Origin of the sequence: Flavivirga rizhaonensis (genome assembly GCF_004791695.1) — a bacterium.
In the GTDB taxonomy this organism is placed as follows: Bacteria; Bacteroidota; Bacteroidia; order Flavobacteriales; family Flavobacteriaceae; genus Flavivirga; species Flavivirga rizhaonensis.
The window spans coordinates 1-57,671 of record NZ_SRSO01000021.1; the positions used below are offsets into that span (position 1 = coordinate 1).

The following is a 57,671-nucleotide window of genomic DNA, read 5'->3' on the forward strand; positions in this document are numbered from 1 at the left end:
AGTCTGGGATGTAGGTTATTAAAGAAATAGGGCAAAAAAAAATCGGAACTCAGATTTGTTCCGTAGGCTTTTATTGCAATAAAATAACATAATAATGCCTTTTTATTTGGTTTTTAACATAGAAACTCACGTTAATTAAATAAATTTTATCTTTTTATTACCTTATAGTTAAAAGATGCTGTTGCTGTTTTTAGCTTTATCAAATAAATTCCAGGTGCAATATTATCTGAGTTAAAAGTTACTTTACCATTATTAACCCTATAATTTTTATTCTTTAGTTGTCGTCCACTCATTGTATATATCTCCAAATCAATGTTTTCAACCAATCTATCTCCTATTTTAATTGTAACATCTCCTTTTCCTACTGGGTTAGGATAAATTTTCATCCTTGATCCTGAACCTATTATAATATTCTCCTCATAAATACCCTGGCAATCCTTATCTGTTTTTATCACTAGTCTATTTTCTGAGGCTGATAAGGGGAAGGTCACTTCTGATTGATTGGTTTTATAAATCACATCATTAAGTATAATATTATAACGAACACCGCCTTCTAAAGCCAGTGATACCGACTTTCCTGAAGAACTAACTTTTGATGTAACTTTTAGGTCTTCTGGTTCTGATATTTCAATTAAATAATAAGTAGATTCATAATCTGGTTCATCATTAACCTGAATATATAACTCATAAGATCCTGTTGCTAAATTATTGAACGATACAATACCTGTAAAACCCTTGGATTCGCTAACACCATTCCCAGATAATACTGCAGTATAGTTAAATGTTTCTTTCGCCGTGATTTCAATGCTTCCATTATTTTTAATCGCACAGGTTTCTCCTGTCACTTTTATTGAAAAGTTATCAAAGGCTAATGTAAATACTGGACAGCCTTCTTGATCTACGACAGTCCCTGCTGGTGTATTAGGACATTTATCATCTTTGTTAAGCACACCATCTTGATCTAAGTCATCGCAATTAGGAGTGACACAGCCTTTGTCTTCTAAAGAGATATCATCTAAATACCCCTCTGAGTTATTATTTGGTGAAAAAAAGTATACGACTACACTTGTATCGGTAGCTCCCGTTGTGAAATTTAATGTTTTTTCTTCAAAAGTGGTATTTCTTACTCCAACCGATACTGCGGTAAATCCGCCATCTTTAACTCCAAAGTTAATATTATCGGTACCTAAGTTTTTTGCAAAGGCCTTAAGTTCGTATTTCGTATTTGGGTATAACCCTGTAATCTTAGCACTTGCAGAACCATTACCCTTAACCATCAAACTATAATTACTCTGGTAAGCATGATTTCTTTGGACTTCTTTTACAGCTGCACCGAAGCCTCCTGTCCATAAACCTATACCATTTTCAAAACATTCATTATAAACACCTATGGTTGAACAAATGGCTTCATCAATAAGCTCAAAAAAAAAATCGTCTTTTAACAAATTTTGAGAGGCATCACCTCCAACTGGTCTAAGAACTGCCGTTACTTTATAATTAACACCTTTTTCTGGTGCTGGGTTAGTAGTTAATGTAAAGGTTTCTGTTCCTAAACCTGGTACCAATGTTTTTTTGGTTGAGGTTAATAAGGATCCATCTGGCTTATAAAGGCTAACGATAAAATCTCTTGAGTTACTTATTTGATATACTACATCAAAATCTAAACTTGTTGATGTAAACACTAAATCCTCTATAGCACCTAGCTTCATAGTTTCTGTTGCGGGGTCTTTTTGTAATGTAAAGTTTACTGCTCCTGAAACGGTATGATTAATTTCTATAGTCAATTCTTTTTTTGTAGCATCCCACTCATAACGCTCTATAGCCTCAATTTCATCACATCTAATATTGGGTCTTGAGGTGCATTTAAATTTAAGGATTGATGGGTAAGCAGGTAAAGCATATGCCCCCCCTCTTTTTACTTGACTATTAGGAACATATGCATTAACTTGAAATAATACTGAATCTCCTGCATCGGGCTTTATCTTTCCTATAATATAGCTCATTAAGTCTATATCTCCAGACATGGTTTCTATTCCAGCATGATTAATATCTAAACTATAGCTTTGTTTGACATCGTGATTTTCTAAGGTGTTAAATACAAAAATAGACTTGTCAATAATTCTTGCATAGGCTTCATTTGTACTGGCAGGGTAATGAATATTTAAATTGGCATTGGCCTTTGCCTGGGTATCTAGGTCTGAGATTTTAACAACATCTAAACTCTGACCATTAATTATTGGTGCAGGCTCTGAGGATCTTGGTAAAAATGGAATACCTGATGGATAACGATCGGTATTAGGAATCATCTCTAAATAAGCACTTTGTTGTAAAGAAAAACCCTGGTTATTGGAGATGGTTTCTGTATAAGGCGCTAGCGTTGTAATACCATAGGTTGAACGAAGAAAATCACCCCAGATATTACCTGGCAAATACGTTAACTTTGGCAAAGTACTATCAAGCTTTCCTGAGTTAATTTCAGTATCTACGATAACTTTAAAGTTATTTTTTATCGCGTCTTCTGATGGTATTAATTTTTCACCGATAACAAAATCTAAAAACGGCTCTAAATACCTATAGTAATGATCGGTAGGCATACCAGTAAATTTATCATATTGCTCATCCTGCTCAATAGTAAACACGGTAGAACCATAGGTAATACCATAAATAAACTGTTTTATATTTTGCATATAAGCATGGTACTTTGTTTTACTACCTAAAGCATGACCTCCTAATACCCAATCGGCAAGTTCAAATTCGTTGACTTGACCAAACTTTTCCCAACACCAGGCATCAGACCAAATCCCTATGTTTTTAATCATTCCTGATAGTTTCATACCCTGAAGCGTACTTACATTGGTATATGCACCCCATGGATCTGTGGTTTTATATTGTGCCAGTAAATAATCGCCATAATTTATAGATTTATATAAATCAAAATTTTCATATGCAAAGAGTTGCCATTTGGCTACTTTATGATTCATATCACCATAAGAAAACACCTTTCCATATTTACGACAAAGCTCTAATGCGCCTTCTAATTGTGACCTATGTTGTTCTAAATAAAAATAACCATAAAAACGTTCTGATGTAGCAGCACCAACACAGTTAGGTAACTCTTTAAATACCTGCTCTAATTCTGCTAGTATGGTTACTCTACCTTTATCAATTAAACCATCACTTGTACCTCCTATATCAAAAAGAAATTTGTATCCTAGATTATCAAAAAGTCTGGAGTATTCTAATAAATCTTCTCCTTGTGTATTGATATCAAAAGACTGTCCTATATCTATAATGACATACTCTTTAAGATGGTCTGGCACCATTTGTTTTAATAATGCAGCTGGGTCTGGAGAATTAAGAACCCTTCTACTATTGCCTATTCTAAAATGAAAAAACGGCTTTTCCGGACTAATTACGGTTTGTACTGGTGTTGAGAACTTGTCATCATTAACAATAATGGTACGGGTTTCACTAAAGGTCGTACTGCCATCGTCAGTGACTCTCCAGTACCACGTACCTGCATCTAACAAAAACTTTAATTCAGGTACATTTTTTCCTAATCGGGTATGAAAATAAACAAAATTTCTGTGTCTGTATTTTATAGTTTGTTCTTGTTTTATTACTCCTGTAGCAAAAGTTGGATCTTTGGATACCTGCAACTCGTAGGGCCCATCAGTTGTAGATTTAACTTTAAAAGACACGGCTATATCGGTTAATTCTGCATTATTTTCAGGAAACAATAATGTAACTTGGGCAAAAGATCCTGTATATAATAACAGAAATAAAATGTAAGTAAGTTTTTTTTTCATTAGTTAAGTTCTTTTTATTTCAAAAATATATAAGAATGTCTAATGAGTAGGATAATAATGTCCTTAATAATACAAGATATGTGTTTTAATGAATAAGCCTACTTCTTTTAAAAAATACCTTTAAACCCAAATTATGTTACAGCGCTTAAAGATGTATTTTGAATCTGGATTAAATCTTAGCCTGATACGTATATAAATCATAATATCGCCCCTTTAAAGCAATCAATTCATCATGAGTACCGCGCTCTACAATACGTCCCGCTTCTATAACTAAAATTTGGTCTGCTTTTCTAATAGTACTCAATCTATGAGCGATTACAATGGTGGTTCTGTTCTTAACTAACTCTCCTAAACTTTTTTGTATTAAAGCTTCACTCTCTGTATCTAAACTAGACGTCGCTTCATCTAAAATAATAATCTTTGGATCTGCTAAAATAGCACGTGCAATAGCCAATCGTTGTCGCTGACCTCCAGATAATTTCACGCCTCTTTCTCCAATTAAGGTTTCTAAACCATCCTCAAAACGATCTGTGAATTCATTTACATATGCTGCTTTTACCGCATTCTCTAATTCAGACTCTGTGGCATCTGGTCTTGGAAACATGATATTTTCTCTAATGGTTCCTTCAAATAAAAACTCATCTTGTAAAACCACACCTAAATATTGCCGATACGTATTTAATTTTACTTTAGATAAATCTTGATCATCTATAGTGACTTTACCCGATTTCGGATTTAAAAACGTTGCAGATAAACCTGCAATGGTAGATTTTCCGGAGCCTGAACTTCCTACTAAAGCAGTTGTAGAACCTGCTAATGCCTTGAAATTTATATGGTGCAATACGTCTTTACCTTCTTCATAGGAAAAAGATACATCGTCAAAAACAATTTCTCCTTTAAGAGTTTCGAGCGCAATGGTTCGCTCTTTATTATCCTCTTCAGCAGTCATATTCATTAGTTCTTCCGTCCTATCTAAACCAGCTAAAGCTTCCGTTAACTGGCTTCCTATATTACTCATTTGTACAATGGGAGCAATCATAAACCCTAAAATAAGCGTGAAGAATAAAAATTCTCCAGAAGTCATTTCACCATGTATCATATAATATCCACCAATTGCCATAATTCCTGTGGTAGCAACGCCTATTAAAAAAGTTGAAGAACTGGTCATTAAAGCAGTAGCTGTTAAACTCTTTTTTACATTCTGGAATAGTTTATCAACACCTTTTTCAAAAGTCTTGTTTTCTTGTGCTTCGGCATTAAACGCCTTAATTACGCGAACCCCTGCTAAAGTTTCGGTTAACCTGCCCTTAACTTCTGCATTTATTTTACCTCGTTTTCTAAAAATGGGGCGAATATATTTAAAGGCTCTAAGTGCAATATATCCGAATATAGAAAGTGGTACAAATACAAAAAGCGTCATCCATGGATTTAATTTTATTAAAATAATCAAAGACACTATGGCCGTAAAGGTTCCTCCCACTAACTGAACCAGACCTGTACCAATAAGATTTCTAACGCCTTCAACATCACTCATAATACGAGATACCAAAGCACCTGATTTGGTATTATCAAAAAAACTAATAGGTAATGAGAGTACTTTTTTCTGTACCTGTGCACGTAATTCACTAATTAAATACTGTGCCTGTACACTCAAAATACGTGTAAGCAAAAAAGATGTAAGCGATTGCAATAAAATAGCACCTAAAACAATAGCTATTAAATTGTATAACAGATCAATATCTCTATTTGGTACCACCTCATCTAACAATACTTTACTTTGCCATGGCAAAATTAAACCAGCTAAACTTCTAATAACTATTAAAATTAAACCAATAAAAACTAAATTACGTCGTGGCCAAATAATAGTTTTAAAGGCTTGCGCCATGGTTACTTTATTTTTGACTTTTTTTCCCGGATTATTTTTGAGGTGTTGCATCGAAATGATTTTAACCAATAAGGTAGTTTGTAAAATTAACTAATCTTTATCACGATTCATATTAATAACATTTAATTTAAATACACTACAGAGGTAAAAGATTTATTATATTAGTGGTTATATATTGGAGATGCTATTACATGTACCTCTTTGTTGTATGCAATATGGCCAAACTACTATAATGAATGAAAAAGCCGAACAATTAGCCAATCGATTTAGGGAAGTAATTCTAAATGGAACTTGGATCGCAAACACTAATTATAAAGACCAATTAGAAAATTTAGATTGGGATATTGCAATATCAAAATTTGAATCATTGAATACCATTTCAATACTGGCTCAACACATCCATTACTATGTTAACGGAATCAAAAATGTATTTAATGGAGGAAATCTTGAAATAAGAGACAAATACAGCTTTAACTTTCCTACCATAAAATCAGAAAACGAATGGAAAGCATTCTTATCTAAATTTTGGAATGATGCGGAAAATCTAGCTGAATTAATAGAGCAATTACCTAACGAAAAATTGAGCCAAAACTTTGTGGATGACAAATATGGAACCTATCAAAGAAATATTGATGGAATGATTGAACATAGCTATTATCATCTTGGACAAATTTTATTGATAAAGAAGATAATATTAAAGAATAAATAAAAAGCCGACTTAAGATGGGTATAATTAATTACTGATTCTATGTTTACTTACAAAAATTCTCGTGGATTTTCTATCATAGTTTTATCTTTTAAACCAGTTGCTTATACACATGAATCACAATTTATCAAACAAAAAGACAATTGAAATATAAATGAATGAACATAAAAAACTTTTGTCTTGTTGGCATAAATTAGAACATTTTAGTCCCGCTCCTGCTCCAAAAGGGAAAAATATTGGACTACTTAATAAAAAAGAACCTTGGAAAATTCCTTTAAAATCTAAAGCCCCAAATAAAACTCTTGAATATACAATTTACTTAGGCGTATTTGATTCTTCTGTTGTAAATGATTTTGTAAAAGAATATTTTAAAGACAGCAAAAAAAATGAAAATTTTAGAAGTTCAAAAATTTGTTTTGCGTCTTTAAAATTGGATATTGAGGGCAAATATATAAACGAATCACTAGGGATATCTACCTTGCCTTGGGCTTTAAATCAATTAGAAAATAATAAAATTAAAAGTAATGATTGGGAAGAAGGCTTTAAAAAAATTAAAGACAGTTTAGAAGAGTACCTAGAATTAAATTTTAAAGAAACAATTACTAATTCAGAAAATGAAATTATTAAAGTTTCGACCATAGTTAGTTATAATCAACTAATAAAATTCCAAGATAAAATTGAATCTCTTTGTAATTGGAGTATCAAACCTTCCAAAGAAATTTACGTTAAAAGGATTGAGAAACTCAAGCCACAAAAAAATAAAGAGACTAAGCCTACAATTGATATCCTGAACAGTTTTTATATAAAAGACATAGAAAAAATAATTTCTAGTTACAACATAAAATCAAACCCAAAAGCTTTTAGTCAATACTTAGATGGTAACTTAGGTAAACAGTCAAAACGGATAAATATTTCTAAAAACACAGAAGAATTAAAAAACAATTTAACTCCAAATAATTATCCAGACGGTTGTTGGCCTTCAGAATACACGTTAAGTTTAATGCAACAATTCGCAGTAAATAATATTTTTAATAAGCTATCTGAAAGTAACCAAGAAGGTATGTTTTCAGTGAATGGTCCTCCAGGTACTGGAAAAACAACTTTATTAAGAGACATTATTGCTCCTATAATAGTAAAACGAGGTAAAGAACTGGCAAAAATCGAGAAGCCCTCAGATGCTTTTAATAAAGTTGGTTCATTAGAAATTAATGAGAATTACTCTCCATGGCTTTATGAACCTATCAAATCCATAACTAACGCTGGAATTGTTATTGCTTCGTCTAATAACGGAGCAGTTGAAAATATATCAAAAGAATTACCTTTAAAAAAAGAAGTTTCAGAACAATACAATTCAGATATAGCTTATTTTAAAGCAGTTGCAGAAAATTGTATAAATAAAGGAAACTGGGGATTAATTTCTGCTGTTTTAGGGAATAAACAAAATAGAAATAATTTAGTAAATAGTTTATGGTTCAACAAGGACTTTAAGGACTTACAAAATACTCTAAAAGAAGATAAAATTTATGATAATTCTGAGTGGAATATTATAAAAACTTCATTCAATGCTAAAATAAATGAAATTTCAGCAGAAAAGGAAAGGTTGAACTCCTTAAAAAAAGATTATGATGACTATGTTTTTACAAAAAAATCACTTTTAAAGATAACTCAGAAAATAGAAAATATTGAAAAAGATTATATAGGTTCAAATGATAAATTCAAGAATCAAAAAAACAAAGTTTCTAAGTTAAATAAAAGTAAACAAGAGATAATTAATGAACTGTCAATAATAAAAAGTAGCAAACCAAACCTCTTTACCTATTTGTTCAATAAAAATAAGCGAAAAGCTTACAAGAAAGCATTAGAAAATGCATTAAACATATACAATCAAATCTCTGACAAATTAAATATTGAGAACCCTGTTTTATCAAAAATACAATCAATTTTTAACCATTTAAAAACATTATTAAAAAAACACCAAAAGGAAAAAACTAATTTAACTGATAAGCTAGAAAATTTAAAAATCAAAATAGGTCAAGCAAAATTAGAATTAAAAAATAATTATGCAGATAGAGAGTATTGGGAGAAAATAGAATCCAAGAAATCACAAGAATCCTGTCCTTGGTATTCTGAAAAGTTAAAGAAATTACAATCAGAATTATTTTTAATTGCATTAAAGTTAAATGAAGTATTTATCCTAACTGCAAATTCAACTTCAAGTCAAATATCAACCACTCTTGCCGGTTTTTTTGAATACTTGAAAGGAGAAAATAAGGCCAATAAAAAAGAAATAAAAGCTATGTGGAATACATTTTTCCTTGTAATTCCTGTTATTTCTTCAACATTTGCTTCAGTTCAAACAATGTTCAAAGATTTATAAAAAGAAGATATTCCTTGGTTATTTATTGATGAAGCAGGTCAAGCAATTCCTCAAGCTGCTGCAGGTTCAATTTGGCGAGCAAAACGAGTTGGTGTAGTTGGTGACCCATTTCAAATAGAACCAGTTGTAACAATTCCCGATTCTATCACTGATAATATTAGTAAACATTTTGATTTAGATAACAATCAAATAAATTCTGAATTGTCTGTACAATCAATGGCCGATAGAATTAATCCCTTAGGTTCTTATTTGACAATAAACAGTAAAAAAGAATGGATTGGAATTCCATTAAGAGTTCACAGAAGATGTATTAGTCCAATGTTCGAAATATCAAACAACATTGCATATGACAATACAATGTATTGCTCTACTCCAAGTCCAAAAAGTGTTAATATAAATTTTCAAACATCATTTATTCATTGTAAAGGACATGTAGAAGGAAGACATTTTGTGCAAGAACAAGCAGAAAAAGTAAAAGAGATATTGATAAATGAAATTAATATTAATAAAAATCTACCTGATGTTTTTGTAATCACTCCTTTTAGAGAAATAGGCTATTTACTTAATTCGTTTCTTTTTAAACATTTAATAAATGAAGTAAAAAAACACAAAGAAATTGATAGTTCTGAGATGGGTGATTGGTTAAAAAGTCATATTGGAACTGTTCATACTTTCCAAGGGAAACAAGCAGAAGGAGTAATTTTATGCCTAGGTTTAGATGAAATAACCAAAGGGGCTGCTAACTGGGCTTCACAAAAACCTAATTTATTAAATGTAGCAATTACCAGAGCTAAATACAGATTTATAGCCATTGGGGATAAAGAAATATGGTTGAAGCAAGCCTATTTTAATCAATTAAGTAAACTAAATACAGAAGTACAATAACAGGTTAAGCAGAAATGTATTTCTGGTAGCTTTTCAAAAGAAAATCAATTATAGTATATAATAATCACAAAAAATGAGAAGAAGACACTTATTTGAATTTGAAGACCAAAAATGGTTTCCTACATTTTTGAGAAACTATGGAACCGATTTTTTGCAATTCTTATCTAATAAGACCAAAATGTATAAAGCCATTATTCCAATTATAAAAAAAGGGCTTCAAAAAAGCAAAACAAATCAAATAGTTGATCTAGGTTCTGGAGGTGGCGGCGGACTCATTTGGTTAAATTCAGAATTAAAAAAAGACATTCCTAACCTAGAAATAACCCTCACAGATTTTTATCCTAATATTCCAGCATTTCAATTCACAAAAAAACAAGCCGACAATTTTAAATATATAGATAACCCTGTGGATGCAAGAGAGGTACCAATAGAATTGAAAGGGTTAAGAACACAGTTTTTGTCTTTACACCATTTTAGGCCAAATGATGCAAAACAGATTTTACAAAATACTATTAATTCCAACAGTTCAATTGCTGTTTTTGAAGCACAGGAAAGAAGTTTCCCAAGTCTTTTAGCTATGCTATTTTCACCATTAAGTGTTCTCTTTACAACGCCTTTCATCAAACCATTTAAAATCGGTCGGATTGTATTCACTTATTTAATTCCAATTGTTCCTTTATTTGTATTATGGGATGGGCTTGTTTCATCACTTAGAACATATTCTGTAAAAGAAATGAATGCGCTTGTTAAAAGTTTAAATGGCACTGAAAATTATGACTGGGAAATTGGTAAAGTGAAATCGGGACCAGGCGTTATACTATATTTATTAGGAACAAAAAAAGAACGATAAATAATTAATCCTATAAATTATAACTAGGGTCCTTAATAAAGAATTTCGGTTTTCACGGGAATGACAACTTCAACGGAAACCCCGAGGCAAACCTCGGAGAATTCTTTTCTATTAAACAAATAGTTTTTTATCTTAGAGCCTCTAAACTTATGCATAAAAACCCCAACAGATGAAACTTAATCGATTATTAAAACCTCTTTTTATCTTGCTAATGGTACTCTTATCTGCATGTCGAAAAGAACCAAAAGCAAAGCATACTGAAACGTCTCAAACTATATATAAAAACCCAATAATCACTGCAGACTTTTCCGATCCTGATGTTATAAGGGTTGGGGAAGATTATTATATGACTGCTTCAAGTTTCAATATGGCTCCGGGGTTACCAATCCTACATTCTAAAGATCTGGTTAATTGGAAATTAATTGGGCATGGCATTCAACAAATACCTGATGCTCTTTTTGAATATAAAAATAGAAGTAAAGATCAACTGGATTATAACGTACCGCGTTTAGGCAAAGGCGTATTTGCACCTGCTATTCGTTATCATGATGGCTATTTTTGGATTTTTTGGGGAGATCCCGATGCAGGTATTTATCGGGTAAAAACGAAAGACCCTGCTGGCGAATGGAATAAACCTGTACTAGTCCAAAAGGCCTCTGGTTGGATTGATCCTTCTCCTATTTGGGACAAAGACACTGGTAAAGCATATCTAACACATGCACATGCTGCATCCCGGCGAGGTATTAATGGACGTATTGATGTATGGGAAATGAATTGGGAAGGGACAAAACTCATTGGTGATGCTGTTACTGTATTTGACGCTAAGAATCCCGAAAAATTCCCAACCGAAAAATATCAAAGTGTCATAGAAGGCACTAAGTTTATGAAACGTGGAGAATGGTTTTATATATTATGTCCTGCTGGTGGTGTTGAATTTGGTTGGCAAACTGCTTTGCGTTCAAAAAACCCTAAAGGACCGTACGAAATTCGAACTATATGCGAACCTGATGATACTGGCATAAATGGCCCACATCAGGGAGGCTTGGTCGAATCTCATATAGGAGAATGGTGGTTTATTCATTTTCAGTCTGTTGGTACTTTAGGACGTATTGCACGATTAGAACCTGCACATTGGACAAAAGACGATTGGCCAGTAATAGGAGTTGATAGCAATAATGATGGTATTGGAAACCCCGTAGCAACTTACACGACTCCGCTCCCTATAGTGCCATTTAAATTGCAAACCTCTGACGATTTTAGTTCTGAAACACTTGGGTTACAATGGCAATGGCCTGCAAACCCGCAAAAGAAATGGTATAAAATTGAAGACGGAAAGTTAATTTTACCGGCTCTTTTTTCTGCAAACCAAAAATTGGAGCGCGTACCACAAGTATTAACTCAAATGTTTCCTGATTTCAATTTTTCTGCAACAGTAAAAATGGGTCCTTCAGAATATAGAGGAATAAGAGCTGGTTTAGCTTCATTAGGTCGAAAATCATTCGATATTGGTTTAGAAAAAATACAAGACACTATGAAAGTATCCATGCGTTTTGGCACACAAACCTTAAGTTCTACAACGATCACAGGTACCGATTTTTGGTTACGATTAGATACTAATGGAGAACTTCCTACTCCCTTAAAGTATCGAGTGAAACTATCAAAAGAGGAAAAAGAAACACGAAAAGCCATACTTCAAGATTACCAACTAAAGGATTTAGATTATTATGGCAATGGTATAATTCATGGGCAATTTTTGTTTAGTACTAATGGAAAAGACTTCACCAGATTAGGTCCTGAATTTGAAGTACGTTCTGGCTCATGGATTGGAGCTCGTATCGGGTTATATTGCCTTCAAAAGGATACAAATAAACCACCAGGCCAAATAAGTTTTGATGAGATTGTCTTTGACATTAAATAATTTAAATAGAATTGGTATAACTCTAAATTTAAAAAAGTATTATTAAATAAACATCTTGAATCAGGGCTGGCTCAATTAAGATACGAACAGATACAAAATTAGTCTGGAAAAGCTCAAATATTTACTTATAAAACTTCGGAGTAGTCTGCTTAATTTATTACTTTTATTGTCTTTAATAAACATCAAATAATAAAAAAGAAAAGAAGATGAAAGTAATAGGCATTGGTAAAAACTACGTAAGTGATAAGTCTGAAATTAAGGGCATTAAAAACGGGTCTCAATTAATATTTACAAAACCAGAAAGTTCTTTGGTAACTAATAATAAGGATGTTGTATTTCCATCTATTACAAACGAATTGATTTATGAAGTCGAATTAGTAGTTAAAATTGGTAAAACAGGAAAAGATATTACTATAGAAAATGCAGCATCTTACATCTCCGAAATGGCTGTTGGTATAGATTATACTGCAAAAGATGTGCTTACTGCAAGTAGAGCTAATAAAGGTCCGTGGGCTTTGGCTAAGGGTTTTGACGGTGCCTCACCAATATCTAGTTTTAAACCTATTTCAAACTTCCCAGAACTTAATAATATCAATTTTGATTTAGTCATTAATGGCGAACAAAAACAAGTTGGTAATACCGATTTTATGATTTACAATTTTAGTGAGATTATCAGTTTTGTTTCCAATTTTATGACTTTAGTTCCAGGAGATTTAATTTTTACTGGAACACCAGCTGTTGGTATTGGTCAAATTTATAAAGGAGATCACTTGCAAGCCTCTATTGAAGGGGAACTATTACTAGATTTTAAAATGATTTAAAAACCATAGCTCCAAAAACAAGAGCGTATTATGAAGAATTCTATAGCTGAACGGGTTGGTGATTTTTTAAAGGGTTACCCTCCTTTTAATATGCTTTCAAATAAAACGTTGTTAAAAATAGCTACAGAAGTTACTATAACTTATTTAGAAAAAGGAGACACTATATTCAAAAAGGATGATACTTGGCATGATAGTTTTTATATTGTGAGAAATGGTGCCATAAGTCTTTATTACAGTAACGGCGATGTTAAGGATATTATGAATATTCATGATACGGGTGATCTCTTTGGCTTACGTCCGCTTATAACAAAAGAGCCTTATAAACTTACTGCCACTGCCAATGAAGAATCTATAGTTTATGCCGTACCAATTTCTGTTTTTCAATCGGAAACAGATAATAACACTAAAGTTCAAAAATATTTAATAACCGCATTTGCATCCAATGCTTTTGACCCTTATACAGAAGAAGAAGCAGGTAAAATTTTTGTTGATTATTTACCCAATACGTCTCAGGATATGGTGAATTTTCAAACGGCTAATTATACAAAATCGCCCATTACTTGCTCTACAGAATCTTCTCTAAAAGACGCTGCAAAAAAAATGAGTGCGCATAAAATTGGTTGTATTGTGGTAGTCGATGATGAAAAAAAACCAGTTGGAATCATTACAAATAGTGACATTAAAAATAAAATAGCGACAGGTCTCTTTCCTATTGAAACCCCAGTAACAAATATTATGAATTCGCCTGTAATAACTGCTAAAAAAGGTTTAACAATTGCAGATGGCCAATTGCAAATGATAAAACGCAGCATTGGGCATTTATGTATTACTAAAGATGGCACTGATAATTCTAAACTTATTGGTGTTTTAACTCACCATGATGTTTTAGTAAATTTAGGTAATAACCCAACTGTTATACTTAAAGAAATAAAACGGGCAAAACGTACTAAAAAGTTACGGGCTGCCAGACTTAAAGGAAATGTTTTATTAAAAAGTTATATTGAGCAAAATATACCAATTACACACATTATAAATGTAATTTCTCAAATTAACGATGCGGTGACTATACGTGCTGTAGAATTAGCTCTTAAAAAAATGCCCACAGCTCCTCCAGTAACCTTTTCCTGGCTGGCATTAGGCAGTCAAGGGCGTAGAGAACAATTACTTTTTACCGATCAGGATAATGCCTTGGTTTTTGATGATGTCCCAGAAGAACAATATGAAAAAACACAAACCTATTTTTTAAAACTAGCTAAACTAGTTACTAAATCTTTAAATAAAATTGGATTTGAATATTGCGAAGCCGATATGATGGCAAGTAACCCAGAATGGTGTAAATCATTAACCGAATGGAAAAATCAGTTTACAAATTGGATTTTAAGCCCAGATGAAAAAGCCGTTTTGCTATCTTCCATATTTTTTGATTATAACCGTGTTTATGGAGATAAGCAATTAGTTGATGATCTTACGAATACTATTTTCTCTACTTTAGAAAAAACCGATTTGTTTTATAAATTTTTAGGGCGTGACGCCGTTAAAAGCCCTACTCCTCTTGGTTTTTTTAAGCAATTTTTAGTGGAGCAAAATGGAGATCAAAAAGAGCTTTTCAATATTAAAAGCAGAGCTTTAATGCCTCTCATTGACGCTGCAAGATTACTCATTTTAAGTAAACAAATAAGTGGTGTTAATAATACTTCAGAACGTTTTGAAAAATTAGCAGAACTAGAACCTAATAACAAAGAGTTACACGAATCTTGCTCTTATGCCTTTAAAGCCTTATCTAAATTTAAAACCAAACAAGGTCTGTTAGGCACAAATTCTGGTAAGTTTATTGATTTGGAAACCCTAACTAAAGAAGAAAAATTAAAACTTAGACGTTGTTTTAAGCCTATTCAAAAAATTCAGGAAGTTTTAAAAATCAGATTTGACTTAAAAAACTTTATGTAAATGATTTTTAAATGGTTTCGTAAAAATAAAAAGGATTATCCGGATTTTTGGTTAGATTATATTGATAGCTTTAAAAATGTTAATAAAAATTCAATTAAAGAAACCCGCTTTGTTGCTTTTGATACCGAAACAACTGGTTTTGATAAAAAAAATGATAGAATCCTCTCTATTGGTGCAGTGAGCTTTGTCGGTAAATCCATTCAAGTAAATAATAGCTTAGAACTCTATCTAGAGCAAGAAGTTTTTAACCCGGAAACAGTTAAGATTCATGGGTTAATGAAAAAAGGGTCTTTAGAAAAGGTAACCGAACTAGAAGCTATCAAGGCATTTTTAGCTTATGTGAAAAATGCTGTTTTAATAGCACATCATGCTAATTTTGATAAAAACATGATGAATGAAATGCTATCTAGAAATGGGCTTGGCAAACTAAAAAACAGATTCATCGACACAGGGTATTTATTCAATAAATCGAAACATATTATTTATCGTGAGAATTTAAAAGAACATTATACATTAGATGATTTATGCAATGAACTTAATGTGCCAAAAGTAGATAGACATACAGCTAATGGTGATGCCCTAATAACTGCTATTGTCTTTCTAAAAATTCTATCACGACTAGATAAACGAAAAAATTTAGAATGGGATTATTTATTGAAAAACTAGCTGTTTATAAATACAAACCTCATATGGATTATTTTATCGAAAACCCATTTAAAAAGCATTATCAATAATATCCTGAACCACTTCTGGGTTTAAAAGCGTACTTGTGTCCCCTAAATTACTAGTGTCTTTATGGGCAATTTTTCTTAAAATACGTCTCATAATTTTACCAGAGCGTGTTTTTGGTAACCCTTGAGTAAATTGAATTTTATCCAATTTAGCAATAGGTCCAATATGTTCGGTAATAATCTGATTAATTTCTTTGCGTAAATTATCCTGGTCTCTCGTTTCACCAACATCCTTTAAAATTACGTAACCATATAACGCATTTCCTTTTACATCATGTGGGAAACCTACAATTGCAGATTCTGCAACAGCAGGATGTTCATTAATGGCATCTTCTATTGGTGCTGTTCCTAAATTATGACCAGATACAATAATAACATCGTCTACACGTCCTGTAATTCGATAATAACCTACCTCATCACGTAAGGCACCATCACCAGTAAAATACTTGTTTTCGAAGGCTGAAAAATAGGTGTCTTTATAGCGTTGATGATTTCCCCAAATTGTACGTGCCATACTAGGCCACGGGAATTTTATACATAAGCGACCATCTACTTGATTGCCTTTTAATTCATCACCATTTTCATCCATCAAAGCTGGCTGAATGCCAATAAATGGTAAAGTAGCATAGGTAGGTTTTGTTGGTGTTACAAAAGGAATTGGGGTAATCATTATACCTCCGGTCTCGGTTTGCCACCAAGTATCCACTATCGGGCTTTTCTTTTTACCTATATTATCATTATACCAATGCCATGCTTCTTCGTTTATGGGCTCTCCTACAGATCCTAAAACTTTAAGCGACGACAAGTCGTATTTTTCAACCAACTCTAAACCTTGCTTGGCTAATGCACGAATAGCTGTTGGAGCTGTATAAAACTGATTGACTTTATGTTTTTCTACAATTTCCCAAAAACGTCCAAAATCCGGATAACTAGGCACCCCTTCAAACATAATTGTAGTTGCTCCATTAGCCAAAGGACCATAAACAATATAGCTATGTCCTGTAATCCAGCCTATATCCGCTGTACACCAATACACATCTTCTTCTTTATATTGAAATGCATTTTTAAATGAATACGCTGTATAAACCATATATCCAGCGGTAGTATGCACCATACCTTTTGGTTGTCCTGTTGAACCTGATGTATATAATATGAATAGTGGATCTTCGGCATTCATAACCTCAGCCTTACAATCAGTTGAAGCAGTATCTAAAAGCGGTTGTAACCATTTGTCGCGACCAGATATCATTTGTATGTCAGAGTGAATACGTTTCGCTACCAACACCGTTTCAACACAAGAACAATCATTTAAAGCTTCATCAACAATCCCTTTTAAGTCAATTGTTTTGGGGCCCCTGTAAGATCCGTCACTGGTAATAACCATTTTACAATCGCTATCATTAATTCTAGTTGACAATGCCGTTGCTGAAAAACCAGCAAATACTACCGAGTGAATAGCTCCTATTCTAGCACATGCTAAAACAGAAATAGCCAATTCAGGAATCATTGGTAAATAAATACATACCCGATCTCCCTTTTTAATACCTTGGTCTTTTAAGACATTGGCAAATTGATTGACACGCTGGTGTAATTGATTGAAAGTAATATGTTCAGCATCGTCTTTCGGATCATTAGGTTCAAATAAAATAGCTGTTTTATCTCCACGAGTGGATAAATGTCTATCAATACAGTTTTCTGTAATATTTAATTGAGCACCTTCAAACCATGTTACTTCTGGTTTAGAAAAATCCCAATTTAAAACACGGTCCCATTTTCGTTGCCATATAAAATGCTCTTCGGCAACTTCTTCCCAAAAATTTTCTGGTTCTCTTATTGATTTTCTGTAAACTTGATAATACTCTTCTAGATGTTTAATGTGATAATTACTCATATTACTTTTACCTGCTATTCTAAAAATTAATTTGCTGTCTAAAATAATAAAAATAATATCTAAATAACACATAATTCATACGAGTCACGTAGAATTATAGTCATACAATACATTTAATGAGTCGCTTGCCCTACTCCACTCGGAATTCTAATAGTTTCAACAATTTCCTGAACATCTTTTGGAGGTTTGGGTGTAAACGTCATAATAACTATAGATACTATAAAGTTTAAAATCATTGCTATGGTTCCAAAACCTTCTGGTGAAATACCAAACCACCACTCACTTTTATCAGGAAGCACCTCATCAAACCACCCCAATTTGTACTTAATCATATACAACAGCATAGTAGTAATACCAACCACCATACCTGCAATAGCGCCTTCTTTATTCATTCGTTTGTAAAAAATACCCAGAATAATAGCTGGAAAAAAGGATGCTGCTGCTAATCCAAATGCCAAGGCAACAACCGCCGCTACAAAACCTGGTGGATTAATCCCAAAATATCCTGCAATACAAACAGCTCCAACTGCCGATAAACGAGCAGCCACTAATTCTCCTTTTTCCGAAATTGAAGGTTTTAAAATCTTTTTAATTAAATCGTGAGATACAGAAGCAGAAATAACTAATAATAACCCTGCTGCAGTAGATAAAGCAGCTGCCAACCCTCCTGCTGCCACTAAAGCTATTACCCATTCTGGTAAGTTCGCAATTTCTGGGTTAGCCAGTACCATAATATCTCTATCAACTACTAATTCATTTTTAGCATTGTCTGCTACATATTGAATAATGCCATCATTATTTTTATCCGTAAACGTGATTAGTCCCGTAGTTTCCCATTTTTTAAACCATTCTGGTACGGTAGCATAGGGTTGATTCGATACGGTTTCAATCATGTTGGTTCTGGCAAAAACAGCTACTGCTGGTGCTGTTGTATATAAAACAACAATTAACAATAAAGCAATCCCTGCTGATTTACGAGCATCTTTAACTCGTTTTACCGTGAAAAAACGAACAATGACATGAGGCAAACCTGCTGTTCCTACCATTAAAGCTAAGGTTATAGCAAAAACATCAATTAAAGATTTAGAGCCTTCAGTATATTCGGCAAAACCAAGCTCGGTACTTAAACCATCTAATTTGTCTAACAAATAGGTTCCGGATCCATCTGCTAATTCACTACCAAATCCTAATTGTGGAATAGGATTTCCTGTCATTTGAATAGATATAAAAATAGCAGGAACCATAAAAGCAAAAATTAACACACAATATTGTGCTACTTGCGTATATGTGATTCCCTTCATGCCTCCTAAAACAGCATAGAATAACACGATTAGCATACCAATGATAACACCTGTATTAATATCAACTTCTAAAAAACGAGAAAACACAATACCAACACCTCTCATTTGCCCTGCAACATAAGTAAAGGATACCAATAAAGCACAAAACACAGCCACAAGTCGTGCTGTTTTTGAATAATACCGATCCCCTATAAAGTCTGGTACTGTAAACTTTCCGAATTTTCGTAAGTATGGTGCCAATAGTAATGCTAACAAAACGTAGCCACCTGTCCAACCCATTAAATAAACAGCACCATCATAACCTGCAAAGGATATAATACCGGCCATAGATATAAAAGATGCGGCACTCATCCAATCAGCAGCAGTTGCCATGCCGTTAGCTATCGGTGATACACCTCCACCGGCAACATAAAACTCTTTTGTAGAATTTGCTCTAGACCAAATAGCAATACTTATATATAGCGCAAACGTAATTCCGACTAAAATATAGGTCCAATTTTGAACTCCTAACGACTCAACTAGCATGATACTATTCGTCATAGCCATACTTTTTATCAAGTTTATTCATAAGACGAACATATACAAATATGAGTATAACAAACACATACATAGAACCTTGCTGTGCAAACCAAAAACCCAATTTAAAACCGCCTAATTTTATATTATTAAGCGCATCTTTAAACATAATTCCTGCACCATACGATACTAAGAACCATACCAATAATAATATAAGTACATACCTTATGTTTTCTTTCCAATAGGCTTTCGCATTATCTTTATTTGTCATATTTATGTGTTTAGTTGGTTTTTATGTTCTTATACTGTTAAAAAAGCTAAACTTAACATTATTAAGTGCCAACAGGCAGGTCCAGGGCAAAGCCTCGGAGAATTATTTTCGATTAACGCTTCTAATATAAGTTTTAATTTCTTTCACTACTCTTGGAGCCATTATTATGGTTGCTACCATAGTTGGAATTGCCATAAGAGCAAAAGTGCCATCAATTAAATTTAGCATCATACTAAAAGGCGTTGTAGCAGCTAATATGATACTTACAATATAAATATAATTATAATAATGCTTTTTCTCTGCACCTATTAAAAACGACATACATTTTGTGCCATAATAGGCATATGAAAATAATGAGGAAATACTAAAGATTAACACACAAAGCATTAATAAATATTTTCCATAACCAGGCATGGCAGAGGAAAATGCAGAAGCTGTTAAACTAACGCCATTATCAGACGTTGTTTCCCAAACACCCGTTACCAGAATAGCTAAAGCTGTAAGTGTACAGACGACCAGCGTATCTATAGCTGGCCCTAACATAGCTACCAAACCTTCACGTACCGGTTCATCTGTTTTTGCTGCACCATGCGCCATAGGAGCAGTACCTATACCCGCTTCATTTGAAAATGCACCACGGCGAATTCCTAACAAAACAAGTGCGCCAAGGACACCTCCTAAAAAAGGATCTCCTGTAAAATGATTAGCAGCAAAAGCGTCCGTAAAAATCATCATTAAATACTTAGGTACCACCTCGTAATTTGATATCAAAATATACAAAACCAATACGAAATACAACAATACCATTGAAGGGACCATCTTAGAAGCCGCATTACTAATACGTTGTAATCCTCCAAGAATAATAACCGAGGTTAGAGAAACTAAAACAAAAGCAATAATTAGATTAGTCTTTAAACCAACAGCAATACCATTTGGTATTAATATAATATCGTTTATAGCTTGTGTTAATTGATTCACATTAACAACAGGCAAAGCGCCAATCATACCAAAAAAACTAAACATAACTGCTAAAGGTTTCCAGTGTTTCCCAAGGCCTTCTATAATAAAATACATGGGTCCCCCTTGTAAATCACCTTTACTATCCTTACCACGATACATGATGGCTAATGTGGATGTAAAAAATTTGGTCGACATCCCTACAATAGCACTCACCCACATCCAAAACATAGCACCAGGACCACCAAAAGAAATTGCAACTGCCACGCCTGCTATATTCCCCATACCAATGGTTGAAGAAAGTGCTGTGGTCAACGCTTTAAAATGGCTAATTTGCCCAGGATCATTAGGATCATCGTATTTTCCTCTTAATACCTCAACGGCATGACCTATAAACCTAAATGGTAAAAATCTTGACAAAATTAAAAGGTACAACCCTCCTCCAATAAGTAATATTACCAAAGGCAATCCCCAGGCATAATCCGAAAAGGACTTAACTATTTGTTCTAATAGATTCATAATTGCTTATTAGTTCAACTCATAAATGTATTAAATAAACTTCAAGTTCAATTTAATAAACAATATTTTAAAACACGTTGGAAGTTTAATTATGAATATAACAGATACAGGGTTGCAACAACTTGAGGATAGGGCTTTAAATTTCGAAAACGAAATAGTTAATAACTTTAATCTTAAAACTATCAAAACCTGATAAATGTAAGGTTTTAAAAGGCTGTCAAATATAATTTTGCATAGAACTTATTATACAAATGATTAAATTTTATATCATGAATGCGAAAATCACTTTATTTTTAAGTATTCTTTTACTAACAATCGTTTCTTGTACCTACTCTAAAAAGAATGCACACGAAAAAAATCAAGAAAACAAACATCACTGGAGTTATTCAGGAGAAACATCGCCAGAACACTGGATAGAAATTGAAAAGAATTCCGATTGTGGAGGTAAGTACCAATCACCAATTAATATTATCCATAAAAATGTCGACTCAGTAAGGATTCAGGAGGATTTAAAAATACAATACACACCCACTACACTTATTAGTGAAGTTGAAAATAATGGCCATTCCATACAATTTGATTTTGAAGCTGGTGATTCCATAAATTACAAAAATGAAACATATTATTTAAAGCAAATACATTTTCATGAGCCATCGGAACATAAAATAAATGGTATTATTTACCCCATTGAAATGCATTTGGTTCATATTAGCAAAACTGGAAAAATAACAGTTTTAGGGCTTTTAGGTGAAGAGGGTGACAAAAGTCAATTATTTGAATTCTTTGAAAGCTTTTTACCTATCGAAGAAGGTGCTATAAAGGATATTCATCAAGAAATTGATTTATCAAGTTTACTTTTAGAGAATAAGCATTATTATTCTTATGATGGTTCTTTAACTACTCCGCCTTGTACAGAAAGTGTGAATTGGATTGTATTTAAAGAGCCTATTATTTTATCTGTTGAAGAAGTTTTGAAACTTAAAAGTAATATGCCGATTAATAATTATCGTAACGAGCAAGCTATAAACGAACGAATTGTGACTTATCATTTCTAGGATAAACATCGTCGAGTAGCTTGGAAGATGCATTAAATTATAGATATAGTAGTTTAGTAATATTAAGGTTACGATAATAAAAGTATATTTATCATAACCAATTCCAGTCATTTTGCAATCTAATCGTTTGTATTTTATTGATGCTGTTAGAGCATTTGCGATATTAATGATGCTACAAGGGCATTTTATCGATACATTAATCGACCCTGTTTATAGAGACTCTACTAATATAGTTTACAATGTATGGTCTTATTTTAGAGGCATTACGGCACCAACTTTTTTCACCATTTCTGGTTTAGTTTTTACGTATTTATTATTACGCGCACATTCTAAAAATGATGATCAGCCAAGAATAAGAAAAGGTTTTTTTAGAGGGCTTTTACTTATTGGAATTGGTTATAGTCTTCGTATTAATTTAATAAGTTGGCTTAGTGGCTCCTTTAGTTCTTACTTTTTTGTAATTGACGTATTACAGTGTATTGGTTTATCTCTTATTATTTTAGTCTCTTTACATATCCTATTCAAGTATTATAGTTATATTTTTTCAATTATTCTTTTTGCATTAGGTTGCCTTTGTTTTGTTTCCGAACCGTTATACAGAGACTTGGTCATAGATAATTTACCACTTCCTATTGCTAATTATATGACTAAAATTAATGGATCCATTTTCACTATTTTACCTTGGTTTGGTTATTCTGCTTTTGGTGCTTTTATATCTACTGTATTTTTTAGACATGTACATAGAAACCGTTTTAAACTATACACTGTAATTATGTTCTTTATAGTCGGTTATTTTCTTATTAATTATTCGTCTTGGTTACTTTTAAAACTGCATAGCATGACCAGTATTGAGTTATTAAAATTAAGTGCCAGTTATAATTATCTTTTTACGCGTTTAGGAAATGTGTTAGTATTATTTGGTTTATTTTATGCTTTGGAGCGTTTTTTAAAACAATCTATTATTGCTCGAATAGGAGAAAAAACACTATCAATTTATGTGATACATTTTATAATTTTATTTGGAAGTTTTACAAGTTACGGACTGAAGCGTTTTTTAAATCAAACTTTAAATCCAACCGAAGTTATACTTGGAGCCATTCTATTTGTAATTGTAGTCTGTTTTATATCATTTCATTATGCAAAAACAAATACGTTTGTATATAATATAAATCGAAAATTAATTAATCGTTTTAAAAATTAAAATTATGGCTTATGATGAATATTTAGCCGATAGAATACGGCAACAATTAAAAGAAAAACGAACCCACTTTGCAGAATTAAAAATGATGGGAGGTTTATGCTTTAAATTAGACAATAAAATGCTTTGCGGTATTCATATTGATAAAAAATATGGAGACAGTCTATTAATGGCACGCATTGGAGAATCTGTTTATGAAACTGAAATTAAAAAATCGGAATGTTTGCCTATGGATTTTACTGGACGCCCTATGAAAGGCTATATTTTTGTAACACCTGACGGCTTTGATAATGATGATGATTTATCCTATTGGTTAGATTTGTGTATCAATTTTAATCCATTAGCAAAAGCAAGTAAACCTAAAAAAAAGAAAGCTAAATAATTCTTTTCCGACAATTCTTTATCAATACTATTATAAAAAGTAATTTATGAAATTTCGATTTAAGCTTTTAATATTCATCGTTCCCTTTTTGATTGGAACTAAAAGTACGAGTCAAAATATTAAAAGTGCTAGATACACTTCGGCTATATTTAAAGCACATCGTATTATTGACTCACTTCAACAAAAGCAGAACATTCCTGGTATTGACATAGCTGTTTCTATAGATGACGATATTGTATGGTCTGAGGGCTTTGGATTTGCGGACATCGAACTTCAAGTACCTGTCAGCTCAGGAAAAACTCTTTTTAGGATTGGTAGTGTATCAAAACCACTAACATCCACAGCTCTTGGTAAATTAATTGAAAACGGTAAGTTAAGTTTAGATTCAACCATTCAGGCATATGTTTCGTACTTCCCAAAAAAGAAATATCCCGTTACAGTAAAACAAATTGCTGGGCATATTGCAGGTATTAGACATTATAGAAACTCAGAATATACTTCGGCAAAAAAATACAGCACGGTTAAATCTGGTTTGGATATTTTTAAAAACGATTCTTTATTATTTAAACCAGGAACGGATTATTCATATTCTTCATATGGATTTAATCTACTGAGTGCTGCCATTGAAGGTGCAAGTGGTAGTTCATTTTTAGATTTTATGAAGCATGAGATCTTTTCTAAACTCAATATGAATTCTACTTATGCTGATAAAAACGAAACTATTATTAGAAACAGAGCCTCATTTTATCAAATAGACGAAACAAACGCTATTAAAAATGCAACATATGTAGATAATAGCTATAAATGGGCTGGAGGCGGATTTATTTCTACGACTCATGATTTAATAAAGTTTGGAAATGCCATGATTCAAGAAGCGTTTCTTTCAAATGAAACCATTAAAGCGTTTACTAAATCTCAAAAATTATCTAATGGAAAAAAAACGGGTTACGGTATAGGCTGGGGCATTATTAAAAGACACAAACTAAAAGGTTTTGGACATGATGGTGGTTCTGTTGGTGGCATTACAAAATTTGAAATTTTTCCAAAAGAGAAGCTTGTCGTTATTGCTTTATCCAACTCATCCAATGTCAATTATGGTAAAACCATCGAAAATATTGTAGATGTTTTTTTAGAAGCTAAAAATAATCTCTTAGAACCTAATCGTCCCGCAGATTAACAAATATATTGTGTTTGTAAAAATATTCCGAGGTAGAATTTTTTATATCAGTAAAGGAATAAAGATTCATATTATTTGTTACTTATTTTTTAGAGATTGTAACAGTTTTGAGATATCCATAATAAATTAGAATATAGCCATCTAAAACAACCAAAATGTACACAAGTCCTTATAAATAGTTTTTAGTTTATTAAAAACTCCCTAGATTTGTTAACAAATATATAAGGATATATATTATTTCATTATTATCATTTATTGCATAACTACTCTCGTCTAAAATTAAGATTGATTAAAAATTAAACATAGATTAAACCTCACCCTAACCAATCCTATCTCTCATAATTTTTATTCATGACAAATAAACTTACTTTCCTAATGTTATTAAGTGTTTTAATTTCAAAGGGGCAAGAAAATAATTCCAATATTTTTAGCATCACTCCTGAAATTCTTATTGGCATTACAGGAGAACCTAATACAGGCTTTCCTGATAGAGGGCTCCAAAAACAAGCCTTTATAAGCTTAGGTTGGCATCACACAACACACACACAAGAATGGGTTTCATATTTAAAAACCTCAAAAGCAGGTATAAGTTTAGGATATACAGATTTAGCCAACAAAACTAATCTAGGAGAGATTTTCACAATACAACCTTTCTTGGAATTCAATGCTTTTAAATCTAAAAACATAAATCTCCACGTAGGTACAGGAATTTCTTATGTTACTAAAAAATATCACCCAATTACAAACGAATTTAATAAAGCAATATCTACAGACTTAACTTGGTCTTTTAGACTATTCATGTATTATAATTTAATGAAATATAATCAAGTTAATTGGCGAATTGGTGCTGGATATACCCATCATTCTAACGGACATACAAGATTACCTAACCAAGGTTACAACTCTTTTCTAATTAGCCTTGGATTAGAAATAAACACGTCTAAAAATTCATTAAAAAATTCAGCATCACCTGTAAAAATACCAAAAAAGACTATTTCAGATTATTTCTCAATACGTTCTGGTTACGGGATACATGTACTTTCTCAAGCTTTTGATGATAAAAAAAGTGTATATACTATTTCGGGAGAATATGGTAAAATATACAACAATACATTAAAACTTGGCTTAGGCGCATATTTTAGATTTTATCAAACATATTACGATTATATTTCAAATAATGAATCTCTTGTACAAAACGGCAGAGAATTTTCGGACTTGAAGTCTAATCCATTTACTAATGCTTTAAGTATTGGCATAACAGTCAATAGTGAATTGTTATTAAATCATTTCGGAATAGATTTACAGGTTGGCATAAATATTTTTAAACCTGCATATAAAATTGACTGGCGCATTAATCAAGGTTGGGGGGATGTTCCCAAAATTATTCCAGAAAGTGGTGGTAATTATAGACTCGGTGATGTCGGTGAGTCTTACTTCAAGATTAAACGTACAATATCTGCTCGGTTTGGACTAAAATATTATGTTATAGGAACTGCTAAAAAACCTGCTAATAATCTTTACTTAGGTGCTTTTATAAATTCAAATCTAGGACAAGCAGATTTCACAGAATTAGCCATAGGCTATATAAAAATTTTAAAATCCAGAAGTAAATAACTGCAAATTTTAAACTCTGAAAAAACAGAATGTAATCATTTATTTCAAAGTCATTTATATAATTTCTCAATATCTAAAGAAACATTTCAAATCCCAGCAGATATGCTCATAAAACTGTAGGGTTTATAAAAAAAGGGTATGTAAACCCTGAAAATTTACAATTTCAAAAAGAAATTATTTCTAAAATAGATAATGTGGTTTCCAAAAAAGTAGAACTTTTTGATAATTTGGGGCATTAAATATCAGAAACTATATCAAAGCTAATACTTTCAAGAACAAAAAGATAAACCTTGCGGCATCTAAATTCAGGGTAAAAAAACTATAAATTATACTCTTTCAGAAAAATATACATCGCATATTTCGGACAATGGAACTTCTAAAGCTTGACTTATTTTGTATAAAGTATGAATAGTAGCATTAGTTCTTCCTTTCTCAATTCTTGAAATATTCGTTGTGTCAATTCGCGCCTCTATTTTACCGACCAAATCCACCTGAGTGAAACCTTTTTCAAGTCTAATTCTTTTTATGTTCTGACCTATAATTTTTAAAACTTCTGACTTTTTCATATTTGCCATATTTGACAAGTTTAATAAAAAAACAAGAAATAGATTTTTCTAAATTAGTTGATAATTGTTCCCTTTCTCCAGAAGAATTCGAAAAACACCTAGATATGGGAGTCGAGATGTTGTTCTATATAGAAGAGGGTACTTTTGATCGAAAAGATATTCAGAATGTTGTTTTTGCTATAAAAAGAATTATAGATAACTTGAAGAAATGAGAATAACTAAAGCTAACATTGTTGCTAAAAAATAATGCTAAATTAGTTGCTTAATAGAAAGTTAGTGCGCTTTTGTTACACTAACCGTTAACTTTAATTATAAAAACTAAATATTATGAAGAAAATACTTTTACTACTGCTGTTTTTTTTAATGTTTTTAAGTGGTGTGAAAGCACAAACACGCGAACATAAATGGGTCAATGAAATGCACCAAAAAGACTATAATAACTTAATACATCTTACTTATTTCAGTAAAATACATCAAACCGCAATTGGGTACACTATTGCTTTACCACAAGGTTATGAGGAAAAGAAAAATGCTAACAAAAAATATCCAGTAGTATACTTCCTGCATGGAGGAACTCCTGGTAATGAAACCCGAACTGGATACTACAATTACGTAAAGCCCAACAGTGAAATTGATTCAATAACTTCCATAATTTACGTTTGGAATAACGGAGGGAAAAATAAAAGTCATTACGATTTCCCCCAAATCAATTCATATGGAGAGTCTTCGTTTATTAAAGAGCTTATTCCACATATAGACAGCACTTATCGGACGATACCTGACAGGATGGCAAGAGGGCTTCAAGGTTATAGTATGGGTGGAAGAGCAGCTGCAAGGTATATTTTTAAATACCCTGATTTATTTTCGGTGTCAGTATCAATGGCTGGAGGCCATCAGCATGAGAAAAAAAATTCTGAATCCAAAGGTAACAATAGTGAATATCAACCTACAGATAATTCTTGGGATTTAGCAAAAATATATAGTGAAAATCCCGTTTTTCCAATAAAATTATATGTATTTGTTGGTACTGAAGACATGAATTATGAAGCCAATGTGGCATGGACAACCTTCCTAAAAGATTTAGGAATACACCATTCTTTCACTACAATAGAAGGATTAAATCATCGTGAGCTCAAAAAAATGATGGAGCAACTTGGTCCGAAGACCCTTCATTTTATGCTCTATCAGAACTTTAAAAACACTATTGAAAAATACAATAAATAATAACATGCATACAACATAGTGTAAATTTAATAGCGGGTTCGGTGGATGTGCAATCGTTGGATTCACGCCCAATTATCCGTTCCTATCGGATGGATAACCGCACGTAAATCCGCTGCTAAACTTACACCAACCGTTGTGTTGCTAAATGAATATTCCAAAAAGATATTGACAGCTTTTATAGGAATCTTTTTGACCTTTATTTTTCGATTTATCCTATTCGTCATCTTAATTCCAGATGAATGCGTTTATCACAATGGAAAAGAAGAAGGGTTTATGATAAAGACTCTTTATAAGGCCACTGCAAGCAATGGGTACCATCCTGAACCAAATTTGTTAAATAATATTGACACTATTAAGATGATTCCGATGATTGGAAAAACTTTGATTACCCCAAATAAGCCAACACATTAGCACCAATACGTTCCTGTATATTACTTACATCTGCCTTTACAAAAGTTTCACCCGTAATATTCTCATAAAGTTCAATATAACGTTCACTAACAGTTTCTATATAATCATCGCTCATATAAGGCACTGTTTGCCCTTCCAACCCCTGAAAATTATTTTCTATGAGCCATTGACGTACAAACTCTTTAGAAAGTTGTTTTTGACTTTCTCCTTTATCCTGACGTTCCTGATAGCCATCAGCATAAAAATAACGTGAGGAATCTGGTGTATGTATTTCGTCAATCAATACAATTTGCCCGTCTTTAGTTTTACCAAACTCGTATTTAGTATCTACTAAAATAAGCCCGCGAGAGGCCGCAATGTCACTTCCGCGTTGGAATAATTTACGGGTATAATCTTCTAACACCACATAATCGGCTTCCGAAACAATACCCCGTTTTAAAATATCTTCGCGAGAGATATCCTCATCATGATCGCCCATTTCTGCTTTAGTAGCTGGTGTAATAATAGGCTCAGGGAATTTGTCATTTTCCTTCATACCTTCTGGCATTAGCACACCACAAAGCATACGTCTCCCCGCTTTATACTCTCGTGCTGCATGACCAGACATATAGCCACGAATAACCATTTCTACCTTAAAAGGATCGCATAAATGCCCTACAGCAACATTAGGGTCTGGTGTAGCCGTTAACCAATTAGGTACTAAATCTTCGGTCGCAGCCATCATTTTAGTAGCAATCTGATTTAAAATCTGCCCTTTATACGGAATTCCTTTTGGCATCACCACATCAAACGCAGAAAGTCTGTCTGTTGCAATCATGACCAATTCATCATCATTGATATTATATACTTCTCTTACTTTTCCTTTGTAAACACTTTTTTGATTTGGAAAATTGAAATTGGTGTCTATTATTGTATTACTCATGTATGCTGTTTAATGTTTATGAGTTGATTTGTTATGTCAGTCCGGGTGATTCCTATTTGAAATCGGGATTACCGAGAACTTTTGTTTTTAGGTTTCTGCCAACATAAGAGTGACAAAATTACTTTATTTTTTTGATGAGACACTTCGACAAGCTCAGTGTGACATACTGTTTCTATTTTTATTACGTGTACAACTGAATACTGCGACTGAACACTGAATACTGACTTAAGATCTATTCTCTATTCCTTCATATGCTTCAATAACCTTCTTAACCAGTTTATGACGAATGACATCTTTATCATCTAAAAATATCATACCTACACCGTCTACATTCTTCAAAATTAAAAGCGCTTCTTTTAAACCTGAAATGGTACGACGTGGTAAATCAATTTGCCCGGGATCGCCTGTCAATAAAAACTTGGCATTCTTTCCCATACGTGTTAAAAACATTTTCATTTGTGCATGCGTTGTATTTTGCCCTTCATCTAAAATCACGAAAGCATTATCCAACGTACGTCCACGCATAAAAGCTAATGGTGCTATTTGTATGGTTCCATTTTCTATATAATGTGCTAATTTTTCAGGAGCAATCATATCACGCAACGCATCATATAATGGTTGCATGTATGGGTCTAATTTTTCTTTTAGATCACCAGGTAGAAATCCTAAATTCTCACCAGCCTCCACTGCCGGACGCGTTAAAATAATACGTTTAACTTCCTTATTTTTTAAAGCCTGAACCGCTAATGCAACACCAGTATAGGTTTTACCCGTTCCTGCCGGTCCTATAGCAAAAACCATATCGTTTTTACGCATAAGCTCTACCATTTTACGTTGGTTTGCTGTTTGCGCTTTAATAAGCTTGCCTCCTACACCATGTACAATAACTTCTCCACTTTGTTTTGAAGTCGTATAATCGTCACTGCTTTGGCTAGTTAAAACACGCTCAATAACATTCTCGTCCAGCTTATTATATTTTGCGAAATGTTTTAAAAGCATGGTAATTCTACGATCGAATTCTTCTAACAATTCCTCGTCTCCAAAGGCTTTAATTTTATTACCTCTTGCAACAATTTTAAGTTTAGGAAAGTACTTTTTTAGAAGTACAATATTGGCGTTTTGGGCTCCAAAAAATTCTTTTGGAGTAATTTCTTCAAGTTCAATTATAATTTCGTTCAAAGGCGCGATTTTAATTTTTTATTTCATCGGATTTAAATCAAAATAATATTTAATCGATCAAATGATTTCATTAGTTTTGTTAAATCTCAAAAATACATAAATTTGGGTGACCAAACGCTAAAAACATATCAACAATTTTGCCAATGGCGATAATAACATTAACTACTGATTTTGGTGAAAAAGATCACTTTGCTGGTGCGACAAAAGGAGCCATTTACAGCGAACTTCATGATGTTAAAATTGTTGATATCTCTCATTCTATCTCACCTTTTAGTATTCCTGAAGCTGCATATATCATACAAAATGCCTACCGTAGTTTTCCCAAAGGCACTATACATATCATTGGAATTGATTCTGAAATAAATCCAGAAAACAAGCACATTGCTGTAAAGCTTGATGATCATTTTTTCATCTGTGCCAATAATGGTATTATGAGCATGATTTGTGCCGAGATTTCACCCGAAAAAATCGTAGAAATTAATATTCACGACAAAATACAAACCAGCTTCCCTGTTCTTGATGTGTTTGTAAAAGCAGCATGCCATATTGCCCGCGGAGGTACTTTAGAGGTTATAGGTAAACCTATTAAAGAAATAAAACCAATTAAAAATATTGTGCCTTATGTAAATGACGATAAAACACAAATTATTGGTAGTGTTATTTATATTGATAATTATGGTAATGTTATTACCAATATTAAAAGACACTTTTTTGAAACTATACAGAAAGGGCGTGCTTTTGAGATTTCAGCTAGAAACAATAAGTTTAAGACTATTTATAAAAAGTACAGTGATTTTGTAAATTTTGAAATAGAAGAAAACAAACGTAATGACGAAGGTAGAGGTTTAGTCGTTTTTAATTCTGGCGATTTCTTAGAAATTGCGGTTTACAAAAGTAATAGTGGTACTGTTGGAAGCGCCTCATCACTTATGGGGCTTGGCTTAATGGATGCTATTAGTGTTAACTTTATAAAAACATAATATGCTTATTAGAATTGTAAAAATGGGGTTTCAAGAACAAAACATCGAAGCTTTTCTTGCTAATTTTGAAGCTAATAAAGAAAAAATACGACATTTTGAAGGCTGTAAGTTTTTAGAACTCTATAGAGACAAAAATGATCCAACTATATTTTTCACTTATAGCTATTGGGAAACTGAAAACGATTTAGAGAATTACAGACACTCTGATATCTTTAAAAACGTTTGGGCAAAAGCTAAACCATTATTTAATATACCTCCTATGGCATGGAGCGTTGATAAATTAGAAACTTTAAGCTAACGATGAGTCAAAAAGCACTTCTGATAATCGATATGCAAAAAGGATCCTTTACTCCAGAAACTCCAAGACATGATACAATCGGTGTAGTAAACAAGATTAATTCTTTAGCAGGTAAATTTAGAGCTTCAGAAAATCTGGTCTTTTATATTCAGCATGATGGTACTAAGTATAATGATTTTATTTCTAACACAGAAGCCTGGGAAATATTGTCAGAATTGCAAGTATCTAAAGATGATATACTAATAAGTAAATATGCAAATGATGTATTTTATAATTCAAACCTTAAATCTGAATTAGAAGCTTATAATATCAACGAGTTATATATTACAGGTTGCGCTACCGATTTTTGTGTAGAAGCTACCATACAATCAGCCTTGGCCAAAGATTATAACATTACAGTTGTAAAAGATGCACACACAACAGGCAATAGACCGCATTTAAGTGCCGAGAAAGTCATTGAGCATTACAATTGGGTTTGGCAAAATATGATTCCAACAAAAGGCACTATTAAAGTAGAGCGTTTTGAAGTGATATCGAGCGCTTTTTAAAATTTTAATCAATTATAAAACGTCCATGTGAGACAAATTGATAAATTTGTTACTGAGATCTTTCGAATAAAAAAATAAATTTATATAGATTAGCGCATCACTTTAATTTCTTTTGAACGATAGTCAAAAGACTACTTATCATGATGCACAAAATAAAATAGATGTTAGCTATACTAAAAAAAGAAATAAACTCATTTTTCGCATCCCCCATTGGTTATTTAGTCATTGCTATTTTTCTAGTTTTAAATGGCTTATTCTTATGGTTGTTTAAAGGTGAATTTAACATTCTGGATTACGGGTTTGCAGATTTATCTTCTTTCTTTTTACTAACACCTTGGATTTTAATATTCTTAATTCCTGCTGTTACTATGCGCAGTTTTTCTGATGAAAAAAAGCAAGGCACTCTGGAACTCCTACTTACAAAACCAATATCGCATATACATATTATTTTGGGGAAGTATTTTGGAGCCTTTATTTTAATTTTAATCGCGCTTATACCAACCTTGCTTTATGTTTACACCGTTTACCAATTAGGCAACCCAATTGGTAATTTAGATATGGGGAGTACACTTGGTTCTTATTTCGGATTATTATTTTTAATCGCTGCATACACAGCTATTGGTGTTTATGCATCTTCCTTATCAGACAATCAAATTGTATCATTTATTATAGCAGTTTTTATTTGCTTTCTATTTTATATAGGTTTTGAAGGCATTGCAAATTTCGCTTCTAGTGGTTTTATAGAACAATTAGGGATGAGTGTACATTATAAAAGCATGAGTCGCGGTGTATTGGATACACGCGATATTTTGTATTTTTTAAGTATCACCTTTTTCTTTTTAATGCTAACCAAAATAAATATCAACAGAGAAAAAAAATGATTTTAACCCCCTTATTTATTACTTTTCTAGTACTCGTTTTTGTTTTAGTTTGGTTATTTGCAAATACTATAGATAAACGTAAATGGGTAAGTCTGCTAATAAGTTTATTATTAACGCCTGTTGTTTATTTTTATGTATTTTACCCATTGTTAAATATTTTTAGTAGCTACCATCATCAAAAATATTTTAATACAGAAGCCTGGAAAGATAAACCCGAATTACGCTATGAAATGTCTCAAGAAATACTTGATAAAAGTTTGTTTCTTGGTAAAAGTAAAAAAGAAGTAGAAACGCTTTTGGGGAAAAGTGAATGGTATGGTTGGAATGATAGTTTAAAAAGAGAATCGACAAATAAATGGAATTATAATTTAGGTTTTAAACCTGGTGCTTTCAATAATATGCAAGAATGTATAGAGCTGGATTTTATAAACAATACTGTAGTAGGTATTAGACAATATCAATTAGAAAAGACCTTTGAATAAAAACATTAAACATATAACAGTACTTATAATTGTAATAATTGCGATTAATTTTTTAGGTAGTAAAATTTTCAAGCGCTTTGATTTAACTGCAGATAATCGTTATACATTAAGTGAATCTGCCATAAACATTGTAAAAGACATAGAATCTCCTGTTATTGTAGATATCTTTTTAAGTGGAAACGATTTTCCTTCGGAATTTAGAAGGCTTCAAAAAGAAACCAATCAATTACTTGAAGAATTTTCAGCAGAAAACAGCCATATTATTTTCAATTTTATTAATCCGTTAGAAGACGAATCTACAAGAGAACGGAACATCCAACAACTTACGCAACGAGGTTTAACACCGATGCAATTAAGCGTACAAGAAAGTGGAAAAGCGACTCAGGCTGTCATTTTTCCCTGGGCTTTAGCCAGTTATAATGATCAAACAGTTATTATTCCTTTAATAAAAAATAAAATAGGAGCTACACAACAAGAATTGGTTAGTAACTCTGTTCAGCATTTAGAATATGCTTTTTCGGATGGATTTAGCAAATTAACAACACCTAAACGTAGAAAAATTGCCATTCTAAAAGGCAATAATCAATTAGAAGATAAATACATTGCAGATTTTGTTAAAAAACTTGGAGAATACTATTTTATTGCGCCTTTTACCCTAGATAGTGTTGCCAGCAATCCTCAAAAAACACTTAAAGACATTAAAGCATACGATTTAATAATTTCTGCAAAACCTACTGAAGCTTTTACCGAAAAAGAAAAATTAGTCTTAGATCAATTCACCATGAATGGCGGTAAAAGTTTATGGCTCATTGATGCTGTAGCTATGGAAAAAGATAGTTTGTATAATGATACAGGTAGAAGTTTTGCTGTAACGAGAGATTTAAATTTAACCGATTTCTTTTTTAAATATGGTGTTCGCATTAATCCCGTTATAGTAAGCACGTTATACTCTGCTCCTATCACGTTGGCTATGGGTGAAGGTAGTCAATCACAATTTCAACATTTACGATGGCCTTATTCCCCATTAGCTAACTCAAATAGCAATCACCCTATTGTTAATAATTTAAATTTGGTAAAACTTGATTTTGCAAACCAAATTGATACGCTTAAAAACAATATTAATAAAACCATTCTTTTAGAAACAGCGCCTCTAACTAAACTGGAAGGCATGCCAAGGGAAATAAGTTTAGATTTGGTGACTCAGGAACCAGATCCTACACTTTTCAATAAGGGAAATCAAACACTAGCGGTTTTATTAGAAGGTGAATTCACATCCGTTTATAACAATCGCATAAAGGCTTTTAAACTTTTGGAAGAAAAAAATAAAAGCATTCCCACTAAGATGATTGTTATTGCTGATGGTGATATTATTAAGAATAACGTTATAAAAAATAGACCACAAGAATTAGGCTTTGATCGGTGGACAGGAAAGACCTACGGTAATAAAGAATTTTTACTCAATGCCGTTAATTATTTACTAGATGATAATGGACTTATAAACATTCGATCCAAAGAAATTGCCATAGCATTCCTTAATCATCAAAAAATAGCAGCGCAAAAAAGCAAGTGGCAACTTATAAACATAGCATTACCGCTGGTCTTATTAGCCTTTTTCGGATTAGGTTTTAATTACTTCAGAAAGAAAAGACACGCTTCTTAAATGTTAATAAGTTTGTTTCCAATTTTAGTCCGTTTCGAATATATTTGTAAGTAGCTTTATTAAAATTTAAACTCATTGTAAATACATGAAATTTATAGTATCCAGTACCTATTTATTAAAACAATTACAAGTTTTAGGGGGTGTCATTAATAGCTCTAATACCTTACCTATTTTAGATAATTTTTTATTTGAATTAGAGCATACCAAATTGACTGTTTCGGCGAGCGATTTAGAAACCACTATGTCGTCGTCTCTTGACGTTGAAAGTGATAGTGAAGGCAGTGTAGCTATTCCTGCTCGTTTGTTATTAGATACTTTAAAAACATTTCCTGAACAACCGCTTACGTTTGTTGTAGAAGACAATAATACCATTGAAATTAGCTCAAATCATGGTAAATATGCTTTGGCTTATGCTGATGGTAATGAGTTCCCAAAAGCAGTTGCTCTTGAAGACCCAAGTAAAACAGTTGTTACTGGAGATATACTAGCTACAGCGATTAGTAAAACTATTTTTGCTGCTGGAAATGACGATTTACGCCCAGTAATGAGTGGTGTATTTTTTCAATTTTCAACAGAAGGTCTAACCTTTGTTGCTACAGATGCTCATAAATTAGTAAAATATACACGTGAAGATATTAAGGCTAACCAAGTTGCAGAATTTATTATGCCTAAAAAACCTTTAAATCTTTTAAAGGGTATTTTAGCTGCCAAAGAAGAAGATGTCACTATTGAGTATAACGAATCGAATGCAAAATTTACATTTGAAAACTCTGAGTTAATTTGCCGTTTAATTGATGGAAAATACCCTAATTATGAAGCCGTTATACCAAAAGAAAACCCTAATAAATTAGTTATAGACAGAACACAGTTTTTAAACTCTGTAAGACGTGTGAGTATCTTTTCGAATAAAACAACACACCAAATACGTTTAAAAATTGCCGGTGCAGAGCTTAATATTTCAGCAGAAGATATCGATTACAGTAATAAGGCAGAAGAACGTTTAACTTGTGACTACCAGGGTGACGACATGCAAATTGGTTTCAACTCACGTTTTCTAACTGAGATGCTAAACAACCTGGGGTCAGACGAGGTACAACTAGAAATGAGTATGCCAAATAGAGCTGGTATTTTAACTCCTATAGACGGACTTGATGAAGGTGAGCAAATTACAATGCTTGTAATGCCAGTAATGCTAAATTCATAAATTAATTCCTGCGAAAGGAATCTCGATAATAAAAAAATACTACTATAATGAGGCTGTCTAAAAAGTGTCATTCTGAATGGAATGAAGAATCTCTTTAAAATATATGACTCTGATTATGAGTGAAATAAGATTCTTCGCGTTGCTCTGAATGACAAGATTAACCACTTTTCAGACAGCCTCATTATATATAGCTCAAAAAAATTCCTGTCTTCACAGGAATAAAAAACGCCCACTGAAAGGTGAGCGTTTTATTTATCTCCTACTAAAATAAACTAACTAATAAAAATCTAGAGATAAACTATTTTTTAATAATGATGATTCCCTTTTATTTAAATTTTAACTTATAAAATTAAAAGACAAAGGGTATGTTGGCACTTCTCCTTTACTAGCTTTAATAGCATTTACAATAGGAAAAACTATAGAAATAACACCTAAAATTATAAAGCCTAATAAACCCAAGCCAAATAACAATATTAAGGGAATACATATTATAAAATAAACAATTAAACTTAACTGAAAGTTTATAATGTTTTTACCGTGCTTGTCCATTTGATAAACTTTTTCTTTTTGTGTAAGCCATAATACTAATGGTAATAATAAACTACCAAAACCAGTTACCAAAGTTATTAATTGACTTAAATGGGTAATGACTAAAAGTTGATTATCTTGTCTCATCATTGTGATTTGTTTTTGATTGATACTTATATGACGCAGTATTTAACAAAATGTTACAACATTATCGAATTTCATTTTAGAGAAATAAGTTTACCTAACAAGTGAAATATTTAAAATGCTCAGTTATAAAACACATAAATAATACTCTAAAAAAAGAGATTAGCACCATTTTGCGCTAAATTCTTTTTACAGCATAATATAGAAATTGATTATTCTATAAATGGCATAATTTATCTTTTCATATTCCCTCTCATTTGTTTGTAATGTTGCTCAAACCATACAGGTTGTTCAATTTGATTGTCAAACATATAGTCTGCTATTTGCCCAATAATCTCTTCTGAATAAGGTAATTTTTGCATGACTCCAAATCGTCTAACAGCCCCATACATTTTTGCATCTTTCTCATTTGGGTTTTTTATCCAATCTTGCATACTATTTACAAATTCTTCTTTTGATGTATCTGGAAAAATATATCGTTTTTTAATTGCTATCATTGGAGGCCCCAACCTTTCAGCTTCACTTGTGGTAGCATCGTGACATAAATAACAGTGTGTTTCCATAAGCTTTTTACCTGGGTGTCCCTGATTATTTTGACTAAAAGATTCCGTTAAATTTTTACTATGTTCATCTTTAGATTTTTTACAGCTTGTAAACATAAAAATGGATACCATAAAAAAGATTAATACTTTCATTTCACATATTTTTAAGTTAATTATTTTTCATTACCAGAAAGGGGATATCGATACTAAAAGCAAAAGTTTCAACCAAATGTTTATTAAACAAACGTTCTAAAAAAGAATGTTTCTCATCTACCATACATAGCATTTTTATATTATTCCTAATGATATACTTATGTACAACATCATACATATCTTTAGTTTTTACATCTATATAATCATGAATAGAATTCGGGAAATGTGAATTAAAAAAATCGACATTCTTGCCTTGTTTCTGTACTAAATGGTTTTCGTCAGCAACGTGTAAAACATGTAACTTAGAATCGTTTTGAGCTACTAAATCGACTAAAGGTTTTAAGTGAGTAATATCAAATGAATTCACATTGTTAGTAGTAAAGAGCAATTTATGTAAGTCAGAAAAAACACAATTATCAGGAATTGCAAGTACTGGCGCTTTACATCGCTGTATAACTCGTACCGTATTGCTTCCAAAGATCACCTTTTGTAATCCAGAAGCTCCTTTAGTTCCCATAATTATCAAATCAACTTGGTTTTTTTCAGAAACTTGATTGATAGAATCTATAAAGTTATCATAATCAACCATTGGGTGAAAATGGTGTTTATCATTTTTATCACGCTTTTTTAATTTAGAAATAATGTTTGATAAGGATTTTTTAGCAGCATCGATTATGGTTTTATAAATAGTTGTAGACGATGCAACAGCAATCATGTCATCAGAAATAAATGATGATGCCTTTTGCACATTTAGCAAATAAAATTCACACTCAACATCCTTAAACAATGCTACGGCAAAATCAATAGAATTCATTGAGTTCTTGGAAAAATCGGTGGGTAACAATATAGTTTTCATTGAAATACTGAATAGGATTTCAAGTAAATATAGTATCACCTCCCCAAAAAAACTATGACAAATATCAGTTGTGATCTATTACTTACATTTATAGTGAAAAATTAAAAATAATTTAAAATATTTCATTTTCGGCACAATTAATGCTATCGTACAATGTGGACATATAAATTTTGATTTTTTGTAGTAATAATAGACTATAACTCTCGAATTAGTACAATTAATCGTACCAAAAATTAAATCAAGAATCTGGTTTAAAAGAATAAATATTTTAAATGAAAATAATCTTTGTTTTTTTAGCTATTTTAGCTTCAATCTTAGCAACAATGCTAATTGGACTTCTAATTTATAACTTAGAAATTATGTCCATTATAGCTGGATTAACATTTGGGTTAGTGGTATTTTACTTTTCAAAAAAAAGTAGTCAGGCAAAAAAAGTAATTCAGTTTACATTCTTGGTTACTGCTATAGTATTAGCTATAGTTGCATATAAATTTATCTTTGATAAAAATGACATGGTAAATACCGAAACTTTACAAATCACAAAAAGCAGATTTTAAATAAAAAAACATATTAAAATCTTCAAAATTTTTAATGAAAATTTCACCTTTTCAGGTAAGTAATTTCTCCTATATTTGTATATATTTGTAAACTAAAGCTTAGACTAAGACTAGCACACTAAAGTTTTCTCGCCCTCGAAAATGATTTGGCTATTCGTTACATGTAAAAATCGGACTAAAAAACGCATGAAACACTTTTATATACTATCGGTAATCCTTGTGGGTACTTGTTCCACGCCAAAGTATACTACAAGAATCCAAAACCTTAAAGATAGTATTCAATTGGTAGATAGTACGCAAGTAATAAACTACGCTAATACCATAACTGTCAAAGAACTAAAAACACATTTATATAAATTTTCTTCAGATGAATTTGAAGGTAGAAAGGTTGGAGAAAAAGGGCAAAAATTAGCTTCTGAATTTTTAAAATCATACTATAAAAATGAGAACATCGAATCTCCTTTTGGGGGTGACAATTATTATCAGGTTATTCCTGAAACTTTCTTTTCGAAAGGTATTAAAGATTCAGAAAATGTTTTAGCATATATAGAAGGTAGTAAGTATCCAGAAGAAATTATTATTATTTCCGCACATCTAGATCATCTTGGTATTTCTGATAATGGTCAAATAAATCATGGTGCAGATGATGATGGTTCTGGCACTGTAGCAATGATGGAAATGGCTCAAGCTTTTAAATTAGCTAAAAAAGATGGTCATGGGCCAAAACGTAGTATCTTGTTTTTACATTTAACCGCAGAAGAAATAGGTAAACAAGGTTCAGAATTCTATACGCAACATCCAGTGTTTCCTTTAGAAAATACTATTGCTAATCTTAATATCGATATGATAGGAAGAGTTGACGAAATACATCAAAACAATAAAGATTACATATATTTAATTGGATCAGACAGACTAAGTAAGGAGCTGCATTATTTATCTGAAAAAATAAATACGTCCTATTTCAACATAGATATAGATTACAAATATAATGTTGAAGGTGAAGCGCATAAATATTACTCGCGCTCAGATCACTATAATTTTGCTTTAAAAGGCATTCCTGTTATTTTTTATTTTAATGGAGAGCATAGTGATTACCACGAACCTACAGATACGCCTGATAAAATAGATTATGATCTTTTACAAAGGCGTACAAAGCTTATATTTACTACTGCATGGCAAATTGCCAATCAGAAACATCGTATCGTAATTGACGAATACAATGAACTGTTAAATTAGATTCAAAAATTGTTATTCTATTAATTCATTTTTGTAATATCGTACGAAATATATTTTTATAAAATGAAAAATTTAGTAATTCTTCTATACACTACACTATCTATCGTTGGATGTAGTAATTCACAAAATAAGAAGCTATCAAAAAATATTGGTGATGTTACAAAATATGCAAAAACTATTACAGCAGATGAATTAAAAGAAGCTCTTTATACATACGCTTCAGATGAATTTAAAGGCAGAAAAACAGGTGAACCTGGGCAAAAAAAAGCTGTAGAATTTATTAAAAACCATTATGTATCTACAGGCATCCAGTCTCCTATTGCAAAGGGTGATTATTTTCAAGAAATTCCTGCGTCTTATTTTTCCGGTAGTATAAAGGATTCTGAAAATGTTTTAGCATATATAAAAGGTACAGAAAAACCAGATGAAGTGGTTATAATTTCGGCACACTTAGATCATATTGGCATTTCTGAAAATGGCGATATTTACAATGGCGCAGATGATGATGGATCTGGCACCGTTGCCATTTTAGAAATTGCTGAAGCTTTTAAAGCTGCTTCAGATAAAGGTCATGGTCCTAAACGTTCTATTTTATTTTTACATGTTACAGGTGAAGAAATAGGATTATTTGGTTCTAGATACTATACAGATGAAGACCCTATAATACCTTTAACAAATACAGTTGCAAATTTAAATATAGATATGATTGGTCGTGTAGATCGAAAACATGAGAATAATAGAAACTATGTATACTTAATAGGATCGGATAAACTAAGTAAGGAATTGCATAATATATCTGAAACGGTGAACAAGAAATATATTAATATGACGTTTGATTATACATATAATGATGATGATGACCCAAATCGTTTTTATTATCGTTCTGATCATTATAATTTTGCAAAAAATAACATCCCTGTTATATTTTATTTTAATGGCACGCATGCCGATTATCATAAACCTTCTGATACTCCAGACAAAATTCAATACGATTTGTTAGAAACACGAGCGCGATTAATTTTCCATACAGCCTGGGAAATTGCAAATAGAAGTGAGCGGGTAAAAGTGGATTAAGACATAATTATTTTGCAACAAAGGTTTAGAAATCTATAAATCACGTAATATTCATAAAAAGCACTAAAACAGACAAAAAAAGCCTTTCAAAAATTTGAAAGGCTTTTACTTTTGGGTGGATGATGGGATTCGAACCCACGACCCTTGGTACCACAAACCAATGCTCTAACCAACTGAGCTACAACCACCATGTAACGCATTTTGTAATGCGTGTGCAAATGTAATTGATTTAAACTTTATCTACAAAGACTTTTTTAATATTTTATATAAAAAAATTTGAATATCTGTTTTTAATCATAACCCTCTAATGTTAGCAATGACAAGCCTATCAAAAAGTTAATCACCAAAATATCTTCCATTAAGCTTGTAAACGAATTCATTTAAGTATAGTTGAAGGTATTTTCCCTTGATCTTGTGATATAATCTTCTTTATAGCTATAAAAATTCTACATTTAAGTTTAGGTGGGATTCGTACTTGACAAATATTAATTTTCCTTTTGTTAGCTTTTAATGGTATGAATATCATTCTCCCTATACTTTTTTCTATAAGAATAAGTAGTGCCAAAACCAAAGGGCTTTATCCTAACATCATTAAATTCATAAAATAGATAAATCACGAGCGTTTCATTTTAATCTTTTATTAAAAAATGAAAAAAAATATGTAGTTTTGAGAAATCATAAAAATGAATGCAGTTTAAACACCCAGAACTTCTTTACGCTTTATTTTTACTGCTCATTCCAATAATTGTTCATCTTTTTCAATTACGAAAATTTCAAAAAGTTGCTTTCACCAATGTGGCATTTTTAAAAGAAGCAACATTGCAAACTCGCAAAAGTTCTCAAATAAAAAAATGGTTAATCCTCTGTACAAGACTATTACTCCTTGCAGCCATAGTTTTGGCATTCACACAGCCATTTACATCTAAGTCCGATACATTTAAAACTAAAAAAGAAACTGTTATATATTTGGATAACTCTTTTAGTTTACAAGCAAAAGGAAGTCAAGGAGAACTTTTAAAGCGCGCCGTTCAAGATATTATTGGTAATGTGGCTGAAAATGAGAATCTATCATTAATGACCAATGATAACACGTATAAGAATACCACAATAAAAGCCATTAAAAATGATTTGCTACAATTAGAATATTCATCTAACAAACTAACAGCTGAAGCTGCTTTATTAAAAAGTAACACTATATTTAGTAAACAAAAAAACACTTTAAGGCATTTAATTTTCATTTCTGATTTTCAACAAGATGCATCTAATTTCACCCAAAAAACAGACTCGCTTACAAACCTTCATTTAGTAAAATTACAGCCCATAAATACTAATAACATTACTATTGACAGTGTTTATATTTCTAAAAAAACAGCATCTTCCATAGAGTTGAAGGTACTTATACAAAATAGCGGAAGTACCATTGAAAATTTACCTATTTCTCTATTCAGTAATAATAACTTAATTGCTAAAACTTCAGTTGCTATTGAAACGTATGCTGAAACCACATTTTCGCTTCCTGTAAACGAAGTGATTAATGGGAAAGTATCTATTGATGACGTTAATTTACAGTTTGATAATAGTTTATACTTCAATATTAACAACAGATCAAAAACTAATGTACTTTCTATAAATGGCATAAACGATTCTTTCTTAAAACGCATTTATACCGATGATGAATTTAATTATGTAGCAACTTTAGAAAATCAATTAAATTATAATATTATAGACCAACAACATCTTATAATTTTAAACGAATTAGATATCATTCCTAACGCTTTAGTAGCCACATTGAAGCAATTCACTAAACAAGGAGGATCATTAATTATAATTCCTTCAAAAAACATAAACAAACAATCTTATAATCAATTATTAATCAATCACGGTTCAAGTTTTAGCAACTTACTTTCAAGTGAAAAACGTATAACAACTATTAATTACGCGCATCCGTTATATAACAATGGGGTGTTTGAAAAACGAGTGAGTAATTTTCAATATCCAAAAGTGAAAAGCTTTTATAGTATTTCTTCAAACAATGCTTCTGTTTTGCAATTTGAAGATGGCAAATCATTTCTATATCAAAACAATAATGCTTTCGTTTTCACTGCTTCTTTAAATAACGAAAATTCAAATTTTATAAATTCACCATTAATTGTTCCAACGCTTTATAATATCGGAAAACAGAGCCTAAAAACACCTAAACTGTATTATACTATTGGGCAAGAAAACACTTTTGATGTCGATACACAATTGCAGCAAGATGATATCTTATCCTTGGTTAATAATGATATTAGTATTATTCCAAGACAGCAATACTTTAACAACAAAGTGGTTATAAACACTTCTAAAAACCCATCGATAGCTAATATTTATACAATAAAAAATAAAAACGAAAGCATTAAAAATATAAGTTACAATTATAACAGAGATGAAAGTAATTTAACTTACAGAGATCTTTCTTCCTCAAAAAACATAACGGTGAGTGATTCAATCACAGATATCTTTAACATTCTAAAAAGTGAAACAAAAGTTAATGCCTTGTGGAAATGGTTTGTTATTTTTGCACTAGCATTATTGATTATTGAAATGGGCATCTTAAAATACTTTAAATGAACATACTTATTAAATCGGCTACTATAATAGATCCTAAAAGCAAGTTTCATAACACAACTCAAGATGTATTAATTGAAGATGGTGTGATTTCGAAAGTTGCAAATAGTATAAAAAACAAAAATAACCATCAGGAAGTTAAATTAAATAATCTGCATATTTCGCAAGGTTGGTTTGATAGCAGCGTATGTTTTGGAGAACCTGGTTTTGAAGAACGTGAAACCATAAAAAACGGTCTTAAAACGGCTGCTTCTGGAGGTTTTACAGCTGTAGCCTTAAATGCAAATACAAATCCGGTTTTAGATTCTAATTCTGATATTACTTTTGTTAATGCAAAATCACAAGATAATGCCGTTACACTATTACCTATTGGATCGCTCACAGTAGGTAGCAAAGGAGAAGATTTAGCAGAACTTTACGACATGAATTCTGCAGGAGCAGTAGCCTTTTACGATTACAAAAAGCCTATTTCTAACCCTAATCTTATGAAAATTGCTTTGCAATACGCAAGTAATTTTGATGGCTTAGTATGTTCATTTCCTCAAGAAAGTAAAATTTCCGGACATGGTGTTATGAACGAAAACATAACAAGCACTAAACTTGGGTTAAAAGGAAACCCTGCTTTAGCTGAAGAATTACAAATAGCTCGCGATTTATTTTTATTGGAATATACAGGCGGTAAATTGCATATCCCCACCATCTCTACTGCAACTTCCGTTGCTCTTATTAGGGAAGCCAAAAAGAAAAAGCTAAACGTTACCTCTAGTGTAGCCATACATAATTTATACTTTACTGATGCCGCATTAACAGATTTCAATACACACTTCAAGGTATTACCCCCGCTACGTACTCAAGAAGATATAGATGCCTTAATACAAGGTGTTAAAGATGGCACTATAGATATGGTAACAAGTGACCATACTCCTATTGATATTGAGCAAAAAAAGATAGAATTTGATCATGCCGAATATGGAACCATAGGGCTAGAAAGTGTTTTTGGAGCCTTACAAACTATTTTTACAACTAAGAAAACTATAGAGCTTCTAACAAAAGGTAAAAATCGATTTTCTTTAGAACAAACTCCTATAGAGATTGGAAACAAGGTAAATATAACCCTTTTTAATCCAGATGTGAAATATACCTTTTCTAAAAATGATATTATTTCTAAATCTAAAAACGCCATTTTTGAAAATGAAACCTTAAAAGGTAAAGTTTATGGTGTTATCTCAAATAATAAAATTTCGTTAAATCAATAAATAATAATGACAGAGCAAGATGTTGAAAGAGGTCGTAAAAATGCCATAATAAGTTATATCACAATTTTTGGAGTAATAATTGCTTATTATTTAAATAATGAAAAAGACAAGAAAAGTCCTTTTGCTAGTTTTCATATTAGACAGTCTTTAGGCTTGTGGCTTACCCTGATTATTATAAATTTATCTATAGTATCTAAATTTGATATTTTCATGTTAAGAGCATCTGTTTATATTTTTTTTAGTGTTCTCTATATATATGGACTTTCTAATGCTATTTCAGGAAAAGCACAAAAAGTACCATTAGTTGGAAGTTTATATCAAAAAATATTTGCAAACCTTGGTAAATAAATGATTAATAATACACTCTCATTACATCACATAATACGTGAATCTTCACTAACCGAAAATGCACCATTATTAATCATGATGCATGGTTATGGTAGTGATGAAAACGATTTGTTTTCGTTTGCTAGCGAATTACCCAAAGAACTTTTTATTATTTCAGTAAAAGCTCCGTACCCTATGCAGCCTTATGGAAACGCATGGTATGCTATTAACTTTGATGCAGACAAAGGCAAATGGAATGATAATGAACAAGCTGAAGAATCTCGTGATTTAATTGCAAGATTTATTGATGAAGTTATTGAAGTATACCCTGTAAACAAAGAGCATGTTTCCCTTTTAGGGTTTAGCCAGGGGAGCATTTTAAGTTATGCAGTCGCGTTAACATATCCTGAAAAAGTTAAAAATATTATAGCTTTGAGTGGTTATGTTTATAAAGATATAATACCTCAAGATGAAACTAAAGACTACTCGCATTTAAATTTTTATTGTTCTCATGGAAGTGTAGATCAAGTTATTCCTGTTGAATGGGCACGACAAGCTGTACCGTTTTTAAGTAGTCTCAACATAAAGCATCAATATTCAGAATTTCCTGTGGGACATGGTGTCGCTCCTCAGAATTTTTATGAGTTTAAAAATTGGCTTATAGCTAATATATAATATTTTTCGTACCTTTTAGCCCTCAAAGAGACTAAAATGAACCGATTATCAGCTTGTATTATTAGCCTGTTGCTACTATTTAGTAATAAGGCTATTTCTCAAAACATTAATGATTTAAAAGAAATCAATACTCAAATTTGGAGTAATTTCTCCAAATCTTTCGAAACCTTAGATTATGAATTATTCGAAAGTTTGCATAGCAAAGACTTAATTCGAGTTAATGGTGGCGATTACAAATCCATTAGAAATAAAGAAGCCTATTTAGAAGGCTATAAGAGTCGTTGGAGAAATCCTGTTTTAAGTCAATCCATTTCTTTTAGATTTTTAGAACGTATTTGTAAGGATGATATGGCCTCAGAACGAGGTGTCTATAAGTTTACTATAAACCCAAGAACAGAAAATCAAAAAATATATTACGGTAAATTCCATGTTATCTTAAGGAAGGAAGATAATCTTTGGAAAATATTAATCGATTATGATTCTTCTGAGAATGACTTAATTAGTGAAACAGAAGCATTATACAAAAATGCTTTTGCTCTAGATAACTTTGAGAAAGATTAAAAATTCAGGCTAGGTGATAGTTTAACAACTTTATTTTAAAGTATATTTCCACCATTTATTACCTTCAAAGTGACTGAAAAATTTAGATTTGTTCATGTGTAGTTAATGAGCATAAATTATTACGACACTTTCTGAATGATATAAAAAATTCTTGTCGACATTTTCTATTCTTCAAAATATAGGAATAAAAAGCTACTTATAACTCTATAAAATTAATTGCCATTGTAAGTCCAGCTAGTGAAACCTTCGTGTATTTTGTTTTTTAGTCCCGTAAAGCAATTTTTCTATTTAATCTCCAAAATAATTTTTATAAATAATTAAACAAAAAATCCAGCACAAAGCTGGATTTAATATCATAATCAGGAATATTTTACTAAGTGTTTATTACTAACCTAAAGCCTTCTCCATGTATGTTTAGTATTTCAACTTTATCATCAAGTTTTAAATACTTACGCAACTTTGCTATATAAACATCCATACTACGAGATGTAAAATAATTATCATCACGCCATATTTTAGTAAGAGCTAATTCACGTGGCATTAAATCATTTTCGTGTAATGCTAATAAACGTAATAATTCATTCTCTTTAGGCGATAATTTTACAGGTTCACCGCCATTAAAACGTAAGAAACGTAATTTAGAATTTAGATCAAAACTTCCTATTTTAAATTCAAATTGCTTGCTATCAGAAATAGTTTCGGTTGCTTTACGCTGTATTATTGCTTTAATTTTCATCAAAAGCACTTCACTATCAAAAGGTTTATTTAGGTAATCATCAGCTCCAACTTTATAGCCTCTTAAAACATCTTCTTTCATTGTTTTAGCTGTTAGGAAAATAATTGGAACATCTGTATTTTTCTCTCTTATTTCTTTAGCTAACGTAAAACCATCTTTATAAGGCATCATAACATCTAGAATACATAAATCGAAATCATCTTTTTTGAATTTCTCGAAACCTTCCATACCATTTTTAGCATGAGTTACCTCATAATCATTCATCATTAAATAATCCTTAAGAACGGTTCCAAAATTAGGGTCGTCTTCTACTAATAAAATTCTCTTTTTTTGATCTTCCATAATTTACGATATTAGTGGAAGCTTTATAGTAAATGTGCTTCCTTTTTCTTTTTCACTTTCTACAGATACATAACCTTGATGATCTTCTACTATACGCTTAACATATGCTAAACCTAAACCGTGACCTTTTACATTATGAATATTTCCTGTATGTTCTCTATAAAATTTTTCAAATACTTTTTTAGCAGCGGCTTTACTCATACCACTACCGTGATCTTTTACTTTTAATAAAATATTGGTACCTACATTTTCAGTATATACTTCTATTTTTGGGGGATCTGGCGAATATTTTATAGCATTATCCAGAATATTAACAATAACGTTGGTAAAGTGAGTTTCATTAGCCAAAACAGACGATTTTTCTGCTTCAAAAAATGTTTTAATATAGCCTTGTCTGTTTTCAACTAAAAGCTCTACATGTGTAATAGCGTCATCAACTAAATCATGTAAATCCACTCTATCCTTACTAATATTAAGTTCGTTTTTCTCTAACTTAGATATTCTTAATACATTTTCAACTTGAGCATGCATCCGCTTATTTTCTTCCTTTATCATAGAAAGATATCGTACAACTCTTTCTTTATCGTCTATAACTTTTGGGTTTTTAATGGCATCTAAAGCTAAATTTATAGTTGCTATAGGCGTTTTAAACTCGTGAGTCATATTATTAATAAAATCTGTTTTTATTTCAGATATTTTTCGCTGCTTTAAAAGTTGATACAATGCACTTGAATAAGCAATAATAATAATCAATGTGAAAATTATTGATAATAAAATCATTCCTATTATTGGTGATAGAATAAACTTATTATCATCTGGAAAATTCACTAAAAACTTATAATTATTTTGATTCTTTTCATTATAAAAAAAAGGCACACTAAAAGTTGATCCTTGATCGTTCTCAAACCCATCACTATGAACTTTCGTTGCCAAATCATTACTATATATAGCAAATTCAAAATCTATATTAATAGAATATTCTTTAAGTTTTTTTGATAACAATTCTTGAATTTCGTCCTGAGACACACGTTTATGAATTAATCTTCTATATGCGATATCATTATAAATATCTTCAAAAATAATTTCATCAGTACTAGAAATTTCATCCAACAATAACAACTTATCATTTGGACTTAAATCTGACTCTAAACTGCCCCCATCATTATTGAAAATTTTTGTTTCACGTTCATTATAAATTCGCTTAATATTAAGAGAATCCGAACCAATGTCAAAGAGCGATGAATTAAACTTATAGTTTTCTTCATATATACCACTACTATAAAAAATAGTTTCCTTAGAATCGAAATCTTTTTGAATAATGTATAAATTCCTAATAGCTGCTGTATCTACAGTTACTCCTTTAGATATTAAATCTTGAAGTTTATAAACATATTCCGAATATTCCTTCTTTTGAATGGTATTAGAAACATAATGTAGTGCCGTATTAACATTAAACTTAAATCTTTCTTTTTCGTTTTCTACAGAATCATTTATATAATAAGCTTGAATAGAAATTATACCTATAAGTGATAAACTCATTAGTATAATTAATAGGATGAATATTCTTTTGCTCACCATTCAAAATTAACATTTTAACATTTATAACACTCTCCTTTTAACCTTACATTAACAAAAATGTTAAAATTTCAGATTTTCCCAATTCTTTTAAGAATGTCCTCATGAATACCAACAACCTGATTTTTAGTCATTTCAAGGTCTACGTTATCAATAACATACTGCGAATATTTAATTTTTTCTGTATCTGTCCATTGATTTTTCATAATGGACTTAATCTTATCTTTGGTTGTATTATCACGCATTAAAAGACGCTTTATCCGCAATTCTTTTGGAGCTGTAACTGTAATAATATAATCGCATGCTATATGTCCTCCGTTTTCAAATAAAACAGCTACTTCCTTTATAACATAAGGGGCATCTTGTTTTAATGACCATTTTTCAAAATGCCTGGCTACTCTAGGGTGAACAATGGCATTCATTTTTTGCAAATAGGTGTTATTATTAAAGATAATATCGGCAATATAATATTTGTTTAATACATCATTAATATAAGCTTTATCTCCAAATAATTGAATAAGCTTTCTTTTAATGACTTTAGATTTATGCATCAGGTTTTTAGCTTCTACATCAGCTATATAAACTGGCACTCCTAACGCCTCAAACTGTTTAGCCACTGTTGTCTTTCCGCTACCAATACCTCCTGTAAGTCCTACAATAATCATTTTATAATTATAAATTCTATTCGCTGTTGATTCATTTTAATGTTTTTAGCTGTTTTTGGAGATTTTACTAATTCCGGAACTAAAAGAGATTGATTACCAACTGCTTTTGTATAATCACAAACAACCTTAAAATCTTTATTTGTGACCGAATTAAAATGACTCAAACTTATATAATATGAAACGTTTACTTCTTTTGGAAAGTATTTTAGCTTTACACCTTTAGGGGCATTAATAATGCTTACTGGTATCTTTAATGTCCCTTCTGTAAACTTCTCTACATCTCCCTTTATAGTAATACTATTAGCAGAAAATTTTAAATCAGAGGTGTTTTCTGGGAGTTTCAGATTCGTAATTTCTGATAAATTTGATTTTACATCATTAAAAATAACGTCTTCGGTTTCTAAATGGTGAATTTTAGACACTAATACGTTGGGGCCAATAATTTCTATAGAATCGGGATCTGAAACTAACTTATCTGCTACATCATAACCTGGGTGGAAATTAACAGTTGCATTTATCTTTATTGGTACTTTTTTAACCAAGTTGACATCATATCTAAAAGCTAATCTTTTCGGAGAAATATTAAGCAATTCTACTTGCTCATCAAACTGAGTATTATCTAAATAGGCTTTAGATTTATTCCACAAAAAGACGCCATCTTCTTTATCAACATCATTAATAAAATCTATCTTAATCTTTGGTTTGGAAACATAATACCGAAGCCACTTAAAACCGTGTGTTTTTAAAGTAATATTTAATACAACTGAGTCATTTAAAATTACATTCTCTTCAGGGACATTTACCTTTTCAATATCAAAAACAATAGTATTTGTATATTCTTTTGATAGTTTAGTAAATATTAAAATAATAAAGGCAAACAATAAAAATAAAATGAACACATTTATTCTTTTATTTTTTATTGAAGCGAGTATGTCTGACTTTAACTTTTTTATCATTTCTGTTTAAAAAATAACTTAGGGAAATAAATCTCTGGTTTTTTATTAAGTACTGAAACTACAACTGTTGACTTTAAAAACCCATAACCATAACCAAAAAACTGAATAATTATAGCCACTAAAGAAAGTATAGAAACGCTTATACTTCTTGTCTTTATTAAAGCTAATACTACTGCTACTACAAAATACAACATATAACCAATTAAGGTCCATTTAAAATTAAAAAAAATGAGTAGTAATGACATTAGAAACCCTATACAAAAGATTGTAGGAAACCAATAAGTAATTTTTTTTGTAGATGGATGCCATTTGTTTAAAATAGGACGTACCAAACCAAATTTATGCACTTGAGTATAAAACTTGCTCCATGAAATGCGACGTTTATGATATACAAAAGCTTCTGGAATTAGTTTGGTTTTAAACCCTAAATCCCAAAGTCTAATAGACAAATCAGGGTCTTCTCCAGGATGTATTCTCCCAAAGCCTTTTGATGCAATGAAAGCTTCTTTTGAAAGTCCCATATTGAAACTTCTTGGCTGAAACGTATCCACACTTTTTTTATTTCCTCTTATACCTCCGGTAGTAATAAACGATGTCATTGAAAAGTTAATAGCTTTTTGAAGGTCCGTAAATGAGCTATGTGCTGCATCTGGTCCACCAAAACAATCTACATAGTTGTTTTCTAAACTTTTCACAACTTCTACTAAATAGTTTTTTGGTAAAATACAATCGGAATCTAAAATAATAAAATAGTTCCCTTTTGCTTTTTGCATACCAAAATTCCTGGAATCTCCTGGTCCGGAATTTTCTTTAAAAAAATAAGATATCTCTAACTTCTCCTTATAAGCATTAACGACCTCTTTAGAAACTATTGCAGAACCGTCTTCAACTATAACTATCTCAAAAGGTATGTGTCCTTGTAAACCTTCAAAACTCTGTAAAAGCTCCTCTATTTCGTCTGGACGATTGTAAACAGGAATGATAAAAGAAAACTTTAATTGCATAAAACAAATGTAACAAAAAAGCCACCGTTTAAAGGGTGGCTCGTTTTCAATATTTAAAATATTTTAGTCTTCGTTCATAAAAGTATCCATAACAGCATCACTAACTCCCATGTTACTAAAACCTCCATCATGGAATAGGTTTTGAAGCGTAACCCGTTTGGTTAAATCACTGAATAAAGAAACCGTATAATTAGCACAATCTAATGCTGTTGCGTTACCTAATGGTGACATTTTATCGGCATAAGCTATAAATCCATCAAAACCTTTAACACCACTTCCTGCAGTTGTTGGCGTAGGGGATTGAGAAATGGTATTTACACGTACATTTTTATCACGTCCAAAGAAATACCCAAAACTACGAGCAATACTTTCCAAATACGCTTTATTATCAGCCATATCATTATAATCCGGAAAAACACGTTGTGCTGCCATATAGGTTAAAGCTACAATACTACCCCATTCATTCATAGCATCTGCTTTGTATAATGTTTGCATAACTTTATGGAAAGACATCGCAGAAACATCAGTTCCTTTTTGTGTCCATGCATAATTCTGATCGGTATAATGTTTTCCTTTTCTAACATTAATAGACATCCCTATTGAATGTAATACAAAGTCTATTTTACCACCAAGAATCTCCATTGATTTTTCAACCAGTTTTTGTAAATCTTCTTCAGAAGTTGCGTCAGCAGGAATAATTTGAGAACCCGTTTTTTCGGCTAACTCATTTATTTGCCCCATACGCATAGCAACCGGCGCATTTGTTAATACAAATGCTCCTCCTTCTTCATGCACACGTTCTGCTGTTTTCCAAGCAATTGAATTAGCATCTAATGCTCCAAAAATGATTCCCTTTTTTCCTTTTAATAAATTGTACATACGTTTTAGTTTACGCCCCTTTGTCCTCCGGACATTTCCCCAAGGGGAAAATTGGGTAATTGTTGTCTTAATTAATTTTAAAAGCCCAAAAGTACTAAACTTTAAACTTTAATTTTTTTAAACTCTAAAGTTTTTTCAATTCAGCAATTCTTTAGCATGAGCAATAGCTGATGAAGACATTTCCAAGCCACCTAACATTTGAGCAATTTCTACAATCCGCTCATCATGATTTAGCTTTATAAGATTGGTTTGCGTGGCATTATTTACATCTTCCTTATAAACTTTAAAATGCGAATGCCCTTTCGCTGCAATTTGTGGTAAATGTGTGATAGAAAACACTTGCATGGTTTTACTCATCTGCAACATAATATCTCCCATTTTATTTGATATTTCTCCCGAAACACCAGTATCAATTTCATCAAACATAATGGTAGGGAGCTTTATATATTTTGATAAAACGGATTTTATTGCCAACATAATTCTTGACAATTCCCCGCCTGAAGCTGCTTTTTTAAGTTCGTTAAAATGACCTCCTTTATTTGCCGAAAATAAAAACAATAATTCATCTTTCCCATTTGCGAAAAAAGTATCACTATAGTTCATTTCTATTTTAAACTGCGCGTTTGGCATACCTAAACCTACTAAGATATTTTCTAATTGTTCTTTTAAATTTGGAATAACTTCAGTTCTCTTTTTATTGATTGCTTTAGAAATTGTGTTTAATTCTGAGATTTTAGAATCTATTTCCAATTGTTTTTTCTGAATAGTATCCTCTAAGTTTTCTGTTACCAACACTTTCTCTTCAAGCTCATTTTTTATTTTAATCAATTCTGAAATATTAATGGCCACATGTTTTTGCATCAAATTATGAAGTATTTTTAATTTCGAATCAACCGTTTGTAACCTATCTGGATCTATTTCTAAATTATCTTGCAGCGTATTAACTTCATTAAAGATATCATCCATTTCTATTAAACTGCTATTAATTCTATTAAATAAATCTTCATATTTGGATGAATATCCAGACAGTTTTTGAAATGCATTTTTTAATGCGGTTAATGTAGATAAAGCTCCAACTTCTTCATCACTTAACAAGTGGTGAGCTTCCTCTAATTTTTCTTTTATCCCTTCAATATTATTGAGGGTTTCGTATTCTTCTTCCAGGGTTTCTAATTCGCCATCAACTAAATTAGCTTCTACTAATTCATTTAATAAAAACGAATTATAATCATGTTCTTTAATTGCTTCGGCTTGAAAGGTTAAAAGTTCTTTCAGTTCTTTTTGAAGAATTTTGTAGGCTTTTAATGTTTCCTTATAATTTTGTAAAACATCTTCATGTTTTGCTAATGCATCAATTACTTGAAACTGAAATTCATTACTAGTTAGCTCCAATGTTTGATGCTGTGAATGAATATCTATTAAACGCGCTCCCAACACTTGTAAACTACTTAAGTTAACAGGTGAATCATTTACAAATGCCCTTGATTTCCCAGAAGGCAAAATTTCTCTACGAATAATAGTTTGCGGCTCATAATCTAGATCTTCGGCTTTAAAAATTGATTTTAATTTATAATCAGAAATATTAAAAACAGCTTCTATGATACATTTTTGCGCAGTATCCTTTAAGCTATTTAAATCGGCACGTTTCCCTAAAATCAATGATAACCCTCCAAGAAGAATGGACTTTCCTGCACCGGTTTCTCCTGTAATTATAGATAAACCATCGTTAAAATCAACATGAAGCGTATCTATTAAAGCGTAATTTTTTATTGAAAGTGATGTTAACAAAGTTATTTTTTGTTCTTAAATTTTCGGAAATAAATATAATGAAAGCTTTTTTAAAATGTGGAATAACTTAAAACTTAATCTTTTGCCACTTACTACTATGCATTGGTGCTACTTTTTGAAGTGTTTCCATGACACTGGTAATGTTTACATTAGGTCCATTAGTAAAGATTTGTTCAATCTCATCAGCTTTGGCATCAAAAAAAGTTCGCAAAATAAAAGAATTTGGTCTACGACTATTCATAGCTTTGAATAACTGTAATGAAGCTGCTATCTTTTCCTTACCTTCTTTTGCATTCTCTCCCATAATATCCAAACCGTTTCTATGATAAGTGTATAGAACTTCTCTATACTCTTTAAAAGTTGGGGATAGCACATTATCTATAAGAGCGAATCTACTTTGTAAGCCATCTTCTAATTTCCATCCTCTAAAATTACCCTGTTGTGAATAATTTGTAATCACTCGTGCTTGTGTATAATAAGGATCCCCTCCTTTTCTAGAAAAAGAGTCCGCATCTAACGCTAAAATCATATAGACGTGATATGCTAATACTGAGATTAAATTGGATTCGAATTGATTGGGATTGAAAATTAGATTTTGAAATTCTAGATACCTAAAATTAAAATCTTTATCATTGAAATTATAGATAGGTGTTGTAAAAGATGAACCAAAAACCGGACGGGATGATTGTACTTGAATTGATGCTTGAAACGATTCGCCACTATAGTTATTAACATTTATAACCATGCTACAATCTATACGTTCTTGTGCTTTAAATGTTTTTTTAGTCCATTTTGTATTATTAATGAACTCTTTTAGTTGTTTTTCTAGAGTTTTAAAAATTGGAAAATTTTCGTTACCTGTTTGTTGTGCATTTACAACAACATTACAATTTAGTTCTTGCGAAAATCCTTTAATTCCGAGACAAAATATTAAAACAACTAAAAAACTACGCATGTATTTGTTCTATAATTTTATTTAATAAATCTTTAGCTACTTCTGCTTTAGATTTTAATTTAAACTCTGTAATAACTTCTTTATTGTCAATAAAAGTAACTTTATTTGTATCCCTTTTAAAACCTGCTCCTTTATCGTTTAACGAATTTAAAACAATTAAATTTAAATTCTTTCTTTTTAATTTTCCTTTTGCATTCTCAAGTTCATTATTAGTTTCCAATGCAAACCCAACTAAATATTGGTTTTTCTTAATCTCTCCTAAAGAAGCTAAAATATCTTTTGTTTTTTCTAACTCTAAAGTTAACGTAGGTGCCTTCTTTTTTATTTTTTGAGAAGCAACTTCTTTTGGTTTAAAATCTGCTACTGCAGCCGAAAGTATAGCTATATCTACATCTTGAAAATACGTATGTACAGATTCATACATCTCTTGTGCACTAACAACCGGAATTGTTTGTATTAAACCATGTGAAACTTTTTGATGTGTGGGACCTGTAACTAAAACAACCTCGGCTCCTAAATTTGCTGATGCTTTGGCTATTTCAAACCCCATCTTTCCACTAGAATGGTTTCCTATAAAACGAACCGGATCAATAGCTTCATAAGTTGGTCCTGCCGTTATAAGTATTTTTTTTCCTTTTAATGGGAGTTTATCTAAAATATCATTTTCAATAAAAGTAATGATATCTTCCGGCTCTGCCATTCTACCCTCTCCAACTAAACCACTTGCTAATTCTCCACTTGTAGCTGGAATCATAATATTCCCGTAATCTTTTAAAGTATTAAAAGAAGCTATTGTACTTGGGTGCTTATACATGTCCAGGTCCATTGCCGGGGCAAAATACACCGCACATTTTGCCGACAAGTATGTTGCTAGCAAAAAATTATCACTTGTACCATTTGCCATTTTAGAAAGCGTATTAGCAGTGGCTGGGGCTATTACGAAAATATCGGCCCATAAACCTAAATCTACATGATTATTCCAAATAGCGTTATCATCTTCTTCATTTGTAAAAGACGAATATACAGGATGTTTTGAAAGTGTTGATAAGGTTAAAGGTGTTATAAAATCTTTAGAAGCTGGTGTCATAAC

At 31.5% G+C, this 57,671-nt stretch carries 52 protein-coding genes and 1 tRNA gene (1 of these 53 running past the window's edge); 30 read left to right on the forward strand and 23 right to left on the reverse strand.

The features are described from left to right. Positions 1-146: 146 nt before the first annotated feature. Both EM932_RS14220 and EM932_RS14225 read right to left on the reverse strand, forming a co-directional pair. A complete protein-coding gene (locus tag EM932_RS14220) occupies positions 147-3,809 on the reverse strand; it encodes a T9SS type A sorting domain-containing protein (RefSeq protein ID WP_135877862.1) in 3,663 nt (1,220 codons plus the stop codon). A 169-nt stretch (positions 3,810-3,978) separates the two neighbouring features. Beyond that, positions 3,979-5,745, reverse strand: a complete 1,767-nt coding sequence (locus EM932_RS14225) for an ABC transporter ATP-binding protein (protein ID WP_135877863.1) — start codon at positions 5,743-5,745, stop codon at positions 3,979-3,981. 181 nt (positions 5,746-5,926) lie between these two features. On the opposite strand from EM932_RS14225, the gene EM932_RS14230 reads away from it, so the two are divergent. The 8 genes from EM932_RS14230 (at position 5,927) to EM932_RS14265 (ending at position 15,864) form a co-directional block, all read left to right on the forward strand. Beyond that, positions 5,927-6,403 (forward strand): DUF1572 domain-containing protein, encoded by a 477-nt coding sequence (locus EM932_RS14230; RefSeq protein ID WP_135877864.1) that lies wholly within the window; start codon positions 5,927-5,929, stop codon positions 6,401-6,403. 151 nt (positions 6,404-6,554) lie between these two features. After that, positions 6,555-8,777 carry an ATP-binding protein gene (locus tag EM932_RS14235; protein ID WP_135877865.1) on the forward strand — a complete coding sequence of 741 codons (2,223 nt, stop codon included), beginning with the start codon at positions 6,555-6,557 and terminating at the stop codon, positions 8,775-8,777. A gap of 201 nt (positions 8,778-8,978) precedes the next feature. Beyond that, the gene (locus EM932_RS14240; RefSeq protein ID WP_135877866.1) at positions 8,979-9,662 is read left to right on the forward strand and encodes a DEAD/DEAH box helicase; all 684 of its coding nucleotides are present in this window, start codon (positions 8,979-8,981) and stop codon (positions 9,660-9,662) included. A 73-nt stretch (positions 9,663-9,735) separates the two neighbouring features. Continuing rightward, complete coding sequence (locus tag EM932_RS14245; protein WP_135877867.1) at positions 9,736-10,512, forward strand: hypothetical protein; 777 nt, start codon at positions 9,736-9,738, stop codon at positions 10,510-10,512. A 169-nt stretch (positions 10,513-10,681) separates the two neighbouring features. Next, positions 10,682-12,430 (forward strand): glycoside hydrolase family 43 protein, encoded by a 1,749-nt coding sequence (locus tag EM932_RS14250; RefSeq protein WP_135877868.1) that lies wholly within the window; start codon positions 10,682-10,684, stop codon positions 12,428-12,430. 206 nt (positions 12,431-12,636) lie between these two features. Continuing rightward, positions 12,637-13,251, forward strand: coding sequence for a fumarylacetoacetate hydrolase family protein (locus EM932_RS14255; protein WP_135877869.1), 615 nt, complete (start codon positions 12,637-12,639; stop codon positions 13,249-13,251). Between the two features lie 30 nt (positions 13,252-13,281). After that, positions 13,282-15,198 carry a DUF294 nucleotidyltransferase-like domain-containing protein gene (locus EM932_RS14260; protein WP_135877870.1) on the forward strand — a complete coding sequence of 639 codons (1,917 nt, stop codon included), beginning with the start codon at positions 13,282-13,284 and terminating at the stop codon, positions 15,196-15,198. Further along, positions 15,199-15,864, forward strand: a complete 666-nt coding sequence (locus EM932_RS14265; protein WP_135877871.1) for a 3'-5' exonuclease — start codon at positions 15,199-15,201, stop codon at positions 15,862-15,864. Between the two features lie 48 nt (positions 15,865-15,912). Here EM932_RS14265 and acs read toward each other — a convergent pair whose 3' ends face one another. From acs to EM932_RS14285, 4 genes are all read right to left on the reverse strand, one after another. Next, the gene (gene acs / locus EM932_RS14270; protein WP_135877872.1) at positions 15,913-17,820 is read right to left on the reverse strand and encodes an acetate--CoA ligase; all 1,908 of its coding nucleotides are present in this window, start codon (positions 17,818-17,820) and stop codon (positions 15,913-15,915) included. Positions 17,821-17,933: 113 nt separating this feature from the next. Further along, a complete protein-coding gene (locus tag EM932_RS14275; RefSeq protein ID WP_246041076.1) occupies positions 17,934-19,661 on the reverse strand; it encodes a sodium:solute symporter family protein in 1,728 nt (575 codons plus the stop codon). Then, positions 19,651-19,908 (reverse strand): DUF4212 domain-containing protein, encoded by a 258-nt coding sequence (locus tag EM932_RS14280; RefSeq protein WP_135877873.1) that lies wholly within the window; start codon positions 19,906-19,908, stop codon positions 19,651-19,653. The genes EM932_RS14275 and EM932_RS14280 overlap by 11 nt, the downstream gene beginning before the upstream one ends. 102 nt (positions 19,909-20,010) lie before the next feature. Further along, on the reverse strand, positions 20,011-21,384 hold the full coding sequence (locus EM932_RS14285; protein ID WP_135877874.1) for an alanine/glycine:cation symporter family protein: 1,374 nt from the start codon (positions 21,382-21,384) through the stop codon (positions 20,011-20,013). A gap of 269 nt (positions 21,385-21,653) precedes the next feature. On the opposite strand from EM932_RS14285, the gene EM932_RS14290 reads away from it, so the two are divergent. The 5 genes from EM932_RS14290 (at position 21,654) to EM932_RS14310 (ending at position 26,810) form a co-directional block, all read left to right on the forward strand. Next, positions 21,654-22,439, forward strand: a complete 786-nt coding sequence (locus EM932_RS14290; RefSeq protein ID WP_135877875.1) for a carbonic anhydrase — start codon at positions 21,654-21,656, stop codon at positions 22,437-22,439. 112 nt (positions 22,440-22,551) lie between these two features. Then, positions 22,552-23,640, forward strand: coding sequence for a heparan-alpha-glucosaminide N-acetyltransferase domain-containing protein (locus EM932_RS14295; RefSeq protein WP_170179805.1), 1,089 nt, complete (start codon positions 22,552-22,554; stop codon positions 23,638-23,640). Positions 23,641-23,644: 4 nt separating this feature from the next. Continuing rightward, positions 23,645-24,019, forward strand: a complete 375-nt coding sequence (locus tag EM932_RS14300) for a TfoX/Sxy family protein (RefSeq protein WP_135877877.1) — start codon at positions 23,645-23,647, stop codon at positions 24,017-24,019. Positions 24,020-24,065: 46 nt separating this feature from the next. Further along, positions 24,066-25,196 carry a serine hydrolase domain-containing protein gene (locus EM932_RS14305; RefSeq protein WP_135877878.1) on the forward strand — a complete coding sequence of 377 codons (1,131 nt, stop codon included), beginning with the start codon at positions 24,066-24,068 and terminating at the stop codon, positions 25,194-25,196. Positions 25,197-25,547: 351 nt separating this feature from the next. Further along, positions 25,548-26,810, forward strand: a complete 1,263-nt coding sequence (locus tag EM932_RS14310) for an acyloxyacyl hydrolase (RefSeq protein WP_135877879.1) — start codon at positions 25,548-25,550, stop codon at positions 26,808-26,810. Positions 26,811-27,136: 326 nt separating this feature from the next. Here the strand turns inward: EM932_RS14310 and EM932_RS14315 are convergent, their stop codons facing one another. Beyond that, complete coding sequence (locus tag EM932_RS14315; RefSeq protein ID WP_135877880.1) at positions 27,137-27,376, reverse strand: helix-turn-helix domain-containing protein; 240 nt, start codon at positions 27,374-27,376, stop codon at positions 27,137-27,139. Between the two features lie 11 nt (positions 27,377-27,387). Here EM932_RS14315 and EM932_RS14320 point away from each other — a divergent pair, with 11 nt between their 5' ends. Further along, the gene (locus EM932_RS14320; RefSeq protein WP_135877881.1) at positions 27,388-27,588 is read left to right on the forward strand and encodes a hypothetical protein; all 201 of its coding nucleotides are present in this window, start codon (positions 27,388-27,390) and stop codon (positions 27,586-27,588) included. A gap of 115 nt (positions 27,589-27,703) precedes the next feature. Continuing rightward, on the forward strand, positions 27,704-28,600 hold the full coding sequence (locus EM932_RS14325) for an alpha/beta hydrolase (RefSeq protein WP_135877882.1): 897 nt from the start codon (positions 27,704-27,706) through the stop codon (positions 28,598-28,600). Positions 28,601-28,662: 62 nt separating this feature from the next. Here EM932_RS14325 and EM932_RS20920 read toward each other — a convergent pair whose 3' ends face one another. The 3 genes from EM932_RS20920 to EM932_RS14335 all read right to left on the reverse strand — a co-directional run bounded on the left by EM932_RS20920 (position 28,663) and on the right by EM932_RS14335 (position 31,112). Beyond that, positions 28,663-28,824, reverse strand: a complete 162-nt coding sequence (locus tag EM932_RS20920) for a hypothetical protein (RefSeq protein ID WP_170179806.1) — start codon at positions 28,822-28,824, stop codon at positions 28,663-28,665. 161 nt (positions 28,825-28,985) lie between these two features. After that, positions 28,986-29,933, reverse strand: a complete 948-nt coding sequence (locus tag EM932_RS14330; RefSeq protein WP_135877883.1) for a phosphoribosylaminoimidazolesuccinocarboxamide synthase — start codon at positions 29,931-29,933, stop codon at positions 28,986-28,988. A 225-nt stretch (positions 29,934-30,158) separates the two neighbouring features. Next, the gene (locus EM932_RS14335) at positions 30,159-31,112 is read right to left on the reverse strand and encodes a PhoH family protein (protein WP_135877884.1); all 954 of its coding nucleotides are present in this window, start codon (positions 31,110-31,112) and stop codon (positions 30,159-30,161) included. Positions 31,113-31,255: 143 nt separating this feature from the next. On the opposite strand from EM932_RS14335, the gene EM932_RS14340 reads away from it, so the two are divergent. From EM932_RS14340 to dnaN, 7 genes are all read left to right on the forward strand, one after another. After that, the gene (locus tag EM932_RS14340; protein ID WP_135877885.1) at positions 31,256-32,092 is read left to right on the forward strand and encodes an SAM hydrolase/SAM-dependent halogenase family protein; all 837 of its coding nucleotides are present in this window, start codon (positions 31,256-31,258) and stop codon (positions 32,090-32,092) included. A 1-nt stretch (position 32,093) separates the two neighbouring features. Beyond that, positions 32,094-32,390 (forward strand): putative quinol monooxygenase, encoded by a 297-nt coding sequence (locus EM932_RS14345; protein WP_135877886.1) that lies wholly within the window; start codon positions 32,094-32,096, stop codon positions 32,388-32,390. Between the two features lie 2 nt (positions 32,391-32,392). Then, positions 32,393-32,938 (forward strand): isochorismatase family protein, encoded by a 546-nt coding sequence (locus EM932_RS14350; RefSeq protein WP_135877887.1) that lies wholly within the window; start codon positions 32,393-32,395, stop codon positions 32,936-32,938. A gap of 161 nt (positions 32,939-33,099) precedes the next feature. Continuing rightward, the gene (gene gldF / locus EM932_RS14355; RefSeq protein WP_135877888.1) at positions 33,100-33,819 is read left to right on the forward strand and encodes a gliding motility-associated ABC transporter permease subunit GldF; all 720 of its coding nucleotides are present in this window, start codon (positions 33,100-33,102) and stop codon (positions 33,817-33,819) included. Beyond that, positions 33,816-34,301: a hypothetical protein gene (locus EM932_RS14360; protein ID WP_135877889.1), complete on the forward strand. Its 486-nt coding sequence runs from the start codon at positions 33,816-33,818 to the stop codon at positions 34,299-34,301. The genes gldF and EM932_RS14360 overlap by 4 nt, the downstream gene beginning before the upstream one ends. Continuing rightward, positions 34,294-35,961, forward strand: coding sequence for a gliding motility-associated ABC transporter substrate-binding protein GldG (gene gldG, locus EM932_RS14365; RefSeq protein WP_135877890.1), 1,668 nt, complete (start codon positions 34,294-34,296; stop codon positions 35,959-35,961). Before EM932_RS14360 ends, gldG begins: the two co-directional genes overlap by 8 nt. 85 nt (positions 35,962-36,046) lie before the next feature. Continuing rightward, positions 36,047-37,165, forward strand: a complete 1,119-nt coding sequence (dnaN, locus tag EM932_RS14370; RefSeq protein WP_135877891.1) for a DNA polymerase III subunit beta — start codon at positions 36,047-36,049, stop codon at positions 37,163-37,165. 336 nt (positions 37,166-37,501) lie between these two features. Here the strand turns inward: dnaN and EM932_RS14375 are convergent, their stop codons facing one another. The 3 genes from EM932_RS14375 to EM932_RS14385 form a co-directional block, all read right to left on the reverse strand. After that, on the reverse strand, positions 37,502-37,840 hold the full coding sequence (locus EM932_RS14375; RefSeq protein ID WP_135877952.1) for a DUF4870 domain-containing protein: 339 nt from the start codon (positions 37,838-37,840) through the stop codon (positions 37,502-37,504). Between the two features lie 230 nt (positions 37,841-38,070). After that, positions 38,071-38,532: a cytochrome c family protein gene (locus tag EM932_RS14380; protein WP_135877892.1), complete on the reverse strand. Its 462-nt coding sequence runs from the start codon at positions 38,530-38,532 to the stop codon at positions 38,071-38,073. Positions 38,533-38,548: 16 nt separating this feature from the next. After that, the gene (locus tag EM932_RS14385) at positions 38,549-39,388 is read right to left on the reverse strand and encodes a universal stress protein (RefSeq protein ID WP_135877893.1); all 840 of its coding nucleotides are present in this window, start codon (positions 39,386-39,388) and stop codon (positions 38,549-38,551) included. Positions 39,389-39,660: 272 nt separating this feature from the next. Here EM932_RS14385 and EM932_RS14390 point away from each other — a divergent pair, with 272 nt between their 5' ends. The 3 genes from EM932_RS14390 (at position 39,661) to EM932_RS14400 (ending at position 42,255) form a co-directional block, all read left to right on the forward strand. Continuing rightward, positions 39,661-39,945 carry an FUSC family protein gene (locus EM932_RS14390; protein ID WP_135877894.1) on the forward strand — a complete coding sequence of 95 codons (285 nt, stop codon included), beginning with the start codon at positions 39,661-39,663 and terminating at the stop codon, positions 39,943-39,945. Positions 39,946-40,131: 186 nt separating this feature from the next. Further along, on the forward strand, positions 40,132-41,181 hold the full coding sequence (locus tag EM932_RS14395; protein ID WP_135877895.1) for a M28 family peptidase: 1,050 nt from the start codon (positions 40,132-40,134) through the stop codon (positions 41,179-41,181). 63 nt (positions 41,182-41,244) lie between these two features. Next, positions 41,245-42,255, forward strand: a complete 1,011-nt coding sequence (locus EM932_RS14400; protein ID WP_135877896.1) for a M28 family metallopeptidase — start codon at positions 41,245-41,247, stop codon at positions 42,253-42,255. Between the two features lie 114 nt (positions 42,256-42,369). Here the strand turns inward: EM932_RS14400 and EM932_RS14405 are convergent. Beyond that, positions 42,370-42,443 (reverse strand) — tRNA-His (locus tag EM932_RS14405). 499 nt (positions 42,444-42,942) lie between these two features. Between EM932_RS14405 and EM932_RS14415 the strand changes: the two genes are divergently transcribed. The 5 genes from EM932_RS14415 to EM932_RS14435 are packed head-to-tail and all read left to right on the forward strand — an operon-like array spanning position 42,943 to position 47,681. Next, a complete protein-coding gene (locus tag EM932_RS14415; RefSeq protein ID WP_135877897.1) occupies positions 42,943-44,865 on the forward strand; it encodes a BatA domain-containing protein in 1,923 nt (640 codons plus the stop codon). Continuing rightward, positions 44,862-46,118 (forward strand): dihydroorotase, encoded by a 1,257-nt coding sequence (locus tag EM932_RS14420; protein WP_135877898.1) that lies wholly within the window; start codon positions 44,862-44,864, stop codon positions 46,116-46,118. The genes EM932_RS14415 and EM932_RS14420 overlap by 4 nt, the downstream gene beginning before the upstream one ends. A 6-nt stretch (positions 46,119-46,124) precedes the next feature. Then, complete coding sequence (locus EM932_RS14425) at positions 46,125-46,466, forward strand: hypothetical protein (protein ID WP_135877899.1); 342 nt, start codon at positions 46,125-46,127, stop codon at positions 46,464-46,466. Continuing rightward, positions 46,467-47,120: an alpha/beta hydrolase gene (locus tag EM932_RS14430; protein ID WP_135877900.1), complete on the forward strand. Its 654-nt coding sequence runs from the start codon at positions 46,467-46,469 to the stop codon at positions 47,118-47,120. Positions 47,121-47,156: 36 nt separating this feature from the next. Then, positions 47,157-47,681, forward strand: a complete 525-nt coding sequence (locus EM932_RS14435; RefSeq protein WP_135877901.1) for a YybH family protein — start codon at positions 47,157-47,159, stop codon at positions 47,679-47,681. Positions 47,682-48,054: 373 nt separating this feature from the next. Here the strand turns inward: EM932_RS14435 and EM932_RS14440 are convergent, their stop codons facing one another. From EM932_RS14440 to coaBC, 9 genes are all read right to left on the reverse strand, one after another. Next, on the reverse strand, positions 48,055-48,759 hold the full coding sequence (locus EM932_RS14440; protein ID WP_135877902.1) for a response regulator transcription factor: 705 nt from the start codon (positions 48,757-48,759) through the stop codon (positions 48,055-48,057). Positions 48,760-48,762: 3 nt separating this feature from the next. Beyond that, positions 48,763-50,298, reverse strand: a complete 1,536-nt coding sequence (locus EM932_RS14445) for a sensor histidine kinase (protein WP_135877903.1) — start codon at positions 50,296-50,298, stop codon at positions 48,763-48,765. A gap of 107 nt (positions 50,299-50,405) precedes the next feature. Continuing rightward, entirely contained in the window at positions 50,406-50,999 is a 594-nt protein-coding gene (coaE, locus tag EM932_RS14450; protein ID WP_135877904.1) for a dephospho-CoA kinase, read from the reverse strand. Then, the gene (locus EM932_RS14455) at positions 50,996-51,898 is read right to left on the reverse strand and encodes a YbbR-like domain-containing protein (RefSeq protein ID WP_246041077.1); all 903 of its coding nucleotides are present in this window, start codon (positions 51,896-51,898) and stop codon (positions 50,996-50,998) included. The genes coaE and EM932_RS14455 overlap by 4 nt, the downstream gene beginning before the upstream one ends. Before the next feature lie 53 nt (positions 51,899-51,951). Beyond that, complete coding sequence (locus EM932_RS14460; protein ID WP_135877905.1) at positions 51,952-52,959, reverse strand: glycosyltransferase; 1,008 nt, start codon at positions 52,957-52,959, stop codon at positions 51,952-51,954. Between the two features lie 63 nt (positions 52,960-53,022). Further along, positions 53,023-53,838: an enoyl-ACP reductase FabI gene (locus EM932_RS14465; RefSeq protein WP_135877906.1), complete on the reverse strand. Its 816-nt coding sequence runs from the start codon at positions 53,836-53,838 to the stop codon at positions 53,023-53,025. 135 nt (positions 53,839-53,973) lie between these two features. Beyond that, entirely contained in the window at positions 53,974-55,626 is a 1,653-nt protein-coding gene (recN, locus tag EM932_RS14470) for a DNA repair protein RecN (protein WP_135877907.1), read from the reverse strand. A 67-nt stretch (positions 55,627-55,693) separates the two neighbouring features. Then, positions 55,694-56,581 (reverse strand): type IX secretion system protein PorD, encoded by an 888-nt coding sequence (porD, locus tag EM932_RS14475; protein ID WP_135877908.1) that lies wholly within the window; start codon positions 56,579-56,581, stop codon positions 55,694-55,696. Continuing rightward, positions 56,574-57,671, reverse strand: the 3' portion of a protein-coding gene (gene coaBC, locus EM932_RS14480) for a bifunctional phosphopantothenoylcysteine decarboxylase/phosphopantothenate--cysteine ligase CoaBC (protein WP_135877909.1). Its footprint extends 114 nt past the window's final position; 1,098 of the gene's 1,212 nt are visible here — the last part of the coding sequence; its start codon lies beyond the right edge, outside the window; its stop codon occupies positions 56,574-56,576. Before coaBC ends, porD begins: the two co-directional genes overlap by 8 nt.

Excerpts from the sequence above, each read along its gene's own strand:
- EM932_RS14220 (WP_135877862.1), bottom strand. The coding sequence starts at position 3,809 with ATGAAAAAAAAACTTACTTACATTTTATTTCTGTTATTATATACAGGA.
- EM932_RS14225 (WP_135877863.1), bottom strand. The coding sequence starts at position 5,745 with ATGCAACACCTCAAAAATAATCCGGGAAAAAAAGTCAAAAATAAAGTA.
- EM932_RS14230 (WP_135877864.1), top strand. The coding sequence starts at position 5,927 with ATGAATGAAAAAGCCGAACAATTAGCCAATCGATTTAGGGAAGTAATT.
- EM932_RS14235 (WP_135877865.1), top strand. The coding sequence starts at position 6,555 with ATGAATGAACATAAAAAACTTTTGTCTTGTTGGCATAAATTAGAACAT.
- EM932_RS14245 (WP_135877867.1), top strand. The coding sequence starts at position 9,736 with ATGAGAAGAAGACACTTATTTGAATTTGAAGACCAAAAATGGTTTCCT.
- EM932_RS14250 (WP_135877868.1), top strand. The coding sequence starts at position 10,682 with ATGAAACTTAATCGATTATTAAAACCTCTTTTTATCTTGCTAATGGTA.
- EM932_RS14255 (WP_135877869.1), top strand. The coding sequence starts at position 12,637 with ATGAAAGTAATAGGCATTGGTAAAAACTACGTAAGTGATAAGTCTGAA.
- EM932_RS14260 (WP_135877870.1), top strand. The coding sequence starts at position 13,282 with ATGAAGAATTCTATAGCTGAACGGGTTGGTGATTTTTTAAAGGGTTAC.
- EM932_RS14265 (WP_135877871.1), top strand. The coding sequence starts at position 15,199 with ATGATTTTTAAATGGTTTCGTAAAAATAAAAAGGATTATCCGGATTTT.
- acs (WP_135877872.1), bottom strand. The coding sequence starts at position 17,820 with ATGAGTAATTATCACATTAAACATCTAGAAGAGTATTATCAAGTTTAC.
- EM932_RS14275 (WP_246041076.1), bottom strand. The coding sequence starts at position 19,661 with ATGACGAATAGTATCATGCTAGTTGAGTCGTTAGGAGTTCAAAATTGG.
- EM932_RS14280 (WP_135877873.1), bottom strand. The coding sequence starts at position 19,908 with ATGACAAATAAAGATAATGCGAAAGCCTATTGGAAAGAAAACATAAGG.
- EM932_RS14285 (WP_135877874.1), bottom strand. The coding sequence starts at position 21,384 with ATGAATCTATTAGAACAAATAGTTAAGTCCTTTTCGGATTATGCCTGG.
- EM932_RS14290 (WP_135877875.1), top strand. The coding sequence starts at position 21,654 with ATGAATGCGAAAATCACTTTATTTTTAAGTATTCTTTTACTAACAATC.
- EM932_RS14300 (WP_135877877.1), top strand. The coding sequence starts at position 23,645 with ATGGCTTATGATGAATATTTAGCCGATAGAATACGGCAACAATTAAAA.
- EM932_RS14305 (WP_135877878.1), top strand. The coding sequence starts at position 24,066 with ATGAAATTTCGATTTAAGCTTTTAATATTCATCGTTCCCTTTTTGATT.
- EM932_RS14310 (WP_135877879.1), top strand. The coding sequence starts at position 25,548 with ATGACAAATAAACTTACTTTCCTAATGTTATTAAGTGTTTTAATTTCA.
- EM932_RS14315 (WP_135877880.1), bottom strand. The coding sequence starts at position 27,376 with ATGAAAAAGTCAGAAGTTTTAAAAATTATAGGTCAGAACATAAAAAGA.
- EM932_RS14325 (WP_135877882.1), top strand. The coding sequence starts at position 27,704 with ATGAAGAAAATACTTTTACTACTGCTGTTTTTTTTAATGTTTTTAAGT.
- EM932_RS20920 (WP_170179806.1), bottom strand. The coding sequence starts at position 28,824 with ATGACGAATAGGATAAATCGAAAAATAAAGGTCAAAAAGATTCCTATA.
- EM932_RS14330 (WP_135877883.1), bottom strand. The coding sequence starts at position 29,933 with ATGAGTAATACAATAATAGACACCAATTTCAATTTTCCAAATCAAAAA.
- EM932_RS14340 (WP_135877885.1), top strand. The coding sequence starts at position 31,256 with ATGGCGATAATAACATTAACTACTGATTTTGGTGAAAAAGATCACTTT.
- EM932_RS14345 (WP_135877886.1), top strand. The coding sequence starts at position 32,094 with ATGCTTATTAGAATTGTAAAAATGGGGTTTCAAGAACAAAACATCGAA.
- EM932_RS14350 (WP_135877887.1), top strand. The coding sequence starts at position 32,393 with ATGAGTCAAAAAGCACTTCTGATAATCGATATGCAAAAAGGATCCTTT.
- gldF (WP_135877888.1), top strand. The coding sequence starts at position 33,100 with ATGTTAGCTATACTAAAAAAAGAAATAAACTCATTTTTCGCATCCCCC.
- EM932_RS14360 (WP_135877889.1), top strand. The coding sequence starts at position 33,816 with ATGATTTTAACCCCCTTATTTATTACTTTTCTAGTACTCGTTTTTGTT.
- dnaN (WP_135877891.1), top strand. The coding sequence starts at position 36,047 with ATGAAATTTATAGTATCCAGTACCTATTTATTAAAACAATTACAAGTT.
- EM932_RS14375 (WP_135877952.1), bottom strand. The coding sequence starts at position 37,840 with ATGAGACAAGATAATCAACTTTTAGTCATTACCCATTTAAGTCAATTA.
- EM932_RS14380 (WP_135877892.1), bottom strand. The coding sequence starts at position 38,532 with ATGAAAGTATTAATCTTTTTTATGGTATCCATTTTTATGTTTACAAGC.
- EM932_RS14385 (WP_135877893.1), bottom strand. The coding sequence starts at position 39,388 with ATGAAAACTATATTGTTACCCACCGATTTTTCCAAGAACTCAATGAAT.
- EM932_RS14390 (WP_135877894.1), top strand. The coding sequence starts at position 39,661 with ATGAAAATAATCTTTGTTTTTTTAGCTATTTTAGCTTCAATCTTAGCA.
- EM932_RS14395 (WP_135877895.1), top strand. The coding sequence starts at position 40,132 with ATGAAACACTTTTATATACTATCGGTAATCCTTGTGGGTACTTGTTCC.
- EM932_RS14400 (WP_135877896.1), top strand. The coding sequence starts at position 41,245 with ATGAAAAATTTAGTAATTCTTCTATACACTACACTATCTATCGTTGGA.
- EM932_RS14415 (WP_135877897.1), top strand. The coding sequence starts at position 42,943 with ATGCAGTTTAAACACCCAGAACTTCTTTACGCTTTATTTTTACTGCTC.
- EM932_RS14420 (WP_135877898.1), top strand. The coding sequence starts at position 44,862 with ATGAACATACTTATTAAATCGGCTACTATAATAGATCCTAAAAGCAAG.
- EM932_RS14425 (WP_135877899.1), top strand. The coding sequence starts at position 46,125 with ATGACAGAGCAAGATGTTGAAAGAGGTCGTAAAAATGCCATAATAAGT.
- EM932_RS14430 (WP_135877900.1), top strand. The coding sequence starts at position 46,467 with ATGATTAATAATACACTCTCATTACATCACATAATACGTGAATCTTCA.
- EM932_RS14435 (WP_135877901.1), top strand. The coding sequence starts at position 47,157 with ATGAACCGATTATCAGCTTGTATTATTAGCCTGTTGCTACTATTTAGT.
- EM932_RS14440 (WP_135877902.1), bottom strand. The coding sequence starts at position 48,759 with ATGGAAGATCAAAAAAAGAGAATTTTATTAGTAGAAGACGACCCTAAT.
- EM932_RS14445 (WP_135877903.1), bottom strand. The coding sequence starts at position 50,298 with ATGAGTTTATCACTTATAGGTATAATTTCTATTCAAGCTTATTATATA.
- coaE (WP_135877904.1), bottom strand. The coding sequence starts at position 50,999 with ATGATTATTGTAGGACTTACAGGAGGTATTGGTAGCGGAAAGACAACA.
- EM932_RS14460 (WP_135877905.1), bottom strand. The coding sequence starts at position 52,959 with ATGCAATTAAAGTTTTCTTTTATCATTCCTGTTTACAATCGTCCAGAC.
- EM932_RS14465 (WP_135877906.1), bottom strand. The coding sequence starts at position 53,838 with ATGTACAATTTATTAAAAGGAAAAAAGGGAATCATTTTTGGAGCATTA.
- porD (WP_135877908.1), bottom strand. The coding sequence starts at position 56,581 with ATGCGTAGTTTTTTAGTTGTTTTAATATTTTGTCTCGGAATTAAAGGA.